This window comes from Faecalibacterium sp. Marseille-Q4137 (genome assembly GCF_017377535.1).
Classification (GTDB): Bacteria; Bacillota; Clostridia; order Oscillospirales; family Ruminococcaceae; genus Faecalibacterium; species Faecalibacterium duncaniae.
The window spans coordinates 1-56,708 of sequence record NZ_JAFREK010000019.1 but is presented as its reverse complement, the minus strand read 5'-3'; the positions used below and the strand labels follow the sequence as shown (position 1 = coordinate 56,708).

Sequence of the window (56,708 nt, the reverse complement as noted above, 5' to 3'; positions counted from 1 at the left end):
GCGGCACAATTCTTTCAGGTGGGCGCGCAGAGCGGCATCCATGCGCTCAAACAGGGCCGCGTGGCAGCGCTGGGCACCGCCCACCGGCTCCGGGATCACTTCTTCCACGATGCCGCCGCGGTACAGATCCTGCGCCGTCAGCTTCATCATCTCACAGGCCTCGCCGCTGCGGGAGGAGTCCTTCCACAGGATGCTGGCAAAGCCCTCGGGACTCAGCACCGAGTAGACCGCGTTTTCCAGCATGAGGATGTGGTTGGCCACACCCAGTGCCAGCGCGCCGCCGGAGGAACCCTCGCCGGTGACCACGGCGATGACCGGTACCGTCAGGCCGCTCATCTCCATCAGATTCCGGGCAATGGCCTCGCCCTGCCCCCGCTCCTCGGCATCCTTGCCGGGGTAAGCGCCCGGCGTGTCGATAAAGGTGATGATGGGACGGCCGAATTTTTCAGCCTGCTTCATCAGGCGCAGAGCCTTGCGGTAACCCTCCGGCCCCGGCATTCCAAAGTTGCAGGCCAGATTTTCTTCCAGCGTGGAGCCCTTGCGGTGGCCGATGACCGTCACCGGCATCCCGTGGAAACGGGCCACGCCGCCCAGAATGGCCGCGTCCTCCTTGCACTGCCGGTCGCCGCGCTGCTCAAAGAAATCCGTGAACAGGGCAGAGATCGTCTCGTCGATGTGCGGACGCTCCGGGTGACGGGCCAGAAAGACCCGGTCCTCGGCAGTCAGCGGGCCGCAGGAGCGCAGGATCTCGTCCTCTTCCACCGCCAGCTCTGCCAGTTCGGACGCATGGGCGGTGATGGCCTCCATGTCACTGCCGCTGCCCTTCAGCGCGGCGATCTGTGCGTCCAGCGGGGCCAGCTGCTCCAAAATATCTTTTATCATTCGTGTTTCCCTCCGGCATGAAGCTGCAGGACCTGGATCAGCGTATCCCGCAGCTGACTGCGGGGCACCACCTGATCCACAAAGCCGTGTTCCATCTGGAATTCGCTGCGCTGGAACCCGGCGGGCAGTTTTTCACCGATGGTCTGCTCAATAACGCGGGGGCCGGCAAAGCCGATGAGTGCCCCCGGTTCGGCCAGCATGATATCGCCCAGGCTTGCAAAGCTGGCGGTCACGCCGCCGGTGGTGGGGTGGGTCAGCACACTGACGTACAGCCCGCCCTTTGCTGAAAAGCGCTGGATGGCGGCGCTGGTCTTGGCCATCTGCATCAGGCTGAAAATGCCCTCCTGCATCCGTGCGCCGCCGCTGGCCGAAAAGATGACCAGAGGCAGGCGCTTGGCGGTGGCGTACTCCACGGCGCGGGTGATCTTCTCGCCCACAGCCGTGCTCATGCTGCCCATAAAGAACCGGCTGTCCAGCACGGCTGCCACACAGGCCACGCCGCCAATGCGGCCGACGGCGGTGACAGCAGCCTCGTGCAGGCCGGTCTTGTTCTGGGCGGCGGCAAGTTTTTCCCCGTATCCGGGGAAGTTCAGCACATCCTGCGGATCAAGGTCAGCGTCCAGTTCCCGGAAGCTGCCGTGATCCAGCACCAGACTGAGCCGGTAATACCCGCCAATGGGCATGTGATAGCCGCAATTGGGGCAGACATACAGGCTTTTGCCCCACAGGGTGCGGGCAGCGCGGCGGCCGCACTGCTTGCACTCCACAAACTGCGGCTCGTGCCAGACAGCTCCGGCATCCCGCTTGGCTTTCAGCTGGAAAGTGCGCTCCCGCATCCGGTTGGGGAGCAGATCTCGGATATCATTCATCGCATGTTTCCTCAGATATGTGCGGTGATGTAGTTGTAGATGTCACCCACGGTCTTGAGCTTTGCCAGCTCCTCGTCCGGGATGGACACACCGCAGGCATCCTCCAGCGCCATGTTCAGCTCCACGGCATCCAGGCTGTCGGCCTCCAGATCCTCGGTCAGGCTGGCCTCCATGGTCACCTTGTCCTCCTCGCAGTTCAGGGTGTCAACAACGATCTTCTTCATTTCTTCAAACGTCATGGTAATATTCTCCTTTGATTGGTTTGTATTTTTATTATCTAAAAAGTTTGAGGTTTCTTGCGAACACGACCATTATATCTGAATCGCCGGATAAGTCAAGAATAATAGCTAAAATATTTTATCTTTTACAATTCTGACACACTTTCCTTCACAGGGGCAGTTCCTCTTTTCCATTGCCCTTTTTCCCCAAACGTGCTAATATGGGTTCAGCACTCAGACAAGAAGAAACGAAAGGATGGAACCCATGAAATTCAGCGAAATGAGTTATACCCGCCCGGACATTGATGCCCTGCTGGGCCAGTGCAAGGCACTGGCCGCCAAGGCCGCCGGGGCCGCCAGCGGCGAGGAGCTGGTGAATGTTTACTACGAGCAGAGCCGCGCCTTTGCCGATTACAGCACCGCCGCACAGCTGGCAAGCATCCACTACACCTGCGACACCCGTGACGCTTATTGGAAGGCCGAGCAGGACTTCTTTGATGCCAACGGTCCCGCCGTGGAAAACGCACGGGTGGAGATCAGCCGGGCATTTCTGGCCAACGCCCATGTGGACGCGCTGACCGAAGCCTTTGGCACCACCTGCGTGGCTGGCATGAAGAATGCCGTGCTGGGCATGGATGACCGCACCGTGGAGCTGCAGAAGGAGTACAACGCCCTTGTCAGCCAGTACCAGCAGGTGTATGGCGGCGCACTGGTCGAGTTTGACGGCAAGCAGCTGACCATTCCCCAGCTGGGCCCCTATAAGGAGAACCTGGACCCTGCCGTCCGCCGCGCCGCCTACGAGGCCGAGGCAGCGTATTTCGATGCCCACCGTGACGAGCTGGACGGCCTGTACACCAAGATCGTCAAGAACCTGAACGCACAGGCGCAGATCCTGGGCTACCACGATTACAGCGAGCTTTCCTATGTACGGATGAACCGCATCGGCTACGGCCCTGCCGAGATCCGGAAGTTCCGCGACCAGGTGGCCAGCGATGTGGTGCCCGAGCTGAAAAAGGTGATCGAGCTGCGCTGCAAGCGCACCGGCATCTCCCACCTGACCTTCTCCGACCTGCCTGTGGCGTTTCAGGACGGCAACCCCTCTCCCATCCCCGGCTACGATGCCCGGATGGCCGCCGCCCGCACCATGTACCACGAGCTGAGCCCAGAGACCGCAGAATTCATTGACTTCATGCAGGACAATGAGCTGTTCGACGTGGAGAGCCGCCCCGGCAAGATGTCCGGCGGCTATATGACCAGTCTGCCCACCTACAAGGCCCCCTTTATCTTTGCCAACTGGAACAACACCTCTGCCGATGTGGACGTGCTGACCCACGAGTGCGGCCACGCCTTTGAGGGCTATGTGGCCGAGCGTGACCCCAAGGTCCCCGCAGACCTCGAGTGCCCCGGCATGGAGAGCGCCGAGATCCACTCCATGGCCATGGAGTTCCTGACGGCTCCCTGGCACCATCTGCTCTTTGGCAAGGACACTGAGAAATACGCCCTGCTCCACGCCGAGGACAGCTTCCTCTTCCTGGCCTATGGCTGCATCGTGGACGAGTTCCAGCACAGGATGTACCAGAACCCCGACCTCACCCCGGACGAGCGCAACGCCGTCTGGCTGGAACTGGAGCACAAGTACCGCCCCTGGATCGATTTCGACAACCTGCCCTTCTATGGCCGCGGTGCCGGCTGGCAGCGCCAGCTCCACATCTATGAGTGCCCCTTCTACTATATTGATTACTGCCTGTCCACCATGGCTGCGCTGCAGTTCTTCCTGCTGAGCCTCAAGGACCACAAGGATGCCTGGGAGCGCTACCTCAAGCTGGTGCGCCGTGCCGGTCTGGCCAGCTACACGGAGCTGATGCAGACCGCCGGGCTGAAGGTTCCCTTTGAGGATGGCTCGATCAAGGCCATCGCCCAGCAGATGGGCCAGTGGATCGCAGAGCATCAGGTGTAAGCCTCCTGGGCCTACGGAGATTTTTTCTTGCAAAATCCGCTCTTTTCTATAAAAAAGCACAGCGCCCCCGTTCACTGTAAGATCGCAGTGAGCGGGGGCGCTTTCTTGTGAATAGGAGGTGGATTTTATCGCAAATACAGACTATGGGGATATACGGAGCGGCACAAACTCCATAACCGGAAAGAAAAATTTCCATAAAACGCCAAAAAGCCCTCGGATAAGTCATACCTATACAAGAAAGTTTGAACTTTTCGTGAATTTTCTGTGTTTCGACCATGGACAGGTGGGAACAGTTCTGCTACAATGGGAGCTGTTCTTTCCGCCGGTTCCCACGCGGCGGTTTTTGTTTTTACTATAACACAGGAGGAACTTTCATGTTAGAAAAGATCTTTCACCTGAAAGAAAACCACACCGATGTCAAGACCGAACTCATGGCGGGTGTCACCACCTTTATGACGATGGCCTACATCCTTGCGGTCAACCCCAGCATCCTGTCCGCTTCGGGCATGGATGCCAATGCGGTTCTGATCGCCACCTCGCTGGCATCGTTCGTTGGCACTGCCCTGATGGCTCTGCTGGCCAACTACCCGTTCGCTCTGGCTCCCGGTATGGGCCTGAACGCCTACTTCTCCTACACGGTCGTCCTGACCATGGGTTACAGCTGGCAGCTGGCCCTGATGGCCGTTTTTGTGGAGGGCATCATCTTCATCGCGCTGAGCCTGACCAATGTGCGTGAGGCCATCTTCAACGCCATCCCCATGACCCTGAAGAGCGCTGTCAGCGTTGGCATCGGCCTGTTCGTTGCTTTCGTCGGCCTGCAGAACGCAAAGCTGATCGTGAACAGCGATTCTACCCTCGTCACCTATCAGCACTTCAAGGGCGAGACCTTCCACAGCATCGGCGTGGGTGCGATCCTCGCGCTGGTGGGCGTGCTCATCACCGCTATCCTGCTGGTCAAGAAGGTCAAGGGCGGCATCCTGTACGGTATCCTCATCACCTGGGTGCTGGGCATCCTCTGCGAGCTGACCGGCATCTACATCCCCAACCCCGATGCCGGCATGTACAGTGTCATCCCCACCAGCTTCATCAGCTTCGATTTCTCTGCTCTGGGCAAGACCTTTGGTCAGGTGTTCAAGACCGATTTCTCCGGCGTGGGCATCCTGAACTTCTTCGCCGTGATGTTCTCCTTCCTCTTCGTTGACCTGTTCGACACCCTGGGTACCCTGATCGGTGTTGCTTCCAAGGCCGACATGCTGGATGAGGAGGGCAAGCTGCCCAACATCAAGGGTGCACTGATGGCCGACTCCATCGCCACCTGTGCCGGTGCCGTGCTGGGCACCTCCACTACCACCACCTTCGTCGAGAGCGCTTCCGGCGTGACCGAGGGCGGCCGCACCGGCCTGACCTCCATGACCACCGGTGTGCTGTTCCTGTTGGCCGTGGTGTTCAGCCCCCTGTTCCTGACCATCCCCAGCTTTGCGACCGCTCCGGCCCTGATCATCGTTGGCTTCTACATGATGGGTTCTGCCCTGAAGATCGAGTTCGACGATCCTGCTGAGGGCATTCCCGCATTCCTGACCATCCTGGCAATGCCCACCGCATACAGCATCTCTGAGGGCATCGCCATCGGTGTCATCTCCTGGACCCTGCTGAATGTCATCACCGGCAAGGCCAAGGAGAAGAAGATCAGCCCCCTGATGTATGTGCTGACCGTTCTGTTCATCCTGAAATACGTCCTGCTGTAACAGGCATTTGCAGCAAACAGAAAGCCCCGGCTCCGGCCGGGGCTTTCGTGCGTTTATTGGTTCCTGCGCGGGTGGGGCGGGCAGGGTTCAGCCGCCGAACAGCCCGAAAAAGCTGGTGTGCGTCATGCCCAGCACCAGAAACAGAAGAATGAGGGCAAACAGCACCCCAATGATGATGTCCATCTGGTGGACCGTGAGGGGGAATTTGTCGTAGAGCTTTTCCTTGGGGTTGACGAAATTCGGGTCATTGTTGTCCAGCAGGGTCTTTTTTCTCTCAGCGCTCTGGGCTTTGGCGGCGGCAAGTTCTGCCTGCTCCTTTTCCAGCTGGGCCTCCCGCTGGGCAAGCAGTGCCTCACGGCGGGCCAGCTCTTCCTCCCGCTGGGCCTGGTTCATTTCTGCCATGGTGGTATCCTCCGGCGTTTTTTCTACCAGTATACCATAGAATTGTGACAGAAAAAACTCCTCCCGCAAAAAGCGGCCTTATTCCGCCAGCAGATCCTCCACCACATCCATCAGCTGAGACGGATCGAGCTGGCACGCGGTACAGCGCGCGGCCAGGCGAAGGACCCGCACCGGGTCAACGGAGACATCTGAGATGAACCGCAGTTTTCGGTGTCGTCCGTGAGATGTAGAATGCGCGGCGATGCCAAAGGATGTATACGCACCACACGCGGGATGATAAAGTCGTTCCATAACACAATGATACCAAAACACACCAATCACCTCTCTATCAAAATTGTCACGCCGCTTTGAAACGGCTGCATGAATGCAGGTTCGCTGCCCGCAAAATGTTCTGACAAAATTTATATACCATCTCTTGGCTTCAAAATAAACAGCCAAAATTTCGAAATTTGGCGGCGTGTTTTGCATGTCCGGTAAAACCGGTGGTGCAGTAAAAATACGAACTGGAAAACTGGAACGAATAATTTTACTGAATATCGTGCAAAATTGAGAAAAATCAACTTCACGCAGCAACAGATGAAAGAATGTTCCACAGAAAGCCGAAAGCATAAAAGAAAAATCTTTGCCGCAGCTTAACCACTTTTTGATAGAAAAAGTTGCGAAATCGGTCGTAAGATCGAGTTTTCTGGTATATCACTTGTTCGCTGTGCGGATAAGGCTGCTCATTCTGCTTTGCCTCCGCATCGTCTGCCGCAGACCCCGGCACTGCCCTTGTCTGAAATGCTTTCACTCCGGATGCAAACCAGATGAAAAATCCGACGGGCCGTGTCACTTGACTTTCCCCTTGCAGGGGAGTATACTCCGGGGCAGTGAAATATTCGGCTATGACGAGAAAGAGTACCCGGAAAGAATGCTGCAGAGAGCTGCCGGATGGTGCAAGGCAGTGCAGGGTGTCCGTGGGAAGATCCTCTCCGAGCTTTCCGGCTGAATGGGCGGCATCTGCGCCCCAGTAAGCGGGAACGGCAGGCCCCCGTTATCACGGGCCGCGCATTGTTGGATGCGCACTGAGGGGCCGGGCTTTGCACCGGCAATAAGAGTGGTACCGCAGAGGATCTACGCCTTTGTCTCTTACAAACCGTAAGGGACAAAGGCGTTTTTGTTTGCGGGAAAGCCATTTTCCGGATGTTTCATTGCCTTTGCATCCGCAAAAATCAGGACCTGGAAAAGGAGAGTTTAACATGAAAACACTGGAAAAAGTAAGCGACTTTGTAGGCAAGTATATGGCTGGCATCGTCATTGTGGTGGCAGCGCTGGCCCTGTTCTTCCCCGGCACATTCAGCGTGGTAAAGACCGCATGGGTCAACACCCTGCTGGGCATCGTTATGTTCGGCATGGGTCTTACCCTGAAGCCGGAGGATTTCAAGGTGGTGTTCAGCCGCCCGAAGGACGTGATCATCGGCTGCATTGCACAGTTCACGCTGATGCCCTTCCTTGCATGGGCGCTGACGCAGGTGTTCCATCTGCCCACTGAGCTGGCCATTGGTGTCATCCTTGTGGGCACCTGCCCCGGCGGCACCTCCTCCAATGTGATGACCTATCTGTCCAAGGGCGACGTTGCACTGTCTGTTGGCATGACTGCTGTTTCCACCGTGCTGGCTCCGTTCCTCACCCCACTGCTCACTCTGCTGTATGCCGGTCAGCGCGTGGAGGTGAACCCCGTGAATATGTTCCTGTCCATCGTCAAGGTGGTGCTGGTTCCCATCGCACTGGGCTTTGTGGTCAACCACTTCTTCCATGCGTTCACCCAGAATGCCGTCCGTGTGCTGCCGCTGATCTCCACCACTGCCATCGTGCTCATCATCTGCGCCGTTGTGTCCGCAAACTCCGCTAAGATCATGACCAGCGGCCTGCTGATCCTGGCCGTGGTCATCCTGCACAACCTGCTGGGCTACCTCACCGGCTTTGGCGTGGGCAAGCTGCTGAAGCTGGATTCCACCAAGTGCCGTGCAATTTCCATCGAGGTCGGTATGCAGAACTCCGGTCTGGCCACTTCTCTGGCCGCTGCCCACTTTGCACAGTATCCGCTGGCAACCATCCCCGGTGCTGTGTTCTCTGTGTGGCATAACATTTCCGGTGCCCTCCTCGCCAACTTCTTTGCCCGCACCGCAGAGAAGAAGGACTGATGGTTCATAAGAACCTCGAACGCCCGGAGGCTTCCGTTATAACTTTCAATCTACTGAACTTATAATAGCAAAGGCAGGGTGTCACCGTGATGGTGATACCCTGCCTTTGCTTGTTTACCGTTCCGAGTAGTCCTTCCGCAGGAACTTGCCGGGGCGAGGCCCCTCCATCTTGCTGCGCAAGACCGTTCTGTTGCTTGAAATCCCCACTGGGGCGTTTGTTGCTTCACAAACGCGGTTTTGTTGGGGCGTGCCTGCCCCAAACCCTACTTCATAATATCGATCATGACCGATCAACGACTGATTTATAGTAATTGCCAAAGTCTGCAAGTGCATTGACGATTGGTAACATTTCCGTTCCGAGATCGGTCAACCCATATTCTACTTTGGGAGGATTCTCGTGATAATCACGGCGGTAGGCAAGCCCATCATCAATCATCTGTCTTAAGCTCTCGGTCAAAACTTTCTGCGAGATCCCGTCGATGCTTCTTTGCAACTCGTTGAATCTCCATGGACGCTCTTTCAGATTGCGCAGAAGCAAGAGTTTCCATTTTCCGCCAATCAGGGATACTGCTGTTGCAACCGGACATTCAGGCAGTTCTTCTTTTGTACGCATATCAGTCACCTCTGTATATAGTATATCACATTCATTTTTGAGTGTACAGTTACAAAAAAGTGCGTACTTGTTTTTGAATGTGCGAGCTTCTATACTTAGCTCAGGCAATGAAAGATTGCGAATCAAAATGGAGGTGCTTACAATGGCAAGCTACACAAAAATGACAGTTGGAAAGGAAAATCGGACGGAGCTTCATGAAAAGCTCGCCCTGACTGGTGCGGAGATCAGCTTGAATACGCTTCCTGCGGGAGCAAATGTTCCGTTTGTCCACTCCCACAAGGCAAATGAGGAAATCTACGGTGTTCTTTCCGGCAAAGGCAAGGTCGTTATCGATGGCGAAGAAATCAGCCTTGCAGCAGGCGACTGGCTGAAGATTTCTCCCGTGGCAAAACGTCAGTTCTTTGCTGCAAACAATTCTGAAATCACTTATATTTGTATTCAGGTCAAGGAGAATTCTCTCGAAGGCTATACTGCAACGGATGCTGTGATCTACTGATAAAACATATCAAAACAAAAGGCAGGATACCACCGTCATGGTGATACCCTGCCTTTGCTCATTTACCGTTCGGTTGCTGCGGTAAACTTCAATAAACAAAAACGTACCCGAACCCTTTTTCGTAAAGAATCAGGTTCGGGTACGAACTGTATGGTGGTGAATCGTCACATGGTTATAAGAACATTGATGCAAAGCTCCAGCGCTTTCCGCAAAGAGCCCTTTCCCCAATCTCTCTCATCATGAGCATAAACATTCGCAAGGGAATCGGCAGTGTAGAGAATCTGGCCAAAGACTGCACCACGCTTCTGGGCACAGGCGGCCAGTGCAGCACACTCCATTTCAACTGTGGCACAGCCCTCGGATTTGCGATATTCTACCATATCTCGTGTTTCTCGGAAAAAACCATCCGTTGTCCATGTGATACATTTTTGAAACGGAATATTCAACGCACAAAAAGTCTGCTCAATGGCTTTTATTGCGGAAGGCTCCAAATCAATAAACCGAGCGGCTGGAAGATAATGATACGAAGTGCCTTCATCGCGCATCGCCCTGATTGGAATCAAGAATTCGTTTTCGTCCAAATCGGTCAGCACTCCGCAGGAACCGGCTGAAATAATTTTTTTGCATCCGCAGGAGATCAAAAAATCCAGAAGCTGTGCAGCCGCAGCAGCTCCCAGCGGTGCCTGACACAGGCAAAATTCCAGCCCATTTTGCCGGACAATATAAACGGGATAACTTTTTGTAATGGTTTCAAAGTGTTCGGCAATGACTGCATCCATTTCAAATGCGTAATCATCAATCACATCACCCAGAAAACCAAACACACATTTTTCCGGAAGGACGAGCTGCTCTGCGCCATGATTGGGCCTGATGACCTCAATCGAATCAAAATCGTATTCAAGAATGGGAAGATCATGTTTTTGTATCATGGAGAATTTCCTCTTCCTGCAAATTGCTGCACAAAATAAAAATACCCGAACCCTTTTCACAAAGAATCGGGTTCGGGTACGAACTGTTTGGTGGACGGTACAGGACTCGAACCTGTGACCTCCTGCACGTCAAGCAGATGCTCTACCAGCTGAGCTAACCGTCCAGATGTCGTATCGACTTGAGTATGATACCACATTTTTCGCGCAATTGCAAGGGCTTTTTTGAAAAAAGTCTGCCTTTTCCGTTTTTTGCCCCGGAGGATTGGCGCAAAGGCCCCTTTGCGAGGGCTGGCAGGGGAGAGGTGCTCAGAGCGCCCGGCGGATGATGTCGTAGAGGATGGGCTTCATGTTGTCGATGTTGTCGGGTTTGCCCTCCAATACAGAGGTGTAGCACACCGATATGCACATACTGCCCAGGGCGGTGATGCGCTGGTAGATCTCCCGCTCGGTGCGGCCCGCCATCTCGGGGCTGCACATCACGGTCTGGAGGACCTTGCGCATCAGCGGTTCGGCCTCCCCGCTGGCTTCGATCTGATCCAGCCCGGGCCAGACAAAGCTGCGCTCCAGGAAGCGGAGCATCAGGGTGTCCGCGCGCAGGGCTTCGATGATATGGTCAATGACAAAGATCATCTGGTCGGGGAAGCTGGTAAGCTCGGCGGCGTGCTGTTCGGCGGCGGCACAGGCGTCGTCCAGCAGCTGGTAGCTCACCCGGGCCAGCAGGGCCTGCGTGACCGAACCCTTATCGGCAAAATAGAGGTAGAACGTGCCCTTGCCCACCTTGGCACGGGAGGTGATATCCTCCACGCTGGTCTTGGAGGTGCCCCGCTCCAGAAACAGCTCGTAAGCTGCGTCCAGAAGCGCACGGCGCTTTTCCTGTTTCTTTCCTTCCACGGTGCTCATAGCTTGCTGCATCCTCTTTTCTGACGTTGTTTTGTCGTGTAAACAATATTTTAGCAGGGAGAAGGGAAGAGCGCAAGAGCAAAAGCCCCCGGACAAGCTATACAATTTTTGCTTTGTGATAAGAAAACTGACTTTTGGTCATTTTCTATCTTGACACCTTGCGTCGATTGGTTATAATAGTGCTTGCTCGGAAATGACCGCGGGTCATTTTTAGGGCAGATCCAATCAACTTTCGTATGGAGGGTTCCCATGAAAAAGATCGCACAGAGCATCGTGCGTCTGCGCAAGCTGATCTTAACAGTAGCGGTCCTGCTGTTGATCCCTTCCGCAATCGGCGCGGTTGCTACCCGCATCAACTATGATGTCCTGACCTATCTGCCGCAGGAGCTTGACTCCATGATCGGCGAGGTAGCGCTTGAGGACGACTTCCATCTGGCCTCCACCGGCATGATCACGGTGGAAGGCCTGCCTACCAATGAACTGATCGCCATGAAGAAGGACATTGATGCGGTGCCCGGTGTCACACAGACCTTCTGGCTCAGCGATGTCATCGACCCCAGCATCCCCACCGAGATGCTGCCCGCGGATGTCCAGCAGTTCATGTTCGGCAAAAACGATTCCACCATGCTCATCGTCCGGTTTGATGCGCCCAGCGCCAGCGATGAGACGATGAACGCCGTCAAGCAGATCAAACAGGTGCTGCGGCACGACTGCTACTTTGGCGGCATGAGCGTTATTCTGCAGGATACCAAGGCGCTGATCAATCAAGAGATGCCGCTGTACATCCTGTGCGCTGTGGGTGCCAGTATGCTGGTGCTGTTCCTCTCGCTGGAGAGCACCATTACGCCCGTGCTGTTCATGCTGGGCCTGCTGTTCCCCATTGCGTACAACTTTGGCACCAACATCTTCCTGGGTCAGATCAGCTACATCACCCAGGCGCTTTCCACGGTGCTGCAGCTGGGTGTGACGATGGACTTCTCCATCTTCCTGCTCCACCGTTATCAGGAGGAAAAGGAACTCCGCTCCTCCAACGAGGAAGCCATGGTGACCGCCATCTGCAAGACCATGACCTCCATCACCGCTTCCTCCCTGACCACCATTGCGGGCTTCCTGGCACTGTGCGCCATGCGCCTGACGCTGGGCCGCGATATCGGTGTTGTTATGGCAAAGGGTGTGGCGCTGGGTGTTATCTGCACCATCGTCGTCCTGCCTGCTTTGATCCTGACCTTTGATCAGCAGGTCGAAAAGTACAAGCACCGCACCATCGTGCCCAAGCTGACCAAGCTCAGCTACTTTGTTTCCAAGCACGCAATGCCCATCGTGGTCGTCTTTCTTGTGCTGCTGGTGCCCTTTGTGGTGGCCCAGCAAAAGACTGAGGTCTACTACACCCTGTTCGACTCGCTGCCCCAGGATCTGACCGGTATCGTTGGCACCAACAAGCTGGGTGAGGACTTTGGCATGACCACCTCCCACTTTATTCTGGTGGATGAGGACCTGACCGCAACGCAGGTGTCTGACCTCTGCGATGAGCTCAAGGATGTGGACGGCATCACCCAGGTGGTGAGCCTGGATTCCATCACCGGCCCGGGCTTTCAGACCGAACTGCTGCCCGACAGCGTGACCGAGATCCTGCAGTCCGGCGGCTACAAGCTCATTCTGGCCAACAGCTCCTATAAGACCGGCACCGATGCCATCAATAACCAACTGACCGAGATGAACGACCTTATCAAGGCGGTTGACCCCAACGGTGTCATCACCGGCGAGGGTGCCATGACCAAGGATCTGATCGAGGTCGCGGACGTGGATTTCAAGAACGTCAACGTCTGGTCGATCATGGCAGTCGCTGCCATCATCCTGATCTCCTTCCGGAGCCTGTCCATCCCTGTGCTGCTGGTTGCCAGCATCGAGGCCGCCATCTCCATCAATATGGGCATCCCGTACTTCACCGGTACCCAGCTGCCCTTCATCGCCAGCATCGTCATCGGTACCATCCAGCTGGGCGCGACTGTGGACTACTCCATCCTGATGACCACCCGTTATCACGAGGAGCGCAGCTATGGCCGCACCCCGCAGGAAGCTGCCCAGCAGTCGCTGGAGCACTGCAGCCAGTCCATCCTGACCAGCGGCCTGACCTTCTTTGCCGCAACCGTCGGCGTGGCCGCCATCAGTAAGATGGAGCTGCTGCAGAGCATCTGCCGGCTCATCTCCCGCGGCGCACTGATCAGTATGGCTGTCATTCTGGTCGTTCTGCCCGCTGCCCTGATGCTGCTGGACTGGGTCATCCGCCACACCACCATGCACTGGCTGGTCCCTGAATCTTCCAACGCCAAGAAGTCTGATAAGGAGTAATTACCATGAAAAAATCGCTTCGTTTCGCCAGTGCGGCGCTGGCGCTGACTCTCGCCGCAGGCATGACCCTGCCCGCCTTTGCAGCCGCCAAGGCCGATTATTCCAAGGATGAGACGGTCTACGCCGTGATGAACGCCGACGGCTCCATCAAGTCCACCACCGTCAGCGAGCACCTGTACAGTGCTTCCGGCCTGTCCAATGTCACCGATGAGAGCACCCTGACCGATATCCAGAACACCGAGAGCGATGCCGCGTTCACCCAGGACGGCGAAAAGCTGGTCTGGAACACCGACGACACCGACGTGTACTATAAGGGCAATACCGACAAGGCCCTGCCCATCACCGCAAATGTCACCTATGCGCTGGACGGCGTGACCGACAGCCTTGAGAACCTGATCGGCAAGAGCGGCCACCTGACCGTGACCGTTGACCTGACCAACAACGAGACCGGCACAGTGACCGTCAACGGCAAGGAGCGCACCGTTGTCACCCCGCTCATCACTGCTGTGGGCGTGATCTTTGGTCAGGATGCCACCAACCTGAGCGCCGAGCACGGAATGCTGGAATCTGCCGCCAAGAGCAGCGTGGCCGCTTTCGTCTGCCTGCCCGGCGTGAAGGACTCTCTGGACGGTCTGCTGCCCGATGACCTGTCCACTGTGGAGGATTATCTGCAGGACAGCGTCACCGTGGAAGCCGATGTCGAGAACCTGACCGCACCGCAGGTCATGCTGGCCTGTGCCACCAACGCCGATGCGCTGGGCACCAATGCCTTTGACCTGAGCAGCCTCAACGAGCTGACCGATGGCATCGGCCAGCTGAACGATGCCATGAACCAGCTGATGGATGGTGCCGCCCAACTGGTGGACGGTGCTTCTCAGCTGGCCAACGGTACCCTGGCCCTGCTGGACGGCGCTTCTCAGCTGAACAGCGGTGCTTCTGCCCTGGACGATGGTCTGGGCCAGCTGACCAACGGCCTGGACACCCTGAGCTCCAATAACGCCGCCCTGCAGGCCGGTGCCCAGCAGGTGGCCGATGGCGTTCTGGCCTCCGCCAACAGCACCCTGATGGAGGGCGGCCTGATCGACACCCCCATGACCTGGGACAACTACGCTTCCGTCATTGACGAAGTGCTGACCATGAACGAAAAGACACTGGCCGCTGCCCGCAAGAAGATGGTGCGCACCGTCTGGGAGCAGGAGCCCAGTTTCAAGGACAGCCAGCTGGACATTGCCCTGTATCTCTCCGCAACCAAGACCAACCACGACCTGGAAGCTGCTCTGCGGCTGATGCAGAGCTACGACCCCTCCATGTTCAGCGCCATGCTTGATCTGAGCACTGCCAGCGCCAAGCAGACCGTGCATGACGAGCTGAAGTATCAGGCTGAGAACAGCCAGGATATCGCAGATGTCCGTGCCCTGAAGAACAGCCTGGCGCAGATCCAGTATTTCGTGTCCAGTGTCAACCAGTACACCAACGGTGTTGCCACCGCCGCTGACGGTGCCCACTCCGCAAAGGACGGTGCCGCCCAGCTGGCCGATGGCACCAAGACCCTGTATGACGGCGTGACCACCCTGAATGATGGCGCAGGCCAGCTCAGCGATGGCACGGTCCGGCTGAACGATGGCCTGAACCAGTTCAATGAGGAGGGCATCTCCAAGCTGACCGGCGCTCTGGACGAGGAGCAGATCCATGGCCTGAAGACCGTGCTGGACGAGATGACCAGCCGTCTGGAGGACTACACCAGCTTTGCCGGTAAGTCCGAGGATGCTTCCGGCAGCGTGAAGTTCGTCTATAAGACCGGTGAGACGGTCGCCGCTGCGGATGTTACCGCCGAGACCACCGCCGATGTGCAGGAAGGCAACTTCTTCACCCGCCTGTGGCAGCGGATCGTGAACCTGTTCAAGTTCTGAAAAAACGGCGTGCCTGCTTGACAAGCCGCCGGAGATTGACTATACTACAAATAGATTCGTCAAGAAAAATGACCGCTCAGGCACTGAAACGTTGAGGCGGTCATTTTTTATGCCAATTTTAAGGAGACCACAGCATGGCAGAGAGGGAATTGTATCCGGACGGGGAACAGCGCCGCCGCATCATGGATTTTATTATGGCGGCCGGTCAGACCCTTTTGGAGAACGGGGCAGAGGTGTTCCGGGTGGAGCAGACCATGGAGATCATGGCGGCCAGCTTCCACCTGCGGGAGTTCCATGTCTATGTGCTGACCAACGGCATTTTTGCCAGCGCAGGCACGGCGGAGATGAGCGAGGTGCGCAACGTGCCCACCCGTACCACCCACCTGGGGCGGGTGGCGGCGGTGAATCAGCTTTCCCGCCAGATCGCGTCCGGGGAAGTGGACACCATCGATGTGGCCGAGACCCGGCTGGCTCAGGCCAGGTGCATCCCTTTTCCGAAGGACTGGGTGCAGATTGCGGCGGGCATGGGCGGCGCGTTCTGCTTTGCGCTGATTTTTGGCGGCGACCTGAAAGCAGGGCTTGCCGCCGCTGCGGCCGGTGTTGCGGCCAACGCCTACCTGCTGTTCTGCGGGCGGCACGGCGTGGGGGGCGGGTTCCGAACCATCTCCACCGCCGCCCTCATCACCCTATGCTGTATTCTGGGCTGCAGTCTGCTGGGCACTGAAGCCAGTCACGCCATCATCGGTACCCTGATGATCCTGACCCCTGGCATCGCCTTTACCATGGGCATCCGGGACTTTGTGCAGGGCGATTACCTGTCCGGCACCATCCGGATGATCGACGCGCTGCTCATTGCGGCCAGCATCGCCATCGGCACCGGCCTTGTGCTGAGTCTCTATGCCTTTTTGAAGGGGGTGGCCGTGGTATGACAGAGCTTCTTTTCACCGGGGAGCAGCTAGGCCGTCTGGCCCTGCAGTTCCTGCTGGCCGGGGCGGGCACCCTGAGCTTTGCCATCCTCTTTGCCTGCCCCAAACGCACCCTGCCCTATTGCGGGCTGGTGGGCGCAGTGGGCTGGCTGGTATACGAGATCGCGGAGCTGTTCGGGATGGAAGCCTTTGCAGCCTCGCTGCTAGCGGTCATTCCGCTGACGCTGCTGGCCCGCATCCTTGCGATGACCCTCAGAGCACCGGTGACGGTATTCCTGCTCACCGGCATCTTTCCGCTGGTGCCCGGTGCGGGCATCTATTACAGCGCCTACTACTTCATTCAGGGCGACAACGCGCTGGCGCTGGCAAACGGCATCTCCACCTTCAAGATCGCCGTGGCGCTGGCCGTGGGCATTGCCCTGGTGCTGGGCATCCCCCTGCCACAGAAACGCCGATAAAACAAAAACGAGACCGCCCGGTGGGCGGTCTCGTTGGTTATGCGGGAGAATCAGGTGGTGGGAACCATCCGCAGCAGCTGGGCCCCGGTGGTGACATCCAGACGGAAATATGCTTTGTTCAGCTCGGTGTTGTAGGAAACACTGACCGGTGTTTCGGTACCGTCGGCATTGATCTGCATCAGGCTGTAGCCGGAAATGGTATTGGCGGGTACCTCGATGCTGGCAATGACTGGCTGGGCCATCACACGGGCGGGGGTGACCTCCTCGCTCTTTACGGTGCCGCACTTTTCGCAGATGACCCGTTCAATAACAGTGGGATAGTAGAATGCTGCTGTCATTACCTGCTCACCGTTTTTCAGAGTCCCGGTGTGAACAGTCAGGTTGGAAAAGTTGGAGAAGACACCGTTTACCTTGGTCAGCTGGGTGTTATTTTTTACCTTGCCGCATTCGGGGCAAAGTGTAAGGGTCTCGGTGGTGCCATCGGGGAGCTTATGCTGGAAGGTGGTCTCCACACACTCAGTCTTATACTCTGTCGTGGTCTTCCAGGTGTGTTCCTTGCACTCGGTTTTGCCCGGGGTCTCTTCGGCCATGCTGACCACAGAACTGCCTGCCAGCACACAGACGGACAGACCAAAGGAGGCCAGGGCTTTCAGTATACGATTTTTCATAGCAGGATCCTTTCTCCCCGCATCCCGGCGGGGCAGCACGATTTGAGCTTGGCTGCTTTTACCATGCTTCCAGCCTGATTATACCAATTAGAAGGAAAAGGTGTCAATGTCCGGGATTAAGTTCCGTGGGAAGATTCACTAGCAGAATACAACGGAATGACAGAAACACAGGAGCGAAATGTATATATACATTGAGAATGGGCCGCTGTATGTATAAATGTTTTCAAAAGGGTTTCATTTGTTCCGATTTTTTGCACAACACTTGACTTTTTTATTTGTACAACATATACTAATCCTGTTCCTTGATGACACGATGAAGCGCATCGTGCCGGGAAAGTGAAAAATTATACAATCAACAGAGGAGTGTTTGAATATGAAAAAGATCAATCGCCGCAGCTTTCTGGCTGCCGCTGGTCTGACCGCTGCCGCTCTGGCTCTGACTGCCTGCGGCGGTTCCGCCTCCAGCACCGCTTCTTCCACTGCAAGCAGTGCAGCTTCTTCCGAGGCTGCTTCCACCAGCGCTGCCGCTGAGCTGACCACCGTTGAGGCTGGCAAGCTGACCATGGCCACCAACGCTGCCTTCCCTCCGTACGAGATGACCACCGATGCCGGTGAGTTTGAGGGCATCGACATCGACACCGCCAAGGCCATTGCTGAGAAGCTGGGCCTGGAGCTGCAGATCGATGATATGGACTTCGATGCAGCACTGCTGAGCGTGCAGCAGGGCAAGGCCGATATCGTCATGGCTGGCGTTACCGTGACCGACGAGCGCAAGGCTGTGATGGACTTCTCCGACAGCTATGCTACCGGCATCCAGTCCATCATCGTTCCCGAGGGCTCTGATATCACCTCTCCCGATGATCTGGCAGGCAAGAAGATCGGCACCCAGCGCGGCACCACCGGCTACATCTACTGCTCTGATGACTTCGGCGATGACGCTGTGGTCGCATACGACGACGGCCTGACCGCTGTGCAGGCTCTGAACAATGGCCAGGTCGATGCAGTTGTCATCGACAATGCCCCTGCAAAGGAGTTCGTTGCCGCCAACCCCGGTCTGGTCATTCTGGACACCAGCTACGCCGAGGAGGATTACGCCATCGGTCTGGCAAAGGGTTCCGCTCTGGAGGATGCTGTCAATGCCGCTCTGGAAGAGCTGAAGGCTGACGGCACCCTGCAGTCCATCGTGGACAAGTACATCAACGCTGAATAATTCAGCTGTACCTTGTATCACGGGGAGGCAGCCCCATCTGGGGCACCTCCCCTTTTTTGGAAAGAACAGGTTACAAAATTCTAACAATTTTAGAAAGCGAGGATGCGAATGGCCGCACAATACGAACTGCTGAAAGAGCTGCTCAACAGTGGCACGAAGCTGGACTTCGGGCAGGAAATGTTCTTCAAATTCTATCAGGCGTTCATCCTGAACGACCGCTGGGTGCAGTACATCCAGGGCGTGGGCACTACGCTGCTGGTCACCGCCATTGCGCTGGCACTGGGCGTGGTGCTGGGCAGTGTGGTGGCACTGGTGCGTGTTGCGCACGACCAGCAGCGTCCCGGCCGCAGGAACCCGGTGCTGGGCTTCTTCAATGCCGTCTGTCAGGTGTACACCACCATCATCCGCGGCACCCCCATGATGGTCCAGCTGCTCATTATGAGCATGGTCATCTTTTCCAACAGCCGCAACTTTACCATGGTCGGTGCGCTGGCACTGGGCATCAACTCGGGCGCTTACGTCTCGGAGATCATCCGCGGCGGCCTGATGGCGGTGGACCCCGGCCAGATGGAAGCCGGCCGCAGCCTGGGCCTGAACTACATGACCACTATGGTGGTCATTGTCATTCCGCAGGCCATCCGCGCGGTGCTGCCTGCACTGGGCAACGAGTTCATCGTCCTGCTCAAGGATACCTCGCTCATCACCGTTATCGGCGGCAAGGAGCTGCTGTATGCGGCGCAGGGCATTATGAACCGTACCTACGAGGCCATGTTCCCCCTGTTGGGCGTTGCAGTGGTCTATCTGGTCTTAGTCATGCTCTTTACATGGCTGCTGTCGAAGTTTGAGAGGAGGATGGCGCAAGGTGACCGCTAATCATGCTGAAAAGATCCTGGAAGTCCGTGGTCTGACCAAGACCTACGGCGGTGAGGCCAAAAAGGGCGCAAAGCAGCCCACCCCCACCCTGGATGTCCTGAAGGGCATCGACATCGACATCTACCGCGGCGATGTGGTCTGCCTGATCGGCCCCTCCGGCTGCGGCAAGTCTACCTTCCTGCGCTGCCTGAACCGGCTGGAGATCCCCACCGGCGGCTCCATCAAGTTTGAGGGCATCGAGGTGGATGATGCCCACATCGATGCCGTGCGCCAGAAGATGGGCATGGTGTTCCAGCACTTCAACCTCTTCCCCCACCTGACCGTCAAGCAGAACCTCTGCCTGGCCCCGGAGCTGCTCAAGCTCAAGAGCAAGGAGGAGGCTTCCAAGCGTGCCGAGGAGCTGCTGGCCCGTGTCGGCCTGTCCGATAAAGCCAATGTGTTCCCCAAGAGCCTTTCCGGCGGCCAGCAGCAGCGCATTGCCATTGCCCGCGCTCTGGCCATGGACCCGGATGTCATCCTGTTCGACGAGCCCACCTCCGCCCTTGACCCTGAGATGGTCGGCGAGGTGCTGGAGCTGATGAAGGAGCTGGCCCACACCGGCATCACCATGCTGGTGGTCACCCACGAGATGGGCTTTGCCCGCGAGGTGTCCAACCGCGTCATCTTCATCGATGAAGGCAGGATCCAGGAAGATGAGCCCCCGCAGGAGCTCTTCTCGAACCCCAAGCATCCTCGTCTGAAGGCTTTCCTTTCCAAGATGCTGTAATTGAAGCTGAAAAAACTGTATTGAAAAGACCGCCAGAGCAAGCGTTTCTACTTGCTTTGGCGGTCTTTTTGCTGTGAGGGGGGTTATCCAAGAATGACAGAGACCTCTACACTTTCACCGGCCTTTGCCAGCGGCAGGAGGGTGCCCGCAATAGGAGCGCCGTTCACGGTGACGCTCTGCACGCCCTTCTGCACGGCATGGGGGTTCTCCACCCGGATGTGGTAGACGGCACCCCGGTAACGGCGGGTGACGGTGTAGCCTGCCAGCGTGTGGGGGATGCAGGGGTCAACACGCAGGCCGTCCAGAGTGGGCTGGATGCCCAGAATGTACTGGCTTACGTTCACAAAGGTCCATGCCGCCGTGCCGGTCAGCCAGCTGTTCTTGGCCTCGCCGAAGGTGGGGGCATCGCGGCCTGCCACCATCTGGCTGTAAACGTAGGGCTCGGTGCGGTGGATCTCGCTGATGTCCTCGATATAGGCCGGGCAGGTCTTTTTGTAGACAGCGAAGGCCCGGTCACCGTGGCCCAGCACGGTCTCGGCACAGCTGATCCATGGGTTGTTGTGGCAGAAGATACCGGCGTTCTCCTTGTAGCCCGGGGGATAGCTGGAGATCTCGCCCAGATTGAGCCGGTAGGTGGTGTAGGCGGGCTGGAGCAGTACCACGCCGTACGGGGTGTCCAGCCGCTCCTCCACGCTCTTCAGTGCGGCTTCGGCCTGACCGGTCTCCCGGCCGATCCCGGCCATCACGCACATGCCCTGGGGTTCGATGAAGATCTGCCCCTCGTCGCATTCCCTGCTGCCTACGGGGGCACCAAAGGCATCGTAGGCACGGCGGAACCATGCGCCGTCCCAGCCGGCGGTCAGGGTGGCCTGTTCTACTGCGTCAATGGCGGTGCGGGTGCTGGCAGCCTCCTCGGTGAGGTGCAGGTGGTCACAGAGTTCGGCGTACTCGCGGCCGTATTTCACGAACATGCCTGCAATGAACACGCTTTCAGCCACGGGGCCCTCGCTGGGGCCGGTAATCTGGAAGCTCTCGCCCGGGTGCTCCGAGAAGCAGTTCAGGTTCAGGCAGTCGTTCCAGTCGGCCCGGCCGATCAGCGGCAGGCCGTGGGGGCCCAGATGGGTATGGGTGTAGCGGAAGCTCCGGCGCAGATGCTCCATCAGGGGCTGTGCTCTGGTCACGTCGTTGTCAAAGGCAACCGGCTCGTCCAGGATCGACCAGTCACCGGTCTCCCGCAGATAGGCGGCGGTGCACGCAATGAGCCAGAGCGGGTCATCGTTGAAGCCGCTGCCCACGTCGCTGTTGCCCTTTTTGGTCAGGGGCTGGTACTGGTGGTAGGCACTGCCGTCCTCAAACTGGGTGGCAGCAATGTCCAGAATGCGCTCCCGTGCGCGGGAGGGGATCATATGAACGAAGCCCAGCAGATCCTGACAGGAATCCCGGAACCCCATGCCGCGGCCGATGCCGCTCTCGTAATAGCTGGCACTGCGGCTTATGTTGAAGGTGACCATGCACTGATACTGGTTCCAAAGGCTCACCATCCGGTCCAGCTTTTCCTCGCCGGAGGTCAGCTGCCAGCCCGAGAGCAGCTCCTGCCAGTAGTCGGCCAGTGCCCTGCGGGCGGCATCCACCTGTGCGTCGGTGGCATAGCGGGCCATCATGGCCTCGGCCCGGGCTTTGTTGATGATGCCGGGAGCGCTGAATTTTTCCCCGACCGGGTTTTCAATGTAGCCCAGCCCGAAGATGATGCTCTTTTTCTCGCCCGGTGCCAGCGTGAGATGGAAATGGTGGGCACCCACCGGAGCCCAGCCGTGGGCAATGCTGTTCGAGCAGTGACCGGCTTTGACCGCTTCCGGTGCGGCGGGGCCGCCGTATACGCCGCAGAAGGCATCCCGGCTGGTGTCGAAGCTGGTAACGGGGGCGTTGGCCCAGAACACGGCGTAGTGATCCCGGCGCTCCCGGTACTCTGTCTTATGATAGATGGCACTTTCCACCACTTCCACCTCGCCGGTGGAAAAGTTGCGCTGGAAATTGGAGCTGTCGTCCATGGCATCCCACAGGCAGAACTCCACATAGCTGAACACGTCCAGCGTGCGGGGGGCAGCGGTCTTGTTTTCCAGCGTCAGCCGGTCGATCTCACAGGCATCGCCCCGGGGCACGAACAACTCCTGAGCGGCCGCAATGCCGTTTTTTTCGCCCTGCAGGATCGTGTAGCCTAGACCGTGGCGGCAGGTGTAACTGTCCAGTTCCGTCTTGGCGGGCTGCCAGCCCGGGTTCCAGATGGTGCCGCCATCGTTGATGTAGATGCGGTGGCCGTCCATGTCCAGCGGGGAATTGTTGTAGCGGTAGCGGGTCAGCCGCCGCAGCCGGGCATCCCGGTAAAAGCTGTAACCGCCGCCGGTGTTGGACACCAGACTGAAAAAGTCCTCGCTGCCCAGATAGTTGATCCAGGGCAGGGGAGTGCGGGGCGTGTCGATCACATATTCCCGGCGCGCATCATCAAAATGTCCGAATCTCATAGCCTTGTTCCTCCTTATAGGGTAAACCGGAAATGCTGAAATCATTTGATGGCGAAAACGATTTAGAATTTGCGGCCCAAGGGTGGGAAAGGCACTTGTCACCCTAAGAATAGTCTATCCTGCGTGAAAAATCAAGAGCGGACCTGAAATATACAACAAGGGTGCAGCGGGCTGGTTCAGGGGTGAAAACCGGTATGGGTACGAAAAAATTATCGAACGGTAACGAAATGTAACGAAAACGATACAGACTGCATAATTCTGAGGAAATGAAATCTCGCAACCTGCTGAAATGCAGACTTTTGAGATAAAACTTTTCTTCTTCTGCTTGATTTTTAGTACAAAGTGCGCTATATTGAAATTGCGAAAACGATTTAGGATTCGCTCGGGAGCCCTGAGCGGGTCCCTGTGAGGGAGGGCGGCGAAATGTCATCCTTAAAAGATCTGGCGCGTGAATGCGGTGTCTCGGTGGCAACGGTGAGCAAAGCGCTTAATGGCCAGTCGGACATCTCTGCTGCGACTCGCGACCGTGTTCGCGAGGCGGCCCGCCGGATGGGCTATGTGCCCAATATGGCGGCCCGCGCGATGAAGACCAACCGTACCTACAACCTTGGCGTTCTGTTTGTGGACGAGCGGCAGAGCGGCCTGGCCCACGAGTACTTTTCGGCGGTGCTGGACAGCTTCAAAGTGCAGGTGGAAAAGCTGGGCTATGATATTACCTTTGTCAACCGGAACCTCGGCGGCAGAACAATGACCTATCTGGAGCACTGCCACTACCGGGGCGTGGATGGAGCGGTGATCGCCTGCGTGGATTTCAACGATCCGCAGGTGGTGGAGCTGGTCAACAGTGATGTGCCGGTGGTGACCATCGACCATGTGTTCAACAACCGGATGGCGGTCCTTTCCGATAATGTCAACGGGCTTTCGGCGCTGGTGCGGTACGCCTACGCCAACGGCCACCGCCGCATCGCCTTTATCCATGGCGAGCGCACGGCGGTGACGGAGAACCGGCTGGCGGGCTTCTACAAGAGCTGCGCGGAGCTGGGGCTGCAGGTCCCCGAAGAATATGTGCGCTGCGGTGTGTATCACGATCCCGACCGCTGTGCCGAGGAGACCCGGGCCCTGCTGGCACTGCCCCAGCGGCCCACCTGCATCCTCTTCCCCGATGATTTCTCGGCCATGGGCGGCTGCATCGCTCTGCAGGATGCGGGCCTGAGCATCCCGGAGGATATTTCCGTGATGGGATATGACGGCATTTACCTCTCCCGCGTGATGAAACCCCAGCTGGTGACCTGGCAGCAGAACACCAAAATGTTGGGCCGGATGGCAGCAGATAAGCTGGTGCAGATGATCGAGCATCCCCGCGTGACGCTGGCCGAGCAGATCCCGGTGACAGGAAAACTGCTGGAGGGCGGCTCGGTGCGCAGCATCGAATGAATGGGTTGGATTTGGTTCCGGGCGAACCGGAGCCTTGAATTTGAAACGCTTTTTCACGAAAACCATTGAAGGAGGTTTTTCATTATGAGAAAGATTTCGCGTCGTAATTTCCTGCTGGCTTCCGGTGCAGTTACCATCAGTGCAGCGCTGAGCGCATGCGGCGGCTCCTCTTCTTCTACCGGCGCGGCATCCTCTGCCGCAGCTTCTTCCGCCGCTTCCGCTGCTCCGGCAGCTCAGGGCAAGGTGCTGAATATCTGGTGCTGGAACGACGAGTTCCAGGGCCGCTTCAATAACTATTACCCCGAGGTCGCCTCCATCGCTGAGGATAAATCCACCACCACCCTGAAAGATGGCACCGTTGTCAAGTGGACCATCAACGCCAACGAGAACAACAACTACCAGAATAAGCTGGATGAGGCCCTGCTGAATCAGGACTCCGCCGCCGATGATGACAAGGTAGATATCTTCCTGATCGAGGCCGACTACGCACTGAAGTATGTGGATTCCGATTACGCGCTGGATGTCAAGGCAGACATCGGCCTGACCGATGCCGATCTGGCTGGTCAGTACCAGTACACCAAGGACATTGTCAGCGTGGACGGCAGCCAGCGCGGCACCACCTGGCAGGCGACCCCCGGTCTGTTCGCATACCGCCGCAGCATTGCCAAGGAAGTGCTGGGCACCGATGATCCCACCGAGGTGCAGAGCCATCTGTCCGATTGGGATAAGTTCAACGAGGTGGCTGCACAGGCCTATGCCAAGGGCTACAAGATGCTGTCCGGCTTCGATGATGCTTACCGCACCTTCTCCAACAACGTGGACGCTCCCTGGGTGGACGGCACGACCGTCAAGGTAGACCCCAACATTATGAAGTGGGTCGATCAGACCAAGGAGTACACCGATAAGGGCTACAACAACAAGTCCAGCCTGTGGGACAGCCAGTGGGCAGCCGATCAGGGCCCGAGCGGCAAGGTGTTTGGCTTCTTCTATTCCACCTGGGGCATCAATTTCACCCTGCTGGGCAACTCTCTGGAGACTCCTGTGGCCGAGGGCGGCAAGGAAGAAGTAGGCAACGGCATCTACGGCGATTACGCAGTCTGCGAAGGTCCTCAGCCCTATTACTGGGGCGGCACCTGGATCTGCGCGGCAGCCGGTACCGATAATACCGATATCATCCGCGACGTGATGCAGAAACTGACCTGCGACGAAGCCATTATGAAGCAGATCACCCTGGATACGCAGGATTACACCAACAACGAGAAGGCCATGGAAGAGATCGCAAACAGCGATTATGCCTCCGACTTCCTGGGCGGCCAGAACCATATCGCCCTGTTTGCAGAAGCTGCAAAGAAGATCGATATGTCCAACGCAGGCCCGTACGATCAGGGCCTGAACGAGAGCTTCCAGAATGCCTTCAAGGATTACTTTACCGGCACGGTGGACGAGGATACCGCAAAGGCAAACTTCGAGACCGCCATCAAGGAAAAGTACCCCGAGCTGACCGATGTGGTCTGGCCCGCATAAGCGCAGCCGGAACCTGAAAACCTTTTGAACCGAATCTGAATGGGGCGGGCCGGACGCTGATCCCGCCCGCCCTATTTTGCTTTGGGCAGTGTACGTCAGGAGGGCAGTTACTATGGGAGCAAAACCAAAGAAGAACGGCTCGATCAGCTATGCAAAGTGGGGCTATATCTTCATTGCACCGTTCTTCCTCATCTTTGCGGTGTTCCAGCTCATCCCACTGGGGTCTACGATCTATTACAGCTTTTTTGAATATTACCGCAGCGGCCTGAAGATCATCGGCCCCACCTTTGTGGGCCTGAAGAACTACATCACCCTGTTTGCAACCGACCTGCCCAAATACTTTGGCAACACGCTGCTGCTCTGGATCATCGGCTTCATCCCGCAGATCGCCATCTCGCTGCTGCTGGCGGCCTGGTTCACCGACCTGCGCTTGAAGCTGAAGGGCCAGACCTTCTTCAAGACCGTCATCTACATGCCCAACCTCATCATGGCTTCGGCGTTCGCCATGCTGTTCTTTGCCCTGTTCTCGGATAACGGCCCCGTGAACGCTGCACTGGTGGGCATGGGCGTCCTCAAGGAGCCCTTCAGCTTCCTGAACAGTGTCTGGGGCAACCGCGGCCTTATCGGCCTGATGAACTTCCTGATGTGGTTCGGCAATACGACCATCATGCTGATGGCGGCCATTATGGGCGTGGACCCCACCCTGTATGAGGCAGCGGAGCTGGACGGCTGCACCCCGAACCAGATGTTCTGGAAGATCACCATCCCACTCATCCGGCCGATCCTGGTCTATGTGATGATCACTTCGATGATCGGCGGCCTGCAGATGTTCGATGTGCCGCAGATCCTGACCAACGGCAAGGGCGGCCCCGACCGCACCTCCACCACCATGATCATGTACCTGAACAACCACCTGTTCAGCAAGAACTATGGCATGGCCGGCGCGGTCTCGGTGGTGCTGTTCCTGGTGTGCGCAGTGCTCTGCGTGATCGTTTATATGGCTCTGACCAAGGAGGACGACGGCCTGAGCAAGGCCGAGCGCAAGGCCCGCAGGCAGGCGGCCAAACAGGTGAAGGGAGGAAAAGCATAATGTCACACGCAGTCAAGACAAGATCCGAAAAAGCGACCCTTGCGGCCCGCCGCACGGTGTGCTATGCGGCGCTGGTGCTGCTGAGCTTTTTATGCCTGTTCTTCTTCTATGTGCTGGTCATCAATTCCACCCGCACCCATTTTGAGATCCAGAAGGGCTTTTCCTTTCTGCCGGGCAGATCCCTGATGACCAACCTGAAAAACGTGCTGTCGGATGCCAACATCCCGGTGCTGACCGGTGTGCGGAACAGCCTGATCGTGTCCGGCTGCTCGGCTGCCCTCAGCGTCTATTTTTCGGCCCTGACAGCCTACGGCATCTACGCCTATAACTTCCGGTTCAAAAAGGCGGCGTTTGCCATCATCCTGCTCATTATGACCATGCCGACCCAGGTCTCGGCGCTGGGCTTCCTGCAGCTCATCACAAAGATGGGCCTGAAGAACAGCTTCATTCCCCTCATCATCCCCAGCATTGCGGCCCCGGCGGTGTTCTTCTTTATGAAGCAGTATCTGGATGCCAGCCTGCCCATGGAGATCGTGGAAGCCGCCCGCATTGATGGCGCAGGGGAGTTCTACACCTTCAACCATATCGTGCTTCCCATTATGAAGCCCGCTCTGGCGGTGCAGGCCATCTTCTCCTTTGTGTCCAGCTGGAACAACTACTTCATCCCCGCACTGGTGCTGGATACGGCAGACAAAAAGACCCTGCCCATCCTCATTGCACAGCTCCGCAGTGCCGACTTCCTCAAGTTCGATATGGGCAAGGTCTATATGCTGGTGGCCATTGCCATCCTGCCTGTGATCATTGTTTATCTGCTGCTGTCCAAATTCATCGTCCGTGGTGTTGCACTGGGTGGTGTCAAGGGCTGAGCATTCCGTTCTCTCCTTTGGAAAAAGCACCTGCGGCCTGCTGGCCGCGGGTGCTTTTCTATCCTCTCGTGCTCAGTCGGCTTTGGCAATGCGCTGTATCGCGGTGGAAGCAACATGCTTCTCCTTGATGGCGCGGAGCTGGGCCATGTGGTCGGTGTTTACGTGGGCCTGCTGCTGGGTTTCGGAGTCCCACTCCTCAACGATGAGCAGCTCGTCCGGGTCGGCGGCGCTCAGGTAATAATCATAGCGCTCAAAACCGTCCTCCCGCTGGACCTTTGCCAGAATGCCGGCAGCGGCGACCTCCTGCAGAAAAGCGTCCCGCTGGCCGGGGAGCATACGGTAGGTGACCAGAAGCATCATGTGTTCCATGGTGAAATCTCCCTTGTAATGTTCCAATGTGTGTTCTTTTAGACAAAAGCCGCCGGAAATTGCTTCCCGGCGGCTTTTGCTTATTAGGAGGATCAAAAGATGATCCCTGGAGAACTTAGTTCAGGATGGTCTGCTCGGTCTCGACATCAAAGAGGTGGACCTTGTGCGGATCAAATGCAACGCGGACGGTGTCTCCGTTGCGTGCCTTGGAGGTGGGAGCGACACGGGCGGTCATCTTGTTGCCCTTGTACTCCAGGTACAGGTAGATCTCAGCGCCCATCATTTCGGACACATCGACCTGAGCCTCCAGGTGGCAGTCGGGGTGCTTTGCCATAAACTCGGGTTCGTCGTCGATATCCTCAGGACGGATGCCCATCTTGACCTTCTTGCCAACGTAGGAATCCAGCTTGCCGTCAGCGGTCTTTTCCTTGGGCAGGGGGATGGTGTCGCCGCCCAGGTCAATGGCGTACTGATCGCCGTTCTTGGTCACGGTGCCGTCCAGGAAGTTCATCTGGGGGCTGCCGATGAAGCCGGCAACGAACATGTTGCAGGGCATATCGTACAGGTTCTGCGGGGTATCGACCTGCTGGATGACGCCGTCCTTCATAACAACGATGCGGTCGCCCATGGTCATAGCCTCGGTCTGGTCATGGGTAACGTAGATGAAGGTGGTAGCCAGCTTCTTGTGCAGCTTGATGATCTCGGTGCGCATGCTGGTACGCAGCTTTGCATCCAGGTTGGACAGGGGCTCGTCCAGCAGGAAGACTGCCGGGTTACGAACCATTGCACGGCCCAGAGCAACACGCTGACGCTGGCCGCCGGACAGAGCCTTGGGCTTGCGGTCCAGCAGGTGCTCGATCTCCAGGATCTTGGCAGCCTCGTGAACGCGGCGGTCGATCTCATCCTTCGGGGTCTTGCGCAGCTCCAGGCCGAAAGCGATGTTCTTGTAAACGGTCATGTGGGGGTACAGAGCGTAGCTCTGGAACACCATGGCGATATCACGATCCTTGGGAGGAACGTCGTTGATCAGGCGGCCGCCGATGTACATTTCGCCCTTGGAGATCTCCTCCAGACCGGCGATCATGCGCAGGGTGGTGGACTTGCCGCAGCCAGAGGGGCCGACGAAGATGATGAACTCCTTATCCTGGATCTCCAGGTTGAAGTCGGTAACAGAAGGAGCAGTAGCGCCCGGATAGATCTTGTAGATGTGCTGGCAGCTAATCGAAGCCATAGGTCATTGCCTCCATTAAAATTTTTCTATGTTACGGCACCTTGACGGTGCACGCTCTCGTTGGTATTATAATAACAGATAACTTTGTGATATAAAATAGCATTTTATTGATTTGAGGTGTCAGATATTGCTTTATGATTGGACAAGCACCGCAGCCCTTGGCGTGGTGCGGGATATCCAGCCCAAAGAACCCCTGACCCTGACCGGCGAGGGGCTGTGGGTCTGCCTGATCTCCAGCGGCAGATGCACTGCCAGCCTGACCGATGCCTCGCCCTCCCCGGCGGGCAGCGCACTGATCCTGCCGCCCCAGAGCGCGGCGGCGGGCCATCTGGTGCTGAGCCGCGCCCCGTTGACCCTGACCCCGGAAGGGGAGAGCCACCTGCTCTGCATCCAGCTGACCGGGCAGGCGGCGGTGCAGTTCCTTGCCGGGCTGACGGAGCTGCCGTTCCTGGCCCGGGGCGAGACCTGCCCCGCTGCCGCAGAGCTGCTGGGCCGCCTTGCCGCCGAGGTCGACACGCCCCGCAGCCGGGCTGCCAGCCAGCTGGCCTTTGCCCTGCTCTGTGAGCTTGCGGGGGCCGACAGCGCCGCCCCGCCCCTGCCGCCGCTGGTAGAGGCCGCCATTGAGGATATCCGCCAGAACTACGCTGGCCTGTACGGCGTGGAGGAGCTCAGTGAGCGGCTGGGAGTCTCCAAGAGCCACCTTGTCCGCACCTTTACCGCCGCCGTGGGGGTGCCCCCGGGGCGCTACCTGACCACTGTGCGGGTGGAAGCTGCCATGCGGCTGCTCCTGCACCGGGAATACACGCTGGATGTCATTGCCAGCCTGTGCGGCTTCTCAGGGGCCAACTACCTGTGCCGGGTGTTCAAAAAAGAGACCGGCCAATCCCCCGCACAGTGGCGGGCCTTGGCCGGTCAGACAGCGCGGCCCCTCAGCCCGGCGGAAAGCCAGCGGGAGCAGGCACTGTATATTTAAAATTTCAGGAGCCGGGGCAGCACCCGGCTCTTTTCCGTGGAGGCGTTCAGCCGCACACAGACTGCGGGCGCTTGAGCAGGAACACCGTCAGAGCCAGCGTGATGGCCTCGGCGGCGGGGAAGGCTGACCACACGCCGTTCATGCCGAACAGGGCGCTCAGGATCAGCGAGCAGGTGACGATGGCGGCCACGCCCCGGCTGACCGAGGTGATGGTGGCCTCGGTGGGGCGGTTGACCGCACCCAGATAGCCCGCCGCAACAATATTGCAGCCTGCAAAGAAGTAGCCCAGGAAGTAGATGCGCATACCGCTGTGGGCATATTCGGCCATCAAAGCAGAGCTCTCGCTGTTGAAGAGGGCAACAAAGGTATCGGTAAAGCCAAACACGGCACTGTACAACACCGCCGCCAGCGCCAGCGCGGTACCGCAGCCCAGCAGAAGCAGCTTTTTTGCCCCGGCCATCTCATTTTTGCCGTAGCACTGGCTGATCAGCGGCTGGGCACCCTGGGCCACGCCGTTGAAGATGGCTGTTGCCACCAGCGCAAAGTTTGCCACCACGCCGTAAGCGGCCACGCCCACGTTGCCCGCCAGCCGGAGCAGCAGGAAATTGAACACGGTGGTGGTCACGGCAGAGGAGAGCTCCCCGACAAAGCCGGAGATGCCCAGCTGGCAGCTCTGCACCAGCAGCCGGGCCGAGGGGGCCTGCCGGACAAAGGTGAGCGTGTTGCTCTTTTGAAAGAAGTGGCGGCTGCAGATGGCGATGCTGAGCACCGGCGAGATGGCGGTTGCCAGCGCCGCGCCGGGCAGGCCCAGCCCCATGGGGAAGATGAAGATGTAATCGAACACCACATTGAACAGGCTGCCGCTCAGGGTGGCCACCATGGCAAGGGACGGGTCGCCGTCGTTGCGGACGAAGGCCGAGAAGATGTAGTTGCACATGAAGAAGGGGGTGAACAGCAGGAAGATGCGGGTGTAGTTCAGGCCCAGTGCCACGATGTCCGCATCGCCGCCCATGAGCTGCAGAAGCGTGCCCGGGCAGAACGCGCCCGCCAGCATGAACGGGATGGCGATCAGGCAGGCACAGAGGATGGCGTTGGAAAAAAACCGCTGTGCCCGTGCCTCGCCCTGTGCCTGCAGGATGGCGTACCGGGTGGCAGCACCCAGGCCGATCATCGAGCCGAAGGCAAAGATCAGGTTGTACATGGGCAGGCAGAGGTTCAGCAGGGTCACGCCGTCGGTGCCCGCCGCCTGGGCGATGAAATAGGTGTCGGCCAGAATATAGCACGATGTGCCGATCAGACCGAAAATATTCTGCGACACGTACTTGAAGAACTGCTTTGTCAGGTTCATGGATGCTTCCTTTCCGCGGGGAGAATAGGGGAGTGAAACGTAAAAACGACTACTACTATATCATAAAACTTGGCATATTTCAACGAAAAAGCGAGAAAACACGCCGCTGCTTTTTCCGCTCTAGCGCCGTGGTTTTTATTGACAAGCTCCCGGCTTGCTATTATAATAGAACAGTCATAATAGCATTCGTGCGCGGCTTTGCGGCTGCGTCAATCCAATAGACAAGGAGAAGATCCAAAATGGCACAAGAAATCAAGATGTCCGCTTCCGGCCTGAAGGCGATGCAGGACGAACTGGAATACCTCAAGACGGTCCGCCGCAAGGAGCTGGCCGAGGAGATCAAGGAAGCCCGCAGCCACGGCGACCTTTCTGAGAACAGCGAGTACGATGAAGCCAAGAACACCCAGGGTCTGGTGGAGAACCGCATCACCGAGCTGGAGCAGATGGTCAAGAACGCTGTGATCATCGACGAGAGCGAGCTGAGCGTGGACAGCGTTGCTGTTGGCACCCACGTTTCCATCAAGATGATCGGCGATGATGAGGCCGAGGAGTACGATATCGTTGGCCGCACCGAGGCTGATCCCATCAACGGCAAGATCAGCGACGAGAGCCCTGTGGGCCACGCTCTGCTGGGCAAGGCCGTGGGCGAGAAGGCTGAGGTCCTGCTGCCCTCCGGCCATACCGTCGAGTACGAAGTGCTGGCCATTACCCACGCCGCAAACTGAGCCTGAACGGGAGGAAACCATGGAAGAACAAAAGAGAAACCCCGCTCAGGGCCTGTCTGAGAGCGAGCAGGTGCAGGTGCGCCGCCAGAAGCTGGCCGACCTGCAGGCTGCCGGAAACGACCCCTTCACCCTGACCAAGTTCCCGCAGGACGCATACTCTGCCGACCTGAAGGAAGAGTTCAAGGATCTGCCCAACGAGACCGACAGCGGCAAGCAGGTCGCGCTAGCTGGCCGTATGATGTCCAAGCGCGTGATGGGCAAGGCAAGCTTTGCCCACCTGCGCGATGACAAGGGCGATATCCAGCTGTATGTCCGCCGCGACGAGCTGGGCGAGGAGGCCTATGCTGCCTTCAAGAAGCTGGACGTGGGCGATATCATCGGTGTCAAGGGCGAGGTGTTCCGCACCAAGACCGGCGAGCTGAGCGTTCGCGCCACCGAGCTGACCCTGCTGGCCAAGAGCCTGCGCCCCCTGCCCGAGAAGTTCCACGGCCTGACCGATACCGAGATGCGTTACCGTCAGCGCTATGTGGACCTGATCGCCAACCCCGAGGTGAAGGATACCTTCGTCAAGCGCAGCCAGATCCTGAAGGAGATCCGCGCCTATCTGGACGAGAAGGGCTTCCTGGAGGTGGATACCCCCATCCTGACCCCCTTTGAGATCGGTGCCTCTGCCCGCCCCTTCTACACCCACCACAACAGCCTGAACATGGACATGGTGCTGCGCATCGAGACCGAGCTGTATCTCAAGCGCCTGATCGTGGGCGGCATGGACCGCGTGTACGAGGTGGGCCGCATCTTCCGCAACGAGGGCATGGACCCCAAGCACAACCCCGAGTTCACCAGCATCGAGCTGTATCAGGCCTTTACCGATTTCCACGGTATGATGGATCTGGTGGAGGAGCTGTACAAGCGCCTGGCCCTCAAGATCTGCGGCAGCATGGTCATTCCCTATCAGGGCAAGCAGATCGATATAGGTCACTGGGAGCGACTGACCATGGTCGAGGCTGTCAAGAAGTATTCCGGCGTGGACTTCAACGATTGGAAGTCCGACGAGGATGCAATTGCCTCTGCCAAGGAGCATCATGTGGAGCTGCCCGAGGTTCCCACCAAGGGTGCCATTCTGGCCGAGTTCTTCGATGCCTTTGTTGAGGACAAGCTGATCCAGCCAACCTTCATCTATGATTATCCTGTCGAGATCAGCCCGCTGGCCAAGCGCAAGCCGGACGATCCTGCTTTCACCGAGCGCTTTGAGTATTTCATCGACTGCACCGAGTACGGCAACGCCTTCAGCGAGCTGAACGACCCCATCGACCAGAAGGGCCGCTTTGAGCGTCAGGTCGCCGAGCGCAAGGCCATCGAGCCCGATTGCAAGGCTCAGGTGGATTACGATTACGTCAACGCACTGGAGTACGGTCTGCCCCCCACGGGCGGCCTGGGCTTCGGTGTGGACCGCCTGGTCATGCTGCTCACCGACAGCGCCTCCATCCGCGATGTTCTGCTGTTCCCCACGATGAAGCCGATTGAGCAGTAAATTCCCAATTTAAGCAAAACAAAGCCTGAAACTTCTTGATGTACTGAGAAGTTTCGGGCATTTTCTTTTGACGGATTTCCAGCAAAAACTACACCATACGCCAATTTTACGCCAAACGATGTATGATTTTGTGCAGAGCAAAAAGAGCGTTGTTCGCGTTTGCGCAGCGAAGTGGAGCAATGAAAGCCCCAGTGGGGCTTTTAAGCGACCGAACGGTCTTGCGTAAGCAAGATGGAGGCGCCCGCTCCGACAAGTTCGCGTTTCACAGCGAAGCGGAGCAATGAAAGCCCCAGTGGGGCTTTTAAGCGACCGAACGGTCTTGCGTAGCAAGATGGAGGGGCCTCGCCCCGACAAGTTAGCGTTTGGTGTAAGAATCGGGCGTGTGGTGGATGAGTGTAGACCTGCAAAGGGCTGCATCACAAAGCGGATTCATAGATCTGCAAACGGACAGCCGGAACTTTCCACCGCAAAAGAAGCAAATGTGAAGAACGTGGAGGTTTCCTATGAACAAACTGCTTACCTGCCGCTACAACATGGACACCAACCGGGTGGAAGCCCGGTTCGAAGATGGCACCACTCTTGCCATCGACTGCATCGCCGTCGAGGACGAGTACGGCAACACCCCGGCACAGCGGGCAGAGCTGGACTGGCTGCTGTACAATAAGCCCTTGGAGTATGTACAGATGGTGCTGGGTGGGGAGATTGAACACTACCTGTCACTTGGCTGTGACCACGGCAGGCTGGAAAATCCATGACATAACAAACACAGCCCCGCTTTGGCGAAGGAGAAGCCAAAGCGGGGCTGTATTGATGAAGGAGAAATGAAGGGAATATCAGGTTACAGATTCAGCTCAAACTGTTCCACTGTAACAGTTGCTTCGCCATCGGCAGCAAAGGCAATGCCGTCGGCAGACTGGGGGGTGTAGATCCATGCGGTCATGGTCTGCTCGCCATCGTTGGCGAAAACTTCGATGCTGTTCTTATCCAGCAGGATGCGGAGCTTGAGCGCACCGTTCTGGCTGCGCACCTTGCAGCTGCGGGTATGCACGATGTCGGCACGGGAACCGGCATAGCTGCGATCCAGCGTCAGCTGCGAGGTGTAGGGGTCGTAGGTCAGGCTGGTGTGATGGTCTGCATCGGCGGCCAGCTTCAGGGTAAAGGAGCGGTATTCGCCGGGCTGCACCGTGACGGTCAGGTCGGCCACACGGCCCTTGATGCCTTCCAGAGAAGTTTCGCCTTGCACCGTCACATTTTCGTGGAAAGTGCGCTTACCGTGGACGGCATCCAGCTCCCGCACCGGGGCCTGAACAATGCGTCCGTCCTTGATGTGCAGCTCGCGCGGGCAGATGGTCTGCCCGAACCACTTGCAGCCCTTGGGCTTATCCTCGGTGTCCGACCATGTCTGCAGCCATGCGGTCATGATCCGGCGGCCATCCGGGGCAAGGGTGGTCTGGGTGGCGTAGAAGTCGATGCCGCCGTCCATCAGCTGCACGTTTTCCTTGGTGAAAGTGTGGGTGGCTTCGTCGTAGTTGCCGATGAAGGCAATCACGTTGTGACCGTTGTGGAACTCGCCCTTGGGCAGCATCTCCATGGGGCCAAGCATCAAGACCTGCTTGCCATCCAGCGGAAAGAAGTCCGGGCACTCCCACATTTTGCCGTACTGATTGTTGCAGCGTTCCAGCACCGTGACAAAGTGCCAGTCGAAGCCGTCCTTGCTCTGGAACAGTGCCGCTGCGCCGCTGCCGTCCTCGGCCAGGCAGACGGTGACGACAGAGTAGGTGCCATCGGCCTCACGCCAGATCTTGGGGTCCCGGAAATCAAACTTACTGAAGCCTTCCGGCAGATCCTTCTGGGTCAGCACCGGGTTGCAGGCAGGCTTTTCGTAGTCGAGACCGTCACCGATGGCAATACTCTGGGTCTGGATATCCCGCATCTCCCCATTGGGCTGCTTTTCTGCCACCACGCTGGTGTACATCAGCAGCTGCTTGCCGTCATCCATCTGGGTGGCCGAGCCGGAGAAGCAGCCGGGGCCATTGTCTGCCGGAGAATCCGGTGCAAGCGCACAGGGCAGATACTCCCAGTGCAGCAGGTCGGTGCTGACGGCGTGACCCCAGTGCATGGGCGCCCACCGCACATCGTAGGGGTTATACTGATAGAACTGGTGATACTTCCCTTTATAATAAGAGAAGCCGTTGGGGTCGTTCAGCCAGCCCACATAAGGGGTCATGTGGTAAGCAGGGCGTTCCGCCGGGGAAATGGCAGCGCCGTGCTTGGCCTCGTAGGCACGGGCTTTGTTCAAAATTTCACTTGGCATCGCGGATGCCTCCTTGTCGCTCAAAATCAGACGTTGGCCTTGTAGCGGTCATAAGCGTTCTGGTAGACTTCCAGCAGCTTGTCCATGCCGCAGCTGTTGGTCAGGGTGTCGAGGTATGCGCTCCACTCGTCATCAGAGGGGCCGCCATCCTTCAGCCACAGGCCTTCCTGCTCAGAGACTGCATTCTCAAAATCTGCACGGTAGCGGTCAATGGTGTCCAGTTCCTCGCTGGTGAACACGCAGTCGATGGGGTAAGTGGTGGTGTCGTCCACAAAGGGCATCCAGAAGTCCTTCAGGTCGGTCAGACGCTCGATGGCGCGGTCCTCCATGTAGAAGTACTTGTCGTAGTACTCGCTGAGGATCAGCTTGGGACCCCAGACCTCGTAGGTGGATTTCAGCTCACCGGCACCCTTGTTGTACTTTGCCTTGGCCTCTTCCTCGGTGATAGATTTCCACTTGCCGTTGGCGTCCTGCTCGGTGAAGAACACGCCGATGGGGCCGTACTGCAGCTGCATCACGGTCTCGCCGTCATACCACTGGTCAAAGAACTTCAGCAGGTTGGCGGGGCTCTGGCACTTGTTGGTCACGTTCAGGTTGCCGCTGTTAGTGCCGCCGCCGGTACGCACGGTGACGTTGTGAGTGCCGTCCGGGCCGTCCAGTACGGGCAGGAACACATAGTCCTTGGAGTAATCGCCCATCAGCTCCTCGATGTACCACCAGGTGGAAACGCCCAGATAGCCCTGTGCGCCCTTAGCCAGCAGCTGGTTGGTATCCTGACTGAACATCTCCACGTCCATCAGACCCTCGGCGTACCAGTCGTGGAAGTAGGTGATCGCCTTGCGGTAGTTGTCCTCGGCGCAGACAAAGCGGCACTTGCCGTCCTTCTGCAGCACCAGATCGTTGCACACATCGTTGGGCCAGTTGGTGAATCCGAAGCCTGCGTAGAAGATGTTCTGACCCCAGCACCACTCGTCAAAGCCGGTGGACATGGGGATGGTGCTGCCGGGAGCGTTGCCGTAGACCTTGGCGGACATATCGTTGTCTTTGAAGGCCTTCAGGGCGGTGTGCAGCTCGTCCAGCGTGGTGGGCACTTCCAGCCCCAGCTCGTCCAGCCAGCGCTTGTTGATCATGGAGAACTGCGGAATGGTGAAGATGCTGTAATCCTCGTCGTCACCGATACCGGCAGTGCCCATCTGCTCGGCAGCGGGCAGACCGTAGATGCAGCCGTCGCTCATGGTGATAGCGGCGCGGATGTTGGGATGCTCGTCCAGGATCTTGGTCAGGTTGGGCATGATCTCGGCGTTGATATAGGGGGTCAGGTCCAGGAAGGTGCCGTCTGCACCGTAGTTGGCGATATCGTAGTTGGAGAAGCCTACACCCATAAAGGCGTCCGGCAGCTGGTCGCCTGCAATGCGGATGTTCACCTGCTCGCTGAGGGAGTCGCTCATGGTCTCGTAATTGAGTTTAACGCCCACGTTATCTGCCAGCTTCTTCAGCACCTCGTTGTCGTTGTAGCCGGGGCTCAGAGCAGACTGACCGCCCACGATGTCAAAGCTGGTCTGGTCGGTGTTGGAGGGATCGGGTGCAGCGGCCTTTTTGCTGCCGCCGCAGGCAGACAGTGCCACGGCAGAACCGGCAACGGCGCAAACCTTCAGGAAATTGCGGCGAGAGATCATCTTTTTCATGGTTGTTCTCCTTTTCTGTAATGTTATATCAGGTTCTTTTCGTTTTCTGGAATAGGCTGCGGTCGTTTAAAACCTCTTGCGGTGCCCTGCATCCGCTTCGTGCCTTGGGCGGCACTCGCGTCTTGCAGACCGCTGCGCCAAAAATTGCTCCCTGTTTCGGCCGCAGGCCGCGGTCGCAATTTTAGCCCTTGACTGCACCTGCCATGAAGCCTTTTTCAAAATACTTCTGTACAAAGGGGTAAACGATCAGCATGGGGGCAGCTGCCACGATGATGGAAGCAAACTTGATCATTTCGGTCAGCTTATTCAGTTCTGCAAAGCCGCCCGCTACCATAGAGGACTGGCTGGCGCTGGTGGAGCTCTTGATCAGGATATTGCGCAGCACCAGCGGCAGCGGAGCCTGATCGGCTCTCAGGTAGATCAGAGCGGTGAACCAGTCGTTCCAGTAGGCCACCATGCTGTACACCACCATAACGGCCATAATGGAACGGCTCAGAGGGATGACCATCTTTACAAAGACGGTCCACTTGGAGGCACCGTCGATCTCGGCGGCTTCCAGCAGTTCCCGGGGGATGTTGTTCTCGAAGAAGTTGCGGACGATGATCACGTTGCCCACAGCCACCACACCGGGCAGGAACAGTGCCCACATACTGCCCAGCAGACCCGTTTCCTTAACGATCAGGTAAGTAGGTACCAGACCGCCGCCGAAATACATGGTGATGACGAAGAACAGACTGATGTATTTGCGTCCGGGCAGGTCTTTGACGCTCAGCGGATATGCCACCAGATAGATCATGACCACCGAGTAGATGGTGCCGATGACGGTGTACTTGATGCTGTTCATAAAACCGGAGAACAGCGCACTGTCTGCAAACACAGCCTGATAGCCCTTCAGGGTGAACTGGCTGGGCAGCAGGAAGGTCTTGCCGGCGTACACGTCGTAGGGGTCTGAGAAGGACGCCACCAGAACGTAGTACAGCGGATAGGCCACGATGAGCATGACGGCGGCGCAGATGACCACCAGAACGATGTCGCTGACCTTATCGGACAGACCGCCGGGCTTCTTTTGACGAGATGCTGCAATGTTTTTTGCCATAACGGTTCGCCCCCTTTACACAAAGCTGACGTCTGCCGCCTTTTTGGCGATGCGGTTGACGATGATGAGCAGGATGATGTTGACCACCGTGTTGAACAGACCCACAGCGGTGGAATAGCTGTACTTGGCGTTGATGATGCCCTGTTCATAGACGTACACGGCAATGATGTCGCTGGTGGCCTTGTTCAGTTCGGTCTGCAGCAGCAGCACCTTTTCAAAGCCCACGTTCATCAGGTTGCCTACACTCATAATGAGCTGCAGCACGATCATGGGTACCAGTTCCGGGATATCAATGTTCAGGATACGCTGGAACATGGACGCGCCATCGATCTTAGCGGCTTCGTACAGGCTGGTATCCACAGCAGCCAGACAAGCCATATAAATGATGGTACCCCATCCGGCTTCCTGCCAGATGCCGGATGCCACATAGATGGTGCGGAAGGCGGCGCTCTCCGAGAGGAAGTCCACGCTGGTGCCCAGGATCAGGTTCAGCAGACCACCCGAGGGGCTGAGGAAAATCTTGATCATACCACAGATGACCATGGTGGAGATGAAGTGGGGTGCATACAGCACCGTCTGCACCACCCGCTTGAACTTTGCAAAGCGCAGCTGGTTGATGCACAGGGACAGGATGATGGGGATGGGGAAACTCCACAGCAGGCTGTACAGGCTCAGCAGCACGGTATTCTTGATCATGCGCACACAGTTGGGTGCGGTGAAGAACCGTTCAAACCAGTACAGGCCGACCCACTCGCTGCCGGTGATGCCCCGGCTTGCCTTGAAGTCCCGGAAGGCGATCTGGATGCCGTACATGGGCCAGTACTTATAAACGATGGTCAGCACCACCGGGATCAGCAGCATCACATAGAGCTGCCAGTTTTCCCGCAGCCGTTGGCTGAGGCTTTTGCGGTGGACCGGGATAGCGTCCAGCTGACGTGCAGCAGCTGGCGAGGTCTGCGTCATAAAAACTCCTCCTTCTTGTTTTTACGCTGCCCACAGGCCCGTGGGCGGGGTTCCCTGCCGTTCGGGGAGCGTTTTTTGTCGTTTCCCGTGAAACGTTACACGGCTTGCAACACAAAGATAACACGCCAGCGTTTTTGTGTCAACAGGATTTTACGCAAAAAATGCCTTGTATCCATGTTTTCAACGTTTTGCACACTTGCGGTAGGATGTTTTTGTGCAAAATGCATCATCGTGCGTTCGTGAAACGGTTCATGAAATTTCACGAAAAAAGTCTTTACATTCTGGAAAAACCATGCTATACTGAAGCTGCAAGAACCTCAGAGTTAGCAGGAATACAGCAAGATTTCCTTTGATATATATCCACTTGAAATAGAAACGTTTCACGAACAAAGGAGTGGCCCGCATGGCAAAACAGAACACCGCCCCTACTATGAAGGATGTGGCCAAGGAGGCAGGGGTCTCTCTGGGCACTGTATCCAAGGTCATCAACGGCATCCCAGTGGGTGACGAGTACCGTAAAAAGGTAGAACAGGCCATCAAGACGCTGGACTACCACATCAACGCCTACGCCAAGGGGCTGAAGAACAACCGCACCTACACCGTGGCGGTCATCCTGCCCAATCTGCTCAACCCTTTCTTTAGTATGGTGGCACACTACATCAACCGGGCGCTGGTGAACCGCGGCTATCGGATGCTGCTGTGCGATACGGAATACGACTACACCAAGGAGCAGGAAATGGTGCAGATGGTGGCGCAGAACAAGGTGGATGGCATCATTGCCCTGACCTACAACCCCGACCTGAAGATTCCCCCGGATGTGCGGTCGGTGTCCATCGACCGCTATCTCAGTGGCAGCACCACCTGCGTGGCCTCTGATAACTACAACGGCGGGCGCTTGGCGGCCCAGAAGCTGGTGGAAAACGGCTGCAAAAATCTGGCATTCCTGCGCATCGGCTCCCCGCTGACCAGCGAGACCAACAAACGCCGGGACGGTTTTGTGGCAGAGTGTGAAGCCATGCAGCTGCCCTGCACCCAAAAGATCCTGATGGATGACGCGCCGCTCAGTGAGTTCGAGCACTTTCTAGAAGAGAACTTGAAGGACGGACGGCTGGCCTTTGACGGCATCTTTTGCGTCACCGACAAGCTGGCGGTCGCCGTCATCAAGATGCTGCGCCGGATGGGGCAGCGCGTACCGGAGGATGTGCAGGTCATCGGCTACGACGGTCTGCGCGCCTTTGGAGATCAGGACTACTACTGCTCCACCATCATCCAGCCGGTAGAAGCCATGGCAGAGACCTGCGTGGATCTGGTGCTGCAGGACTCCCACGCTAACACTCCCTCCCTGTTGTGTCTGCCGGTGCGCTACGCCTACGGCGGCACCACCAAGGCATGACCGCCCCGGAAAAAGGCCGGTGGTACTGGTTCAAAAATTGGCTGCATTACCACTGGCTCTACCTTATTATTGCGGCTGTGGCGCTTTGGGTCGGCATCAGCTGGCTGGGCAACGCCCTGCACTGGGGCGAAACCCTGCCGGACTATCAGATCGCCTATGTGGGCAAAAGTGCTCTGCCGGAGGATACAGCCCACGCCATCGAAGCCGCTTTTGCGCAGTATGGCGAAGATCTGAACGGCGACGGAATCGTTTCGGTCAAGCTCAACCAGTATGTCAGCGACACTGAGGACGTGGAAAACGCTTCTACTTACGCGCTTGCCGCACAGATGCAGTTTTTGGCGGATATGAACGCCGAGGAAAGCTATTTTCTGCTGCTGGATGACCCGGCGCATTTTCAGCTGGACTATCAGGCACTTGCCAACTGGGACGGCACTCCGCCGGGCGACAACGACTATACCGCCGCCGGAAAGACCGTGCCTTGGGCAGACTGCCCGGTGCTGGCCGGATACGACCTTGGAACGTATCAGACCACCGTGTTGGGAACCACCGTTACTGGCAGCAGCGCAGAACTGGTAAACGGATTATTTTTAGGCCGCAGGGCCTTTTATGAAGAGCCCAAGAACGAAAAAGCCGCCCTTGCCCGGGAAGGAGCACAGCGGCTGTGGGAGATTCTGACGGAAGGAGCAACTCCATGAAACGGAACTGGTTGTGTGTTGTAGCACTTGCGCTGGCGGCAGTTCTCTGTACTGGCTGCGGTGTGAAGGATGAAAATTTGAAAAGTGATCCGCTGGTAAATGCGGATGGGACGGCTCCGGTAGGCAAAACGCTGGTTGCCCCTGCCCCGCCGGAGGACTTCACCTTGCTGGACAACAAGGATATCCTTGCCGCCAACGGCCTGTACTATGCTTCTTGGGTCAACGGAGAACCCCAGCCCTATGAAAACAGCGAGGGTAAGACAGTCGATCTCTATGATGCCCAGCTGACGCTGGTGGTACAGGAAAACAAGACCGAAGAAAAGGCAGCTTCCGCTGTTTCCGGCTGGCAGGAGCTGGCACAGCAGAACTACGATATTTCTGACACACAGACCCTGACTGCCGCCGGGCAGGAGTACACTGTCATTCAGTTTGCCTATCAGGACAAGAGCAACCCCTATGCCTTTGGCGTTGCCGCCTTTGGACAGAAGGGCACCAGTGCCATAGAGTGGGAGCTTTCCTGTCAGGAGAGCTACACCGGCGATGCACTGGCTGTACTGACCGAATTTCTGAACGGCTGCACCTATTAAGGAGGCGTAGAAATGGGCTTATTCTTTCCGAGTGACCCGGTCATCCATGGTCAACGCGCCACTGGTCTGCCCCGGTATCAGGAGCTGCTGGAACGAGACTGGAAAAGCTTTCTCTTTGCGGATTTTGTCACCTTGGGTCTGTGCATCCCCTATGGGCTGGGGGTGGGGTACGCCCTGCTTTCTTCCAGTCTGCTGGTGCTGATCCCGGTCTGCGTGGTGGGCGGACTGCTGGTGGGGCCGGCCATTTCCTGCATGATGGACGCGCTGTTCCGCAGCTACCGGGATGCGCCCCGGGGCTGGTGGGAAAACTACTGCAAGGGCATGAAACAAAACTGGAAAGCATCCCTTCTGCCCGGTGTGGTGTTCAGTCTGGCACTTGGCATCGAGCTGTTTTTCGGCATGGTGCTGTTCTCCGGGGAGCGTCTGCCCGGTATCGGAACCATGGCTGTTTTTCTGGCCGGGCTGCTGATTCTGTTCATGCTGTTTACTGCGTTCTGGCCGCAGGTGGTATTGTTTGAAGAAAGCAACCTTCACCGCCTGCAAAATGCCGTGCTATTCTGCCTGAAATACGGCAAGCACGTTCTGGGTGCAGCCGTACTTCAGCTGGTATGGTGGCTGCTGTTTGTGTTGTTTTTGCCGTGGACGGGCTTTCTTGTGCCTTTCCTCGGTGTGTGGTTTATCTGGTTCGTCTGCTTCTTTTTGCTGTACAACGATTTCAATGCCGCCTATGGCATTGAAGAAAAGATCAGCCAGCAGTTCCCGGAGCAGACACCCCACTATGATGAATGATAAGGAGAGCAACCATGGACATTTTAACGATTGGCGAAGTTTTGATCGACCTGACCCAGACCGGCAAGGATGAAAAGGGCATTCCTCAGTTTGCCGCAAACCCCGGCGGTGCCCCGGCAAATCTGGCTGTGGCTGCCGCCCGGCTGGGCGCACAGACCGCCTTTATCGGCAAGGTGGGTGCGGATGCCTTTGGCCGCTACCTGAAAGAGGTTCTGGAAGAGAACAAGGTGGACGTTTCCGGCATGGCTGTGGATGCAGACCACCCCACCACCATGGCTGTTGTTTCGGTGGATGCCACCGGTGAGCGGGATTTCAGCTTCTACCGCAGTGCCAACGCTGACGTGATGCTGTGCAAAGAGGATATTTCGGACGAGGCTCTGAAAGCTGCCAAAATCGTCCACTTCGGTTCTGTCAGCCTGACCGCTGACCCCTCCCGTACCGCTACGCTGGACGCTGCCGCCCGTGCCAAAAAGCTGGGGGCTACCATCACCTATGACCCCAATTACCGTGCCAACCTCTGGAAGAACAAAGAGGATGCCATTGCCCAGATGAAGGCTCCCCTGCCGCTGGTGGATATTCTGAAAGTGTCTGATGAAGAGCTGCCCCTGCTCACCGGCACCACCGACTGCGAAAGCGGCACGGCACAACTGGCACAGAACGGCATCCGGCTGATTTTTGTCACCTTGGGTGCAAACGGCGTATTCTACCGCTTTGGGGACAAGACCGGCCATGTGGCTGGCGTCCCCTGCAAGGTGGGCGACACCAACGGCGCAGGCGATACCTTCTTTGGGGCTGCTCTGTCCAAGCTCTGCAAGGAGGATTTGAACACCCTGACCGTGGACAAGCTGGAAGGCATTCTGGCCTTTGCCAACAAGGCTGCCAGCATCACCACCAGCCGTCACGGTGCCATCCCCGCCATGCCCACCCTTGCAGAAGTGGAGGGCTGAACCATGGCAACAAAACAGGAATTTGAGTCCCGGTTTGCCAAGCACAAGGACGAACTGGAATGGCTGTTCATGGAACTGTACCACAACCGGGAAGGGCTGGAAGTTCTGGAGCGGGAGATGGCAGAAGCCTACAACGCCCGCAGTGCCGAGCTGAAAGCACTGGACAAGGCGCGCTCTGCCGACCCGGAGTGGTACAAGCGGGGCAATATGTTCGGCATGACCATGTACACCGACCTCTTTGCCGGAAATTTGAAAGAACTGGCAAAGAAACTGCCCTACCTCAAGGAGCAGAAGCTGACCTATCTGCACCTGATGCCCCTGCTGCAGATGCCCCATCCCCACAACGATGGCGGCTATGCAGTGGAGGATTTCGATACCGTAGACCCTGCCCTTGGCACCAACAAGGATCTGGAAAACCTGACCCGTGAACTGCGGAAAGCCGGCATCAGCCTGTGTCTGGATTTTGTCATGAACCACACCGCCAGCACCCACCGCTGGGCCATGGCGGCAAAGGCGGGCGACCCGTGGTTTCAGGCCTATTACCATCTCTATGACGACCGCACCATCCCCGACCAGTACGAGCAGACCGTGCCGCAGGTGTTCCCCAACACCGCACCCGGCAACTTTACATGGTGCGAAGAAATGCACAAGTGGGTGCTGACCACCTTCCACGACTACCAGTGGGACCTGAACTACGCCAACCCGGCGGTGTTCGTGGACATGACCAAGAGCATTCTGCACCTTGCAAACCTTGGCGTAGAGGTGTTCCGCATTGACGCCGTGCCCTACATCTGGAAGCAGCTGGGCACCACCTGCCGCAATCTGCCGCAGGTGCACACCATCGTGCGGATGCTCCGCATGGTGCTGGAATGCGTCTGCCCGGCGGTCATCCTCAAGGGCGAGGTAGTCATGGCTCCCAAGGAGCTTGCCGCCTATTTCGGCACCCCGGAAAAGCCGGAATGCCACATGCTCTACAACGTGTCCACCATGGTCAACCTGTGGGGTGCCCTTGCCAGCCGGGATACCCGGCTGCTGAAGGCGCAGCTGGATGCCCTGCACGCCCTGCCGGACAACTGCTGGTTCGTGAACTATCTGCGCTGCCACGATGACATCGGCTGGGGTCTGGACGAGGCGGTGGAAAAACGGCTGAGCATCGACCCGCAGAAGCATAAAGAATATCTCTACCACTTCTACGAGGGCAATTTCCCCGGCAGCTGGGCAAAGGGCGAGCTGTACAACTACGACCCCGCCACCGGCGATGCCCGGAGCTGCGGCACCACCGCCAGCCTGTGCGGTATCGAACAGGCACTGGAAAAGGACGATAAGACCGCACTGGACTACGCCGTGAAGCGTGATCTTCTGCTGCACACTGCCATGGCGTTTTTGCAGGGTTTCCCCATGCTGAACTGCGGGGATGAAATTGCACAGCTCAATGGCTGGGACTACAAAAACGACCCTGACCGTGTGGAGGACAGCCGCAACCTGCACCGCAGCAAATTCAACTGGGAAGATGCCAAGCAGCGCACCCGAAAGGGCACACTGCAAAACCAGCTGTGGCAGGGCATGGAGCAGCTGCGCCAAATGCGGGCAGACCCCTGCTTTGCCCCGGATGCGTGGGTGACCACATGGGACAGCCACAACCCCGGTGTGCTGGCGCTGGTGCGCAAGCGCGGCGAGGAAACGCTGGTGGGACTGTTCAACTTTACCGAGTACCCGGCGGGGGCAAGTCTGGACGCTCTGGGTGGCGAGTACCACACCCCGGAAGGCACTTCCGTCTGGCTGGCGGATGTGGAGCTGGAACCGTATCAGTCACTGCTGGTAAAAAACAAATAAGTAAAACGAGCCATCCGGCTCTCTCTTTTCGCCAAAGTTTTCAGAGCATTTTCTCGCAATCTGCCGAAAATGGCGTGTTCTCAAAAGTTCGCGTTTGCGAAGCGTAGCGCAGCAATGAAAGCCCCAGTGGGGCTTTTAAGCGACAGAACGGTCTTGCGTAGCAAGATGGAGGGGCCTTGCCCCGACAAGTTCACGTTGACACACTGCGATTTTTGTGGTAATCTATCCCAACAATTTAATATAACATATTTACTTAGAGTTTCAGCTCGGCTCCCGAAGGAGCCGGAGCAAGTTTTTAACTTTCTATCGCTACATAACGAACCCGAACCAAGGCCATCCCGGAAGGGATGGTCAGGTTCAGGTTGTTGTGTGGCGATTTTTTATTGCCAAATCCAGCACCGTACCTTGAAAATCGAAAGACCGTCTGCATGGGATACCCGGCGATGACCCCGCAAGGGAGAGCCAGAAAACGCCGCCGAGAGGGGGCAGGAAAGCCATGCAGGGAGAACGGTTAAACGTTGATTCCTCAGTTACCAGAAAACAATGTGGTCAAATTGACCACATTGTTTTTCTATAACGCCAGTGAAAGGAGGGTCATCTCCATGTATATGACAAACGAAAAATGGGAGCAGAACAATCAGGATTATTTGAAAGAATCGTATGAGGAAACGGGTTTTACCGCCGGAGGATACGCCGTCCGCAAACTTATCTGCGGCGGCTGCGGTCGGGTGTTCTACACCACCATCTACACCAAGAAAATACTGTCACAGCTACTGGTGCGGCAATCAGGCCAACAATCGGCGGCAGCGGGAATACCGCCAAATGCGCCGTCAGGATTTAGTATGCCAGTGCTGCGGTGAAAAATTCACACCCAAACGTGCAGATGCCCGCTATTGCAGCAATGCCTGTCGGCAAAAAGTCTATCGAAAACGTGTTACAGATGCTGCAAGTGTTCAAAATGAGCACTTGGTTAAGCGTAACGCATCTGCCAAATAAAACTCAGTCCCTCACAAATGGGGGAACAGAAATTCATCGACCTGTTACGGAAAACCAAGTGGTCAAAATGAGCACATCGTTTTTCCGTAACGCTTCAAGGTCTATTGAAAATCAGGTGCCGCCACCCGGCACTTGATTCTACCCGTAACAGAATCAGTGGGTCAAAATGGCCCACTGAAAAAGCCGGACGAGCTGTCCATTTGGGACAGCTTGCCCGGAGCAAGAGTGCAGAGGTGCGGGTCGCCAGTGACGACTTCAAAAGGCCGCAGGCATTTTGAAGCACCGACCGAGCCGACAGGCGAGACCGCAGCCCTGTGAAGGGAGTCAAGGGGGAACGCCTTGCCCAGTGATATGATGCTGTGCGTCATATCCTACTGGGTATTATCTGGCGCAAAACGGCGGCAGATCCAGCAGCTCCGCTGCTGCGCACTCTCCCGGCAAGCTGTTGAAATGAAAGAAGCTCCTGCTAAACCTTATACCAAAATCAGGAAAAAGTAATCAAAACGGGTTCACTTAGGGGGACAATAATAGGCCTACGAAGTCCACGACTTTTGCAATTTCAGGTGCTATGATAATTACAGAGATGCAGCATCTTAATGATTCCCCGCAAAGAAAGAATAGGGATGCAACAAGAAATGGGAACGATGCTTCCTACTTTCACCGAAAATTAGGAACTCTCAGTTCCTGTTCGATTCCAAGTTTCTCTGTTATACTTTTCTTGCAGAGCGAAAGCAAACTCTTCTAAGCGGAAAGCGACAAACGCCATGATCTCCCACTGAGGGAAGGAGCGATAGGTCACTTTCTTTGCAGTATGACAACCACATAAATCCTTTTTTGAAAGGACTACCTCTCGATTCCGAGAGAAGATTTCAAGACTTGATCTTGAAATGCATGACCCTTTGCTTGGAAGAATTGTATTACTCTTGTGATCTAATAGCATGAGTGACCGTACACAAAAATACAGGAAAAGAGGGATGTCTATCTGAAATTAACACGACACAATGGACGAGCCGGAACCCACGGCACCTATAACCCCAAGCACAATGACCGCAGTTTCAACCTTTCCAACAGCGAGCACATTGACCCGGAACGAGCTAAAGGTAACATCTACTGGGACTGCTATCGTGGCATCCGTTCTGCATCCGACAAGGATAGACAGACTGCTGCGTTCAGCGATGTGGAGAAGATGTTCTATGAAATCCACTACTCTCACTTTGTGGAGAACCAGAATGCTCGCAATGCAAAGATTCGTCATACCGAGCGCAACCGAACCATAGAGGACTTGCTTGCCGGAAAGAAAACCTGCCCGGAAGAAACCATCTACCAGTTCGGAACGTTGGACGAACACGCATCGGTGGAAGATCTGGTTTTAGTGGTGACAGAGTTTATGTCCGAATTTCATGAGCGCTTCGGCACTCATGTTCATCTGCTGGACTGGGCACTGCATCTGGACGAAAGCACTCCCCACATCCATGAGCGTCATGTGTTCGACTGCGAGAACAAGTACGGCGAGATCGCTCCACAGCAGGAAAAGGCGCTGGAAGCACTGGGGTTTGATCTGCCCAATCTGGACAAGCCCCTCAGCCGCCGAAACAACCGCAAGATCACCTTTGATGCCGCCTGCCGGAAGATGCTGTTTGAAATCGCCAAACGTCATGGGCTGGATCTGGAGGAAGAAGCGGAATACGGCAACCGCAAATATCTGGAAAAGCAGGATTTCATCCTTGCCAAACAGAAGGAGCAGCTTGCCGCCCAGCAGAACAGGCTGGACGAATTGACCCTCAAGGTCAACGACATGGAAACGCTGATCGATGAAGTTTCGGCAGCGGCCTACGACAAGGCGGTGGAGGTCGTGACCGATGTGGTGCGCACCGAGACCCGCAAGGAAGATATGCGGATGATCGAGGACACGAAGAAGTGGGTGCTGTCCCCGGAGCGCAAGGCTCCGCAGGCCACGAGAGAATATGCAGCCCATCGGTTGGATACCGTGCTGGACAAGTTCCTCAAGACTATGCAGACCACCGCTACACGTCTGCAAGAGAAGCTGCTGAAGCCGGAAGTTCGGCAGAAAGGCAAAGAACAGGTCAAGGAGAAAGCACGGGATTCCGTTCTGCAACTGCTGAACCGCTTGCAGGCGGAACAGACCCAGCGGAAGCCCGGAGAGCAGCATACTGCGGAGAAATCAGAAACACGAGGTGATGTTTATTGAGCAAAGAAGCCAACGAAGAACGCACTCCACGAACCGTTGGAGATGTGAAGGAAATGCTGGCAAAGCACTCTAACGGTGAAATCCAGCGGACGATCCAGAACTGCATCACGATTCTGCAGAATGACCATGTGCTTGCCGATGCCATCCGGCTGAACCTGTTGAGTGAGCGCATCGACATTGTAAAGCCTGTGGGCTGGCCCCGCTCCGGCAAGACGCTGAACGACACGGACATGAAATATATCCTGCGGAGGATGGAGAAGTACGGTATTTCCAGCGAGAAGAAAATCGAATCGGCCATCCGCATCGTTGCCAACGAGAACCGCTATCATCCCATCCGGGACTACCTGAACGGTTTGAAATGGGATGGAACAGAGCGAATTGCCCACGTCTTGCACCATTTCCTCGGTGCTGCGGAGGACGAGTACACTTGCGAGGCCATGAAGATCTTTCTGCTGGGAGCCATCAAGCGGGTGTTCCAGCCGGGATGTAAATTTGAAACCATGCTCTGTCTGGTGGGCGGGCAAGGTGCGGGAAAGTCCAGCTTTTTTCGGCTATTGGCGGTCAAGGACGAGTGGTTCTCGGACGACCTGCGGCGGCTGGACGACGACAACGTGTACCGCAAGCTGCAAGGTCACTGGATCATCGAAATGTCGGAGATGATTGCCACCGCCAATGCCAAGAGCATCGAGGAGATCAAGAGTTTTCTCAGCAAGCAGAAGGAAACCTATAAAGTTCCCTACGAGACACATCCTGCCGACCGTCTGCGCCAGTGCGTCTTTGCTGGCACGACCAATCGACAGGATTTTTTGCCCCGTGACCGCACGGGCAACCGCCGCTTTATCCCTGTCCCAGTGGATGCGGAACTGGCCGAAGTGCACATTCTGGACAATGAGGAGGAATCTCACACCTATATCGACCAGCTCTGGGCAGAAGCCATGACGATTTACAACAGCGGTAATTACAAGCTGGCGTTCAGCCCCGCCATGCAGGAAACGCTGCAAGCCCATCAGCAGGACTTCATGCAGGAGGATGCGCAGGCGGGCATGATCTATGCCTTTCTGGAGGACTACGCAGGTGACCGGGTGTGTTCCAAGCAGCTCTATGCGGAAGCACTGGGCAACACCAATATCCCGGCAGAGTGGGAGACCCGCACTATCTGCGAGATCATGAACACGGGAATTTCGCGCGGCGATATCCAAGGCTGGCAGGCGCACAAGACCGCCAAGCGTTACCCGAAGTACGGTGTTCAGAAAGGCTGGGAGCGCGTAACCAGCCCCGAAATCGGGGCTGAAGATTTCTCCGAAATAACGGATGCAGAAGCTAAGCAGCTGGGCTTTCCCTTCTGATGGACAGCGGTTACACGGTCGGTTACAGGTTTGGTTACGCTGCAGTTACATCGCAAAAACCGCATGATTGCTGCGTTTTCCGCTTTCTGTAACCATGTAACCTTAAAAAGATAAGAAAAAGTATAAAGCCGACCGGATGCCCTGTGTGCAGAAAAAGAGAGTTTTCCTGCCCGGTTACAGGCGTTCGGTTACAAGGAATTGGAGGTCTGCCTATGAAGGAAGTTCGCGTTTGCGAAGCAATGAAGTCCCCGGTGGAGACTTCAAGCGACGGAACGGTCTTGCATCAACAAGATGGAGGGACCAAGTCCCGACAAGTTCCGATTTGGGAAAAGAGCAATTTAACGCTGGAGGAAGCTGCGGCTTATTCCGGCATTGGCATCAACAAGCTGCGTTCATTATCGGATAAGGAGCATTGTCAGTTCGTGCTGTGGGTGGGTTCCAAGCGGCTCATCAAGCGGCGCAAGCTGGATGAATACACGGAGCGAATGTACTCGCTTTGAAAATGTCCCGGATATTTTTCAAAACGTCTTGCAGAGAATGGCGTATCTGTGGTACTATGAACACAGAACAACGCTCTTTTCTGTACCGCAATGTAGAAAGGAGCAACGCTCATGGCAACAAATCGGAATACGAAACGCAAGGACAAGGCGCGTGTGGTTCTCCGCAAGGGCGAATCCCAGCGCAAAGATGGCAAGTACGATTTCCGTTGGACTTCCCCGGATGGCAAGCGACATTCTATTTATGCCGCGACCTTGGAGGAACTTCGGGAAAAGGAAAACGACATTCAGCGAGATTCGCTGGAAGGCATCAAGGCAGAAGCACGGTACGTCACCCTGAATGATGTGTTCACCCTGTGGGCAAAGGTGAAGCGTGGTCTGAAGGACAACACCTTTCAGAATTATCTGTACCTTTATCGGCAGTTCGTGGAGCCGGATTTCGGCAAATCGAAGGTGTCTGCGCTCAAGAAGTCGGATGTTAAGCAGTTCTACAACACGCTGGCAGACGAGCGGGGCTTGCAGATCTCTACGATTGACAGTGTACACACGGTTCTGCATCAGGTGCTGGACATGGCGGTGGATGACTGCTATCTGCGGAGCAATCCCTCAGACAACGTTCTGCGGGAGCTGAAAAAGGCACACCAGTTTGAAACCAACCGCCGTAAGGCATTGACCGTAGCAGAGCAGAATCTGCTGCTGTCCTACCTCTCCAAAACGCCGAAGTATCAGCACTGGTATCCAATTTTCGCGGTCATGCTGGGAACTGGTTTGCGCGTAGGAGAAGCCACTGGTCTGCGCTGGTGTGATGTGGATTTTGAGGAAGGCACGATCTCCGTCAATCACACGCTGGTCAACTACGACCACCGTGAGAACAACGGCGGCAAGAAGGGCTGCTACTTCAACTGCCACTCGCCCAAAACGAAGGCTGGTGTCCGCACTGTTCCGATGATGGACTTCGTGAAAGAAGCCTTTGAAAAGGAACGTGCCTATCAGGAAGAAGCAGAGATCCATTGCACGGTAACGGTGGACGGTTACACGGACTTTATCTTTGTCAACCGCTTTGGTGAGTGCCAGCATCAGGGAACGCTGAACAAGGCCATCCGGCGCATCATCCGGGACTGCAACGATGAAGTGCTTGCGAAGAATCCGAACAGCAACGTACTCCTGCCGCGTTTCAGCTGCCATACCCTGCGGCATACCTTCACGACCCGGATGTGCGAAGCGGGCGTGAACATCAAGGTGATTCAGGATGCGCTGGGACATTCTGATATTTCCACAACCTTGAACATCTATGCAGATGTGACCAAGGAATTGCGTAAGTCTGAATTTGAAAATCTTGACCGTCAGTTCGCACAGTGGAAAGACCCTGAAGAATAAAATAAAGCATACGCCAAATACGCCATACGCCATTTACGCCAATTCATACGCCAAACGATACAGTTCGGATAAAGGCTTGTGTAGAGATGTAAATGGAATGGCAAAATTCAACCCTTGTGGTGTAGAGTAGTATCAAGAAATAAAGGCTTATAACCGTTCGTCGATGACATCCCCACGATGAAGCCCATCGACCAGTGAACTACAAGGAAATTGACATAGAAACGAAAGATTTGACTTCTGATTTTCTTGCAAAAACTGTGTCATCCCCGTTTTGACATCAATTTGACAGCAAAATCCTGAAGAATTACGTCCCGTTATGAAGCGTGACGGATTTCAGATAAAAACGCACAAGGCTTGAACAAAGCTATAAGAGCACTTCTTGGAACCATCCGAGAGGTGCTCTTTTCGTTTGCTCCTGCGGCCAACTTCTGTCAGACAGTCACAAAAAACGGAGGATAAAATTATGAAAACCGACTACAAGCCCATCAAACCCATGAAAGAAATTCCCGACCAGCTTCGCAAACTGCGCCGCCAATTCCTGCGCTACCAGCAAGCAGAAATCGTGTACAGCCTGTCCCATAAGAAGTTGCTGGAGCTCGCTAGCGATGCCGGGGCCATTTACCGCTTCGACAGCACGGTGCTTATCAACCGGGAGATTTTTGATGCCTATTTGGAACGCTTCCATGAACCTGCAAGAAAAATTGCCGTGGAGGAGGTCGAGGACAAGTGAGCGGCAGGGTGTGGATGTTCTCCGACCAGATCGACGATGAAGATATGGATTTTATGCGGCATGAGTTCGTGACTTATAGCATGGCAAGCGATTATTATGGGCTTGGACTGAAACCTGTCACCCGGATGGCACATGAATGTGGGGCTATCTATAAGATTGGCCGGAAGATTCTAATTCGGAGAAGCATTTTTGAAGAGTACCTGCGCCAGCAGAGAAAGATTTGAGGTGTGCAATGGAAAAGTCGAACACTAGATTGCATGATGAAAATAATGGGCTGGACTATGTGCTGGTCGGAGATTACTACTTTCCTGCCTTGATTTTGGCAGAGGATTCTCGCCCTGTTGGCCGCTGGGGTAGAATGCACAAACGGTATCTCAAAGAACATCATCCAGTACGGTATCAGGTTCTTCTGCTGTCCGGCAGGCTGAACACCTATCTGGCGGACACTGATACACAAGCAGAGGAACAGCTGGAGTTGCTTACCCAGCAGATGGCAGAACGTGAGGGCATGAACGAAGAATTGAAAGCCGCAAATCAAATGGAATGGGTGCGTAGGATGAACAGTATCCAGAACCGAGCGGAGGAAGTTATTAAGGCCGAATTGATCTTTGCATAATGTCCGGAGGGGCAGATGCCGTATAACTTGGTATCTGCCCCTCTTATGTTTACAAGCTGTCGTTATAAATTGATGTAAAGGCATAAATTTCAAAATATTTTGAATGCAAAATGGAATATATTTGCATTCTCATTGACGCTCTATTGTAAAAGCATTATAATTGTTACATAAAATTCACACAAACCACACCTGTACAATTGAGCAATAGGGAAAAGTTATGACGAATGGCATAGAAGCAACAGTTGCTCTTTGCAAATGCGGAAAAGTCCACAAAGCCTACGGTGTCCGCTTTGAAAAGGCTGGCAAAAAGCACTGGAAGTACACATGGGCGTTTCCTATCAAAGAATCAGCCGCAAAACATGAAGGCTACGATGAAACCACAATTATTGGTAAGATTGAGCCAACAGAAGATTATCCCGGATGTCCTTACTGTAAAGCAACTACCTTCGTAATATGCGGCACCTGTGGAAAATTGAATTGCTATAATGGTTCTAGGTTGTTCTCCTGTGGATGGTGCGGAGTACATGGTGTTGTCAGTTTGGGTTATGACGGCTCTGGCATCCGAAGCAGTGGAGATCGGTAAAAGATTATGAGTATCTTCAACAAGCAACAACAGAAACCCATGCCGACTTTCTCTGCCAGTCAGACGGTTCTTCCTTCTGCTGCAATCTCCCGGATTGAGAGTGGCAGTCTGGCAGAACTGAATGTGCCTAACTTGATGCTCAAAAAGGGTGAAAAATGCTGCTTTGTAGACAAGAGCTACGAAATGGTCGAGACAAGCACCACTCGAAATGTCCGAAAATCCGGCGGTACCAGTGTGCCAAGTGTCTTTTTCAAGGGCGTTCGATACCACATGGGCAGCAGTGAATCTATCCCGGTAACGGAAACCAAGGTCGACTACATACCGGGATACCTTTATATTACCAACAAGCGCATCATTTTCACCTCGCAGAAAGGCGGCCTAGAAAAAACCATTGGTTCACTTTCTGCATTTCATCCCTATTCCAATGCGATTGGGCTTCAATTTGGGCAAAAGGTCATAAACTTTATTCTGCCTCGTGCGGATTTGGCAGTACAAACGCTTCAAATTATGACGTAAATCATCGAAAGGGTATTGCAATATGGGAAATCTAAAAGTACATGATAAGCTGGATATTCAAGCTGGGGGACAGGCTGAGGTTCTGGATGAATTTGGTTCTGGTGGTCAGGGCACGGTCTACAAGGTATCGTACAACGGCAAAACCTATGCTCTGAAATGGTATCATCTGGGAGTTTTCAAGGGAAAGGAAAATGACTTCTATAAAAACCTCGAAAACAATATTAGCAATGGTGCGCCAACGGATGCTTTTCTCTGGCCAAAAGCCATTACCAAAGTTTATAACGACCAGTTTGGCTATCTGATGGATGTGCGCCCGTCTGGTTACGAAGAACTGACCAACTTTTTTGTGGGTGGCCGAAAGCAGAAACAGGCGCGTTTCAAAAGTTTCTACGCCCTCTGTACGGCAGCAATCAATATTATCGAAGCCTTCCGTGCTCTGCACAATAATGGCTACAGTTATCAGGATATCAACAACGGCAACTTCTTCATCAACCCGGAAAATGGCGATGTGCTGATTTGCGATAATGATAACGTCAGTCCGTTCGGAACCAATCTTGGCATTATGGGCAAGCAGCGCTGGATGGCTCCGGAAATTGTTATGGGAAAGAATGACCCCGACAAGAACAGCGACCGTTTTAGTCTGGCCGTAGTGCTGTTCCGGTTATTGTTCATCAACCACCCGTTGGAAGGCCGTTACAGCACCCCTCCCTGCATGACCAAAGAAGCCGAGCAAAAATATTATGGTAGTGCTCCAATTTTTGTCTATGACCCATCTACAACGGAAAACCGTCCGATTCCGGGAACTGACCATAATCTGAAACTGTTCTGGAATGTTTATCCGGACTATGTAAAAGAAGCGTTCATCCGTGCATTCAGTCATGATGTAATGATGAAGCAGAAGCCACGCATTCTGGAAAAAGAGTGGCTGGATATTTTTATCCGCCTGCGCACGGAAATTGGCCGCTGCCCACACTGTGATATGAACCCCAAAAGTTAGACAAAAATCAAATTAAGCGACCCCAACGGTCTGAATCATGTACTGTACAGGGCTCAGGCCGTTTAGTTTTAATTTGATTCGGCGATTGTTGTAATAGTCGATGTAATCGATAATGGCCTTTTCAAGCTGGTCAATGGAATCAAATTTTTCCAAATAGAACAGTTCTGTCTTGAGCAGTCCAAAGAAGTTCTCGGCAACCGCATTGTCCAGACAAGTGGCTTTCCGAGACATACTTTGCGTAATTCCTTTTGCTTTCAGTAGATTCTGGTAGGACTTCATCTGGTATTGCCAGCCCTGATCCGAATGCAGAATCAGATTGTCAACCTTGTCCGGCAGCTTTTGAAAAGCACCTTCCAGCATATCCGTGATCTGTTTGAAATTTGGATGGCGGCTCAGGTTATAGCTGACAACTTCGCCATTGAACAGATCGAGAATTGGAGACAGATAGAGTTTTTGGTCGTTCACTTTGAATTCAGTAACATCTGTGACCCATTTTCGATTTGGCTGGTTTGTCTTGAAGTGCCGTTCCAGCAAGTTTGGCGCAACTTCTCCGACTTCACCCTTGTAGGAGTTGT

The 56,708-nt window shown here is 56.0% G+C and carries 54 protein-coding genes, 1 tRNA gene and 1 other annotated feature (1 of these 56 running past the window's edge); of the genes, 36 read left to right on the top strand and 19 right to left on the bottom strand.

Features of this window, described 5'->3' with window-relative positions:
• The 3 genes in view from J3353_RS09365 to acpP are tightly spaced (at most 11 nt apart) and all read right to left on the bottom strand, a layout consistent with a single transcriptional unit that may run on beyond the window.
• Positions 1-882: the 5' portion of an acetyl-CoA carboxylase carboxyltransferase subunit alpha gene (locus tag J3353_RS09365; RefSeq protein WP_005935299.1), read on the bottom strand. Its footprint begins 72 nt before the window's first position; 882 of the gene's 954 nt are visible here — the first part of the coding sequence; the start codon lies at positions 880-882; the stop codon falls past the left edge of the window.
• On the bottom strand, positions 879-1,751 hold the full coding sequence (accD, locus tag J3353_RS09360) for an acetyl-CoA carboxylase, carboxyltransferase subunit beta (protein ID WP_097773327.1): 873 nt from the start codon (positions 1,749-1,751) through the stop codon (positions 879-881). Before accD ends, J3353_RS09365 begins: the two co-directional genes overlap by 4 nt.
• An 11-nt stretch (positions 1,752-1,762) precedes the next feature.
• Positions 1,763-1,990 carry an acyl carrier protein gene (acpP, locus tag J3353_RS09355; RefSeq protein WP_005935295.1) on the bottom strand — a complete coding sequence of 76 codons (228 nt, stop codon included), beginning with the start codon at positions 1,988-1,990 and terminating at the stop codon, positions 1,763-1,765.
• A 244-nt stretch (positions 1,991-2,234) separates the two neighbouring features.
• Between acpP and J3353_RS09350 the strand changes: the two genes are divergently transcribed.
• A complete protein-coding gene (locus J3353_RS09350; protein WP_097773434.1) occupies positions 2,235-3,926 on the top strand; it encodes a M3 family oligoendopeptidase in 1,692 nt (563 codons plus the stop codon).
• 374 nt (positions 3,927-4,300) lie between these two features.
• Positions 4,301-5,671, top strand: coding sequence for an NCS2 family permease (locus J3353_RS09345; protein ID WP_207684720.1), 1,371 nt, complete (start codon positions 4,301-4,303; stop codon positions 5,669-5,671).
• An 87-nt stretch (positions 5,672-5,758) separates the two neighbouring features.
• Here J3353_RS09345 and J3353_RS09340 read toward each other — a convergent pair whose 3' ends face one another.
• Positions 5,759-6,073, bottom strand: a complete 315-nt coding sequence (locus J3353_RS09340; RefSeq protein ID WP_097773328.1) for a hypothetical protein — start codon at positions 6,071-6,073, stop codon at positions 5,759-5,761.
• Positions 6,074-6,151: 78 nt separating this feature from the next.
• Positions 6,152-6,682 carry a DUF6514 family protein gene (locus J3353_RS09335; RefSeq protein ID WP_207684719.1) on the bottom strand — a complete coding sequence of 177 codons (531 nt, stop codon included), beginning with the start codon at positions 6,680-6,682 and terminating at the stop codon, positions 6,152-6,154.
• 266 nt (positions 6,683-6,948) lie between these two features.
• Positions 6,949-7,205 (top strand) — a binding site (T-box leader).
• A gap of 106 nt (positions 7,206-7,311) precedes the next feature.
• On the opposite strand from J3353_RS09335, the gene J3353_RS09330 reads away from it, so the two are divergent.
• Positions 7,312-8,256, top strand: coding sequence for a bile acid:sodium symporter family protein (locus J3353_RS09330; protein WP_186851322.1), 945 nt, complete (start codon positions 7,312-7,314; stop codon positions 8,254-8,256).
• 280 nt (positions 8,257-8,536) lie between these two features.
• On the opposite strand, the gene J3353_RS09325 is transcribed toward J3353_RS09330, so the two are convergent.
• On the bottom strand, positions 8,537-8,869 hold the full coding sequence (locus J3353_RS09325; RefSeq protein ID WP_005943481.1) for a helix-turn-helix domain-containing protein: 333 nt from the start codon (positions 8,867-8,869) through the stop codon (positions 8,537-8,539).
• A 142-nt stretch (positions 8,870-9,011) separates the two neighbouring features.
• On the opposite strand from J3353_RS09325, the gene J3353_RS09320 reads away from it, so the two are divergent.
• Positions 9,012-9,365: a cupin domain-containing protein gene (locus J3353_RS09320; RefSeq protein WP_117534414.1), complete on the top strand. Its 354-nt coding sequence runs from the start codon at positions 9,012-9,014 to the stop codon at positions 9,363-9,365.
• A gap of 164 nt (positions 9,366-9,529) precedes the next feature.
• Here J3353_RS09320 and J3353_RS09315 read toward each other — a convergent pair whose 3' ends face one another.
• The 3 genes from J3353_RS09315 to J3353_RS09305 form a co-directional block, all read right to left on the bottom strand.
• Positions 9,530-10,294, bottom strand: coding sequence for a nucleoside phosphorylase (locus tag J3353_RS09315; RefSeq protein WP_207684718.1), 765 nt, complete (start codon positions 10,292-10,294; stop codon positions 9,530-9,532).
• Between the two features lie 88 nt (positions 10,295-10,382).
• Positions 10,383-10,458: transfer RNA gene (locus J3353_RS09310), tRNA-Val, on the bottom strand.
• Between the two features lie 142 nt (positions 10,459-10,600).
• Positions 10,601-11,194, bottom strand: coding sequence for a TetR/AcrR family transcriptional regulator (locus J3353_RS09305; protein ID WP_207684717.1), 594 nt, complete (start codon positions 11,192-11,194; stop codon positions 10,601-10,603).
• A gap of 249 nt (positions 11,195-11,443) precedes the next feature.
• Here J3353_RS09305 and J3353_RS09300 point away from each other — a divergent pair, with 249 nt between their 5' ends.
• The 4 genes from J3353_RS09300 (at position 11,444) to J3353_RS09285 (ending at position 16,837) form a co-directional block, all read left to right on the top strand.
• Positions 11,444-13,543, top strand: coding sequence for an RND family transporter (locus tag J3353_RS09300; protein ID WP_207684716.1), 2,100 nt, complete (start codon positions 11,444-11,446; stop codon positions 13,541-13,543).
• 5 nt (positions 13,544-13,548) lie between these two features.
• Entirely contained in the window at positions 13,549-15,453 is a 1,905-nt protein-coding gene (locus J3353_RS09295) for a hypothetical protein (RefSeq protein WP_207684715.1), read from the top strand.
• Positions 15,454-15,587: 134 nt separating this feature from the next.
• Positions 15,588-16,382: a threonine/serine exporter ThrE family protein gene (locus J3353_RS09290; RefSeq protein WP_099357282.1), complete on the top strand. Its 795-nt coding sequence runs from the start codon at positions 15,588-15,590 to the stop codon at positions 16,380-16,382.
• Entirely contained in the window at positions 16,379-16,837 is a 459-nt protein-coding gene (locus J3353_RS09285; protein ID WP_005935329.1) for a threonine/serine exporter family protein, read from the top strand. The genes J3353_RS09290 and J3353_RS09285 overlap by 4 nt, the downstream gene beginning before the upstream one ends.
• A 50-nt stretch (positions 16,838-16,887) precedes the next feature.
• Here the strand turns inward: J3353_RS09285 and J3353_RS09280 are convergent, their stop codons facing one another.
• Positions 16,888-17,505, bottom strand: a complete 618-nt coding sequence (locus J3353_RS09280; RefSeq protein ID WP_005935331.1) for a hypothetical protein — start codon at positions 17,503-17,505, stop codon at positions 16,888-16,890.
• Between the two features lie 373 nt (positions 17,506-17,878).
• Here J3353_RS09280 and J3353_RS09275 point away from each other — a divergent pair, with 373 nt between their 5' ends.
• From J3353_RS09275 to J3353_RS09265, 3 genes are all read left to right on the top strand, one after another.
• On the top strand, positions 17,879-18,715 hold the full coding sequence (locus J3353_RS09275; protein WP_156059791.1) for an ABC transporter substrate-binding protein: 837 nt from the start codon (positions 17,879-17,881) through the stop codon (positions 18,713-18,715).
• A 108-nt stretch (positions 18,716-18,823) separates the two neighbouring features.
• A complete protein-coding gene (locus J3353_RS09270) occupies positions 18,824-19,588 on the top strand; it encodes an amino acid ABC transporter permease (RefSeq protein WP_097773339.1) in 765 nt (254 codons plus the stop codon).
• Positions 19,589-19,601: 13 nt separating this feature from the next.
• A complete protein-coding gene (locus J3353_RS09265; protein WP_370569189.1) occupies positions 19,602-20,354 on the top strand; it encodes an amino acid ABC transporter ATP-binding protein in 753 nt (250 codons plus the stop codon).
• A gap of 83 nt (positions 20,355-20,437) precedes the next feature.
• Here J3353_RS09265 and J3353_RS09260 read toward each other — a convergent pair whose 3' ends face one another.
• Positions 20,438-22,873: a GH36-type glycosyl hydrolase domain-containing protein gene (locus J3353_RS09260; protein WP_207684714.1), complete on the bottom strand. Its 2,436-nt coding sequence runs from the start codon at positions 22,871-22,873 to the stop codon at positions 20,438-20,440.
• Between the two features lie 423 nt (positions 22,874-23,296).
• Here J3353_RS09260 and J3353_RS09255 point away from each other — a divergent pair, with 423 nt between their 5' ends.
• The 4 genes from J3353_RS09255 to J3353_RS09240 all read left to right on the top strand — a co-directional run bounded on the left by J3353_RS09255 (position 23,297) and on the right by J3353_RS09240 (position 27,787).
• On the top strand, positions 23,297-24,307 hold the full coding sequence (locus J3353_RS09255) for a LacI family DNA-binding transcriptional regulator (protein WP_207684713.1): 1,011 nt from the start codon (positions 23,297-23,299) through the stop codon (positions 24,305-24,307).
• An 84-nt stretch (positions 24,308-24,391) separates the two neighbouring features.
• The gene (locus tag J3353_RS09250) at positions 24,392-25,831 is read left to right on the top strand and encodes a twin-arginine translocation signal domain-containing protein (protein WP_097771642.1); all 1,440 of its coding nucleotides are present in this window, start codon (positions 24,392-24,394) and stop codon (positions 25,829-25,831) included.
• A 112-nt stretch (positions 25,832-25,943) separates the two neighbouring features.
• A complete protein-coding gene (locus J3353_RS09245; protein ID WP_207684712.1) occupies positions 25,944-26,921 on the top strand; it encodes a carbohydrate ABC transporter permease in 978 nt (325 codons plus the stop codon).
• Positions 26,921-27,787, top strand: a complete 867-nt coding sequence (locus tag J3353_RS09240) for a carbohydrate ABC transporter permease (RefSeq protein WP_005935355.1) — start codon at positions 26,921-26,923, stop codon at positions 27,785-27,787. The genes J3353_RS09245 and J3353_RS09240 overlap by 1 nt, the downstream gene beginning before the upstream one ends.
• Before the next feature lie 72 nt (positions 27,788-27,859).
• On the opposite strand, the gene J3353_RS09235 is transcribed toward J3353_RS09240, so the two are convergent.
• Positions 27,860-28,156, bottom strand: coding sequence for a putative quinol monooxygenase (locus tag J3353_RS09235; protein WP_207684711.1), 297 nt, complete (start codon positions 28,154-28,156; stop codon positions 27,860-27,862).
• A gap of 115 nt (positions 28,157-28,271) precedes the next feature.
• Entirely contained in the window at positions 28,272-29,387 is a 1,116-nt protein-coding gene (locus J3353_RS09230) for an ABC transporter ATP-binding protein (RefSeq protein WP_156071054.1), read from the bottom strand.
• Positions 29,388-29,514: 127 nt separating this feature from the next.
• Here J3353_RS09230 and J3353_RS09225 point away from each other — a divergent pair, with 127 nt between their 5' ends.
• Positions 29,515-30,360 (top strand): AraC family transcriptional regulator, encoded by an 846-nt coding sequence (locus tag J3353_RS09225; protein ID WP_156071052.1) that lies wholly within the window; start codon positions 29,515-29,517, stop codon positions 30,358-30,360.
• Between the two features lie 46 nt (positions 30,361-30,406).
• On the opposite strand, the gene J3353_RS09220 is transcribed toward J3353_RS09225, so the two are convergent.
• A complete protein-coding gene (locus tag J3353_RS09220) occupies positions 30,407-31,708 on the bottom strand; it encodes an MATE family efflux transporter (protein ID WP_156060200.1) in 1,302 nt (433 codons plus the stop codon).
• Positions 31,709-31,947: 239 nt separating this feature from the next.
• Here J3353_RS09220 and greA point away from each other — a divergent pair, with 239 nt between their 5' ends.
• The 3 genes from greA (at position 31,948) to J3353_RS09205 (ending at position 34,719) form a co-directional block, all read left to right on the top strand.
• Entirely contained in the window at positions 31,948-32,433 is a 486-nt protein-coding gene (gene greA / locus J3353_RS09215) for a transcription elongation factor GreA (protein WP_207684710.1), read from the top strand.
• Between the two features lie 19 nt (positions 32,434-32,452).
• Positions 32,453-33,964 carry a lysine--tRNA ligase gene (gene lysS / locus J3353_RS09210; RefSeq protein ID WP_207684709.1) on the top strand — a complete coding sequence of 504 codons (1,512 nt, stop codon included), beginning with the start codon at positions 32,453-32,455 and terminating at the stop codon, positions 33,962-33,964.
• 503 nt (positions 33,965-34,467) lie between these two features.
• Positions 34,468-34,719, top strand: a complete 252-nt coding sequence (locus J3353_RS09205) for a DUF6061 family protein (protein WP_207684708.1) — start codon at positions 34,468-34,470, stop codon at positions 34,717-34,719.
• 83 nt (positions 34,720-34,802) lie between these two features.
• On the opposite strand, the gene J3353_RS09200 is transcribed toward J3353_RS09205, so the two are convergent.
• From J3353_RS09200 to J3353_RS09185, 4 genes are all read right to left on the bottom strand, one after another.
• Positions 34,803-36,278, bottom strand: coding sequence for a glycoside hydrolase family 32 protein (locus J3353_RS09200; RefSeq protein WP_112121388.1), 1,476 nt, complete (start codon positions 36,276-36,278; stop codon positions 34,803-34,805).
• A 26-nt stretch (positions 36,279-36,304) separates the two neighbouring features.
• The gene (locus tag J3353_RS09195; RefSeq protein ID WP_238057043.1) at positions 36,305-37,963 is read right to left on the bottom strand and encodes a substrate-binding domain-containing protein; all 1,659 of its coding nucleotides are present in this window, start codon (positions 37,961-37,963) and stop codon (positions 36,305-36,307) included.
• Positions 37,964-38,144: 181 nt separating this feature from the next.
• Positions 38,145-39,059 (bottom strand): carbohydrate ABC transporter permease, encoded by a 915-nt coding sequence (locus J3353_RS09190; RefSeq protein WP_112121389.1) that lies wholly within the window; start codon positions 39,057-39,059, stop codon positions 38,145-38,147.
• A gap of 15 nt (positions 39,060-39,074) precedes the next feature.
• On the bottom strand, positions 39,075-40,022 hold the full coding sequence (locus J3353_RS09185) for a sugar ABC transporter permease (RefSeq protein ID WP_055186448.1): 948 nt from the start codon (positions 40,020-40,022) through the stop codon (positions 39,075-39,077).
• A 403-nt stretch (positions 40,023-40,425) separates the two neighbouring features.
• On the opposite strand from J3353_RS09185, the gene J3353_RS09180 reads away from it, so the two are divergent.
• The 17 genes from J3353_RS09180 to J3353_RS09100 all read left to right on the top strand — a co-directional run bounded on the left by J3353_RS09180 (position 40,426) and on the right by J3353_RS09100 (position 56,133).
• A complete protein-coding gene (locus J3353_RS09180; RefSeq protein ID WP_055186449.1) occupies positions 40,426-41,415 on the top strand; it encodes a LacI family DNA-binding transcriptional regulator in 990 nt (329 codons plus the stop codon).
• On the top strand, positions 41,412-42,110 hold the full coding sequence (locus J3353_RS09175; RefSeq protein WP_055186450.1) for a hypothetical protein: 699 nt from the start codon (positions 41,412-41,414) through the stop codon (positions 42,108-42,110). The genes J3353_RS09180 and J3353_RS09175 overlap by 4 nt, the downstream gene beginning before the upstream one ends.
• The gene (locus J3353_RS09170) at positions 42,107-42,697 is read left to right on the top strand and encodes a hypothetical protein (RefSeq protein WP_112121390.1); all 591 of its coding nucleotides are present in this window, start codon (positions 42,107-42,109) and stop codon (positions 42,695-42,697) included. Before J3353_RS09175 ends, J3353_RS09170 begins: the two co-directional genes overlap by 4 nt.
• A 12-nt stretch (positions 42,698-42,709) precedes the next feature.
• Positions 42,710-43,486, top strand: coding sequence for a hypothetical protein (locus tag J3353_RS09165; RefSeq protein WP_112121391.1), 777 nt, complete (start codon positions 42,710-42,712; stop codon positions 43,484-43,486).
• Positions 43,487-43,500: 14 nt separating this feature from the next.
• Positions 43,501-44,433, top strand: a complete 933-nt coding sequence (locus J3353_RS09160; protein WP_112121392.1) for a carbohydrate kinase — start codon at positions 43,501-43,503, stop codon at positions 44,431-44,433.
• 3 nt (positions 44,434-44,436) lie between these two features.
• Positions 44,437-46,266 (top strand): amylosucrase, encoded by a 1,830-nt coding sequence (locus tag J3353_RS09155; protein WP_207684707.1) that lies wholly within the window; start codon positions 44,437-44,439, stop codon positions 46,264-46,266.
• 602 nt (positions 46,267-46,868) lie between these two features.
• Positions 46,869-47,126, top strand: a complete 258-nt coding sequence (locus J3353_RS16320) for a hypothetical protein (RefSeq protein ID WP_242700914.1) — start codon at positions 46,869-46,871, stop codon at positions 47,124-47,126.
• A gap of 1,322 nt (positions 47,127-48,448) precedes the next feature.
• The gene (locus J3353_RS09145) at positions 48,449-49,471 is read left to right on the top strand and encodes a hypothetical protein (RefSeq protein ID WP_242700913.1); all 1,023 of its coding nucleotides are present in this window, start codon (positions 48,449-48,451) and stop codon (positions 49,469-49,471) included.
• A gap of 53 nt (positions 49,472-49,524) precedes the next feature.
• Positions 49,525-50,817, top strand: coding sequence for a virulence-associated E family protein (locus J3353_RS09140; protein ID WP_242700915.1), 1,293 nt, complete (start codon positions 49,525-49,527; stop codon positions 50,815-50,817).
• Positions 50,818-51,095: 278 nt separating this feature from the next.
• The gene (locus tag J3353_RS09135; protein WP_223452424.1) at positions 51,096-51,317 is read left to right on the top strand and encodes an excisionase; all 222 of its coding nucleotides are present in this window, start codon (positions 51,096-51,098) and stop codon (positions 51,315-51,317) included.
• Positions 51,318-51,428: 111 nt separating this feature from the next.
• On the top strand, positions 51,429-52,691 hold the full coding sequence (locus J3353_RS09130; protein WP_207684705.1) for a tyrosine-type recombinase/integrase: 1,263 nt from the start codon (positions 51,429-51,431) through the stop codon (positions 52,689-52,691).
• Between the two features lie 463 nt (positions 52,692-53,154).
• Positions 53,155-53,421, top strand: a complete 267-nt coding sequence (locus J3353_RS09125) for a DUF6462 family protein (RefSeq protein WP_156072330.1) — start codon at positions 53,155-53,157, stop codon at positions 53,419-53,421.
• Positions 53,418-53,645, top strand: a complete 228-nt coding sequence (locus J3353_RS09120) for an excisionase (RefSeq protein WP_156072333.1) — start codon at positions 53,418-53,420, stop codon at positions 53,643-53,645. The genes J3353_RS09125 and J3353_RS09120 overlap by 4 nt, the downstream gene beginning before the upstream one ends.
• An 8-nt stretch (positions 53,646-53,653) precedes the next feature.
• The gene (locus J3353_RS09115; protein WP_156072336.1) at positions 53,654-54,037 is read left to right on the top strand and encodes a TnpV protein; all 384 of its coding nucleotides are present in this window, start codon (positions 53,654-53,656) and stop codon (positions 54,035-54,037) included.
• Positions 54,038-54,254: 217 nt separating this feature from the next.
• Positions 54,255-54,620, top strand: a complete 366-nt coding sequence (locus tag J3353_RS09110; protein ID WP_156072339.1) for a TerY-C metal binding domain-containing protein — start codon at positions 54,255-54,257, stop codon at positions 54,618-54,620.
• 6 nt (positions 54,621-54,626) lie between these two features.
• Positions 54,627-55,136 (top strand): hypothetical protein, encoded by a 510-nt coding sequence (locus J3353_RS09105; protein WP_207684704.1) that lies wholly within the window; start codon positions 54,627-54,629, stop codon positions 55,134-55,136.
• A 22-nt stretch (positions 55,137-55,158) separates the two neighbouring features.
• Complete coding sequence (locus J3353_RS09100; protein ID WP_156072345.1) at positions 55,159-56,133, top strand: serine/threonine-protein kinase; 975 nt, start codon at positions 55,159-55,161, stop codon at positions 56,131-56,133.
• 12 nt (positions 56,134-56,145) lie between these two features.
• Here the strand turns inward: J3353_RS09100 and J3353_RS09095 are convergent.
• Positions 56,146-56,708: IS3 family transposase (locus J3353_RS09095; RefSeq protein ID WP_207684703.1), on the bottom strand; the 563-nt coding region annotated here is incomplete at its 5' end.

What these genes read in the sequence shown, in the direction of transcription:
- accD (WP_097773327.1), bottom strand. Translation starts at nt 1,751, where the DNA reads ATGAATGATATCCGAGATCTGCTCCCCAACCGGATGCGGGAGCGCACT.
- acpP (WP_005935295.1), bottom strand. Translation starts at nt 1,990, where the DNA reads ATGACGTTTGAAGAAATGAAGAAGATCGTTGTTGACACCCTGAACTGC.
- J3353_RS09350 (WP_097773434.1), top strand. Translation starts at nt 2,235, where the DNA reads ATGAAATTCAGCGAAATGAGTTATACCCGCCCGGACATTGATGCCCTG.
- J3353_RS09345 (WP_207684720.1), top strand. Translation starts at nt 4,301, where the DNA reads ATGTTAGAAAAGATCTTTCACCTGAAAGAAAACCACACCGATGTCAAG.
- J3353_RS09340 (WP_097773328.1), bottom strand. Translation starts at nt 6,073, where the DNA reads ATGGCAGAAATGAACCAGGCCCAGCGGGAGGAAGAGCTGGCCCGCCGT.
- J3353_RS09335 (WP_207684719.1), bottom strand. Translation starts at nt 6,682, where the DNA reads ATGCTTTCGGCTTTCTGTGGAACATTCTTTCATCTGTTGCTGCGTGAA.
- J3353_RS09330 (WP_186851322.1), top strand. Translation starts at nt 7,312, where the DNA reads ATGAAAACACTGGAAAAAGTAAGCGACTTTGTAGGCAAGTATATGGCT.
- J3353_RS09325 (WP_005943481.1), bottom strand. Translation starts at nt 8,869, where the DNA reads ATGCGTACAAAAGAAGAACTGCCTGAATGTCCGGTTGCAACAGCAGTA.
- J3353_RS09320 (WP_117534414.1), top strand. Translation starts at nt 9,012, where the DNA reads ATGGCAAGCTACACAAAAATGACAGTTGGAAAGGAAAATCGGACGGAG.
- J3353_RS09315 (WP_207684718.1), bottom strand. Translation starts at nt 10,294, where the DNA reads ATGATACAAAAACATGATCTTCCCATTCTTGAATACGATTTTGATTCG.
- J3353_RS09305 (WP_207684717.1), bottom strand. Translation starts at nt 11,194, where the DNA reads ATGAGCACCGTGGAAGGAAAGAAACAGGAAAAGCGCCGTGCGCTTCTG.
- J3353_RS09300 (WP_207684716.1), top strand. Translation starts at nt 11,444, where the DNA reads ATGAAAAAGATCGCACAGAGCATCGTGCGTCTGCGCAAGCTGATCTTA.
- J3353_RS09295 (WP_207684715.1), top strand. Translation starts at nt 13,549, where the DNA reads ATGAAAAAATCGCTTCGTTTCGCCAGTGCGGCGCTGGCGCTGACTCTC.
- J3353_RS09290 (WP_099357282.1), top strand. Translation starts at nt 15,588, where the DNA reads ATGGCAGAGAGGGAATTGTATCCGGACGGGGAACAGCGCCGCCGCATC.
- J3353_RS09285 (WP_005935329.1), top strand. Translation starts at nt 16,379, where the DNA reads ATGACAGAGCTTCTTTTCACCGGGGAGCAGCTAGGCCGTCTGGCCCTG.
- J3353_RS09280 (WP_005935331.1), bottom strand. Translation starts at nt 17,505, where the DNA reads ATGAAAAATCGTATACTGAAAGCCCTGGCCTCCTTTGGTCTGTCCGTC.
- J3353_RS09275 (WP_156059791.1), top strand. Translation starts at nt 17,879, where the DNA reads ATGAAAAAGATCAATCGCCGCAGCTTTCTGGCTGCCGCTGGTCTGACC.
- J3353_RS09270 (WP_097773339.1), top strand. Translation starts at nt 18,824, where the DNA reads ATGGCCGCACAATACGAACTGCTGAAAGAGCTGCTCAACAGTGGCACG.
- J3353_RS09260 (WP_207684714.1), bottom strand. Translation starts at nt 22,873, where the DNA reads ATGAGATTCGGACATTTTGATGATGCGCGCCGGGAATATGTGATCGAC.
- J3353_RS09255 (WP_207684713.1), top strand. Translation starts at nt 23,297, where the DNA reads ATGTCATCCTTAAAAGATCTGGCGCGTGAATGCGGTGTCTCGGTGGCA.
- J3353_RS09250 (WP_097771642.1), top strand. Translation starts at nt 24,392, where the DNA reads ATGAGAAAGATTTCGCGTCGTAATTTCCTGCTGGCTTCCGGTGCAGTT.
- J3353_RS09245 (WP_207684712.1), top strand. Translation starts at nt 25,944, where the DNA reads ATGGGAGCAAAACCAAAGAAGAACGGCTCGATCAGCTATGCAAAGTGG.
- J3353_RS09240 (WP_005935355.1), top strand. Translation starts at nt 26,921, where the DNA reads ATGTCACACGCAGTCAAGACAAGATCCGAAAAAGCGACCCTTGCGGCC.
- J3353_RS09235 (WP_207684711.1), bottom strand. Translation starts at nt 28,156, where the DNA reads ATGGAACACATGATGCTTCTGGTCACCTACCGTATGCTCCCCGGCCAG.
- J3353_RS09230 (WP_156071054.1), bottom strand. Translation starts at nt 29,387, where the DNA reads ATGGCTTCGATTAGCTGCCAGCACATCTACAAGATCTATCCGGGCGCT.
- J3353_RS09220 (WP_156060200.1), bottom strand. Translation starts at nt 31,708, where the DNA reads ATGAACCTGACAAAGCAGTTCTTCAAGTACGTGTCGCAGAATATTTTC.
- greA (WP_207684710.1), top strand. Translation starts at nt 31,948, where the DNA reads ATGGCACAAGAAATCAAGATGTCCGCTTCCGGCCTGAAGGCGATGCAG.
- lysS (WP_207684709.1), top strand. Translation starts at nt 32,453, where the DNA reads ATGGAAGAACAAAAGAGAAACCCCGCTCAGGGCCTGTCTGAGAGCGAG.
- J3353_RS09205 (WP_207684708.1), top strand. Translation starts at nt 34,468, where the DNA reads ATGAACAAACTGCTTACCTGCCGCTACAACATGGACACCAACCGGGTG.
- J3353_RS09200 (WP_112121388.1), bottom strand. Translation starts at nt 36,278, where the DNA reads ATGCCAAGTGAAATTTTGAACAAAGCCCGTGCCTACGAGGCCAAGCAC.
- J3353_RS09195 (WP_238057043.1), bottom strand. Translation starts at nt 37,963, where the DNA reads ATGAAAAAGATGATCTCTCGCCGCAATTTCCTGAAGGTTTGCGCCGTT.
- J3353_RS09190 (WP_112121389.1), bottom strand. Translation starts at nt 39,059, where the DNA reads ATGGCAAAAAACATTGCAGCATCTCGTCAAAAGAAGCCCGGCGGTCTG.
- J3353_RS09185 (WP_055186448.1), bottom strand. Translation starts at nt 40,022, where the DNA reads ATGACGCAGACCTCGCCAGCTGCTGCACGTCAGCTGGACGCTATCCCG.
- J3353_RS09180 (WP_055186449.1), top strand. Translation starts at nt 40,426, where the DNA reads ATGGCAAAACAGAACACCGCCCCTACTATGAAGGATGTGGCCAAGGAG.
- J3353_RS09175 (WP_055186450.1), top strand. Translation starts at nt 41,412, where the DNA reads ATGACCGCCCCGGAAAAAGGCCGGTGGTACTGGTTCAAAAATTGGCTG.
- J3353_RS09170 (WP_112121390.1), top strand. Translation starts at nt 42,107, where the DNA reads ATGAAACGGAACTGGTTGTGTGTTGTAGCACTTGCGCTGGCGGCAGTT.
- J3353_RS09165 (WP_112121391.1), top strand. Translation starts at nt 42,710, where the DNA reads ATGGGCTTATTCTTTCCGAGTGACCCGGTCATCCATGGTCAACGCGCC.
- J3353_RS09160 (WP_112121392.1), top strand. Translation starts at nt 43,501, where the DNA reads ATGGACATTTTAACGATTGGCGAAGTTTTGATCGACCTGACCCAGACC.
- J3353_RS09155 (WP_207684707.1), top strand. Translation starts at nt 44,437, where the DNA reads ATGGCAACAAAACAGGAATTTGAGTCCCGGTTTGCCAAGCACAAGGAC.
- J3353_RS16320 (WP_242700914.1), top strand. Translation starts at nt 46,869, where the DNA reads ATGTATATGACAAACGAAAAATGGGAGCAGAACAATCAGGATTATTTG.
- J3353_RS09145 (WP_242700913.1), top strand. Translation starts at nt 48,449, where the DNA reads ATGTTCTATGAAATCCACTACTCTCACTTTGTGGAGAACCAGAATGCT.
- J3353_RS09140 (WP_242700915.1), top strand. Translation starts at nt 49,525, where the DNA reads ATGCTGGCAAAGCACTCTAACGGTGAAATCCAGCGGACGATCCAGAAC.
- J3353_RS09130 (WP_207684705.1), top strand. Translation starts at nt 51,429, where the DNA reads ATGGCAACAAATCGGAATACGAAACGCAAGGACAAGGCGCGTGTGGTT.
- J3353_RS09125 (WP_156072330.1), top strand. Translation starts at nt 53,155, where the DNA reads ATGAAAACCGACTACAAGCCCATCAAACCCATGAAAGAAATTCCCGAC.
- J3353_RS09115 (WP_156072336.1), top strand. Translation starts at nt 53,654, where the DNA reads ATGGAAAAGTCGAACACTAGATTGCATGATGAAAATAATGGGCTGGAC.
- J3353_RS09110 (WP_156072339.1), top strand. Translation starts at nt 54,255, where the DNA reads ATGACGAATGGCATAGAAGCAACAGTTGCTCTTTGCAAATGCGGAAAA.
- J3353_RS09105 (WP_207684704.1), top strand. Translation starts at nt 54,627, where the DNA reads ATGAGTATCTTCAACAAGCAACAACAGAAACCCATGCCGACTTTCTCT.
- J3353_RS09100 (WP_156072345.1), top strand. Translation starts at nt 55,159, where the DNA reads ATGGGAAATCTAAAAGTACATGATAAGCTGGATATTCAAGCTGGGGGA.